Source organism: Acidiluteibacter sp. (genome assembly GCF_055129545.1).
In genome coordinates this window covers 1-45,355 of sequence record NZ_JBSRUB010000019.1, presented here as the reverse complement: position 1 = coordinate 45,355, position 45,355 = coordinate 1, and the positions used below count along the sequence as shown (strand labels likewise).

Sequence of the window (45,355 nt, the reverse complement as noted above, 5' to 3'; positions counted from 1 at the left end):
CTTGTACCTGATTAAAATAACCTCCCAATAAATACCCGTCATCAGGGGTTTTTATTACACTGCCTACACCTGCTGTACCTGGGTAAGCAGAGTCAATTGGACTTCCTAAATTATTAAAGGTAGTGTCAATACTCCCATCGATATTTAAACGACACAACGAAAACCATTGATTGGGGTAATCTACCAATTGAAAGTTACCAGAAATAAATATTTTTCCATCTGGTTCCACTAATTGCGCTCTAACTCTACCACTCCCTGGAGCAACAGGGCTTTTAAAAGTAGTATCCAAGTTCCCATCCATATAAATTCTACAGATCCCATTTACAGTATCGCCATCGTATTCAGTAAATTCACGAAGTAGACCAAAAACCAGCAATCTAGTGCTGTCGTATTCTTTAAATCCATCAACGGAACCGCTAGTCGTATGTTTAAAAGTAGAATCGTACAAACCCAAGGAATCTACCTTTATAATAGGCTGAGAAGGAAAAGTATCCGGTGGATTTTTAATTAAACAGATATTTGGATTTCCAAACCAACTATTCGTCATTAAAGAGGATCCGTTTGGAAAAAAATAGGGGTAATAAGCATAAGAACAACTCACGGTTTGTCGGTAGTTCTGGCGCCATGTGGTCCATACAAAATTCCCGTCAATGTCCATGGGAACGTAGTTCCCCCCCCCACCCCAACCAGAGATAAATACCGTATCATTTATCGGGTAAAAAAAGGTCATGCCATTACGAGCATACCCTATAAAATTGAAATTTCGACTCCCATCACGCCTAGTACTTATAATTGAATAATAGGGATTGTTGCCGATAAATAATCGAAAATTCCCTGTAATATGGAGATTTCCGTTACTTGGGTTTTCCCAAAGATCACTTGTGGGTCCTCCTGATTGAATATCATTCAAATCAATAAACAACTGAAAGTTAGTATCCATAGAAAAAGAAGGCTGAGCCTTTAACTCAGCCTTCTTCCAGAATAATTGGCAAGAGAAAATGACAATAATGACTAATATCTCTTTCTTCATTTCTGTATGATTAGTTTTCCTTGATAAATGGTAGTTCCATCTTCAAGTATTTCATAAAGATAAGTACCATTTTCTAATTTATTTACGTTAATAGTAGTTTTTCGGCTACTTACACGCTGCTCCAATAAGATTTGTCCGTTAATGGCATAAACCCGGAGCATTTTCGATCCTTCTGTTTGCTCTCCGTCCCAAGTAATTTCTATGGAAGTTTTCGCTGGGTTGGGCACTAAGCTAAAGTTACCTAGCTTCTCATTCACCACTGGTGGATTCATATTGTACACCCTAGGGCTTCTCACTCTTCCTTCTGATTCAATTCCTGCATCACACTCCCCATATCCAAAACACAAAATGTTTTGCGCCATATGAGAAGAACGCCCAGTTTTAAGTTCGGCTATAGTTCTCAAAGTAGTTAATTCTTCTTCTCCCAAATCTAAAATGGCTTTATCGTTCATTCTGATGGATGCTCTAAAAGTAACGTAGGCTTTTAAATTGTCATGCTCTGCTTGCTGCCACTCGGTCAATTCTGGCCCTTCTTCTATCATGCCTATTAAATTGTTGGCTTCCTCATAATCTTCTTTGGCGATGGCCAATTCCACCAATCGGTAGTTAGAAGCTGGATGCTTCCGTGCAGCCAATAGGCTCTCAATGCTGTCGCTGTGATCCAAGCTGTCCGTCATGTAATAATACAAGAGTTGATTGGAAGCCAAACCCAAAGAGGCATTTGTAGTCGCCAATTGATTTTCCAAAATGGTTCGGGGTGTTACTCCACTCCAGTTCAGATAAATTAACTGAATCATGGATTCGGGCAATGGGTTTGGAATTTCATACTGCAAATAATTCAAGAAGTCTTCATTGGTTGTGGCATCCATATTGGCTAAACACACCTCTAATAATAAAGCATCGGTTAAAATTCCTGAACCTGCTGCTTCTCGCAATGCCTCTTCTGACAAATACGGTGCTTCATTCATCAAGTTGTCCCTCAAGTCTTGGGCTTCATTGTTCCAACTCATGTTGATGGCTTGCAGCAAGGAATCGGTATTTCCACCATCTATGTTTTGAAAGTAGGTGTACAACAGCGCCTCATACTGCGCCCGTTGGTTGTAAAACTCACTGCTCAAATTTTGAGGAACCGCCCCTGCATAAGAACTGCGGTATTGGGTAGCACACCCATTTCCATTTGTCGCAGGATATTGAATCACCTTAGCAGTAGGAATGAGTTTGGCCGCAGCCAACTGCTCTCCTGTGCCGTAATAATACTTAATTACATTGTCCGATTTATTCTCCACATGCACTGTACTTGATGTGGATGGCACATTTCCAGTTGCTAAAGATGGAGAACTAGACCCTTGATGATCTCGAATTCCATGTTGGATGGCATTCCCATCTTTATCTACCAGCACTTCTTTATCATTTCCTTGTAAACTGGTGTTGCATAAAAATTGTAAGCCTTCATAAGGGTCTTGATCCCGATTCAGTCCATTGTACCATTGCCCTATAGCATTGTCCTTGAACTCATTTTTATACACCTGATTGGATTCTGTTCCAGAATTTTCAATGTAAACCCCAACTGGTTCTAAACTGTTTGCGTTCCCTTCAAAGGCATTGGCTTCTACCTCAAAGCCAGAAGATGTCAAGACCGATAAACCAAATTGGTTATCCTTCGTGTAGCCATTTTTAAGCACTCCCCCTACTTTTACGTTGTTTCGGATGAAGCGGAAGTTATCTAATCTATCTATTTCTACCGCCTTCATGTTTCCTTCAAAGTCCACTCGGTCTACCGTAATGGTGTGAGCAGTACCTGCACCTGTTGCACGAATTCCATGATTAAAATTCTTAATGGTAGAATGTTTGTAATACGGAATTGGCCCTGGGCCAGAAGGAGTCACGTATTCCGCCTCTATTCTATAACCTGCATCAATTGAAAAAATAGCATTCCCATTAGAAATTTCAAAATCACTTGGGGTGGTTCTATTGTCTTCAAAGTCACACCCTCTAAACAATACTCCATGTACATCCCAAAGCGTCACTTGGTTAATTCCGCCAACATTTTCTGGGTCGTAATCATCGTCCAATATAAATTTACATCGAAGAAAGTAGCTGTAATTGTAAAAAGAATAAGACATAAATTGAACAGCTCTTCTGCAATTTTTAAAGGTGGCGTCTTCCGCTTGAATCAGTCCTCCCATGGAGTTCCAATCGTCCGTTTTCCATAAACTCACTGCAGTATTTGCATTTTCCAATACGGCATCATTCTTTAAAATGAGTTTTCCTTGATTATTTCCGCTGTGGTTTAATCCAGAATTCCCCCACACTTCAATTCCATCCCAAAAAGTATCACAGTTATTTTTAATGGTTCCACCATCTACTTCCAATGTAGCCCCAGCTTCTACAATAATTTTACCTCTGGAAGGCATATATAGGATTCCTTTTATCGTTAGTTTACTGCCGCTTTTTACTCTTAGGTTTCGCTCTAAAAAGGCATCTTCGGTGTAAGTAGTGTTGGTGGTTATTTCTCGCTCGTGGTCGTATCCAGTAGATTCAGGCAATTCGATGCTCCAAGCACCTCTGCCGTAAGTGGCAGCAAACAATTTATTGGAACAGGTATTGATCCGCAATTCCATCACCTGACAATTCGGAAAATCAGACAATTTTTCCCATCCAGGCATCCCAGCTTCCGTATAATAAACCCCTACATTAGTCGCTAAAAACAACCGATCATTCGTCCCTTCTTGCACCACAATATTATTGGCAGGCATTTGTGGCAAAGTGGTATCAGGGTCAGCATTTTCCCAAGTGTTTCCACCATCTATGGTTTTAAAAACTCTAAACCCTTTTTGGTATCCACTAACAGAAATCCATACTTTTAAATGATCAGTGGGGCTAATTGCAATACCAGAAATGTTAGGAGGTGAACTTGAATTGTAATAAGTAGACAGAGGCAATGAGTCTGAAATATTTATAAATCTTGGAGTTACTGGTGCTGCATTAATGTCCGTATAATTCCCATCACTCAAACCAGTTGTTGAACGATATAGCCATGTATGCCTACCATACGGTGCTTTTGAAGCTACATATACATAATCAGGATTTGATTTTGAGATATCGAATTCAGTTACTTGCCTAGAATTACTCAAAGAAGGAAACTCAGTGGTAGTTGAATCAATTTGGGTTGGTGTTGCGTATAAATCTGACTCCACTTGAAATTGCATACTAGTTGAAATATATGGCATATCATCATTAGGCAATATAGAAGAATACAAATCTGAAAGTCCGTAAATGTGTTTATTAGTTATAGGGTGGTCTACCACTTGAAATTGCATTGGTATAACTTCCAAAGAATCAGGATCTCCTAAATAGTTGGGCGCTGACGATGCATAAGGTGCTGCATTCCATGGTTTGGATGGCGCATGGGCACTTCCATTAGTTTTATATGCAGTTCTTGGATAATTAGAACTTCCATTCATATCATTTACAATTTGTGCTGCATAACCGTCCCCACCGATAAGATCCGCCCATTGATATTGATTATTGACATTTAACTTTTGCCTAATCCCGTTATCTTGAGTCCCTAGTCTGATTTGAATATTATTTACCTTAGACACATCGAATGACCAATTTAAATTAGTGTTCAAACCATTATTTCTATATTCCCATCCGTAGATATTTAGATAGGTTAAATCTTTTACACTTATTCCTCCATGATTTCCGCAGAAAAGTAAAGGTGCAATTGTATTGGGCTCAAAAATCAACTCGTGTACGTCAGCATGAAAACCAAACCTGCTATAGGGTGATCTTACAACTAGAGAGTCTAAAATATTTATATTATTACTTCCTAGCACCTTGGTGCCTCCAAAATAGACTACATCTGGATCAGCTGGAGATACTGCAAACCCCATCCAACCAACTGGAAACTGGGTGGTTCCTTTTTGAACTTCAGATTTTAAAAACTGCCAATTGTTATTTTTATACATATATATATAAGCGGCTCTATCTTTAGTGGCTGTATCTGCTCCCGTTATATATGCATACAACCGATCTGGAGCAGCAGGAGTTACTGCGAGATTAATTCGATCTACTAAATAATTAGGAGCAATACTAGTCATTGTCAAACTGGTGGGTCCCATAACATCAGTCATGCTTTGCCAAGTAGAACCACCATCCGTACTTTTATAAATATCGTTACTAGAAACATACATGGTATCCGGATTGTCAGGATGAAACTCTATTCCTTTAAAATCATCTTCCAATCCAACAGCACCCTGTTTTACTGTAATTTTGTTCCAAGTTGGCGAAGCAGCAGTTGCATTTGTGGTTCTAAAAAGTCCCTTCGAAGTCACTACAAATAACTTATTTTCGTCCCTTGGATGAATGGCGATGTCTCGACAAACTCCACCTGTAACAAAATTATTAAGGAAGCCATTATTGATCGCAGACCAACTGTTTCCATTGTCTTCTGAACGAAAAATTCCTGTAGTAAAAATGGGATTTCTTCCATATAAATTTGAATTATTAGCTATTAACCAAGACCGTTCATCTCCTTCTCCTGTGCAGACAAAAATCATATTCGTATCCAGATGATTAATGGCTATCCCTGAAACTGAGGTTTGAGGTAATTGCTGATCTGTCCCTAGTACGTTCCAACTTTCTCCACCATCTACAGATTTCCATAATCCACCAAAAAAAGAACCCGCATATATTGATTTTGAATTGATATTGTAACTTGGATGAAATACAATACGATGTATTTGACCATTATCATTCCAATCTGGCTTAGAACCATCGTGCCCTATTGGCCCAATTTCCGTCCAAGGCTGTATTGGACTTCCTCCAATTGTAGGATTAATAGAAGGTGGAGTAAAATTAGTCGCATAATCTACAATGGCTTGTGCAGCGATATCTACATTGCCGTGTGGTGCTAGCTGAGAACTCCACATTAAATTTCGACGAATGATACTTTTATCATTGGCTGTTTTCAGAGAATCAGGAATTTTCAGTAGGGAGTCGGGCTTAAATGAATGCATTAATTGGTGAAAATTATTCACGAATTGGGCTGAGCTATTGTATGCAATTAGGCATAAAAATAGCGGTAGGGCTAGTTTTTTTCTCATTTTTGTAGATTTAGTTAGTATACAGCGTATTAATTTATACTTGCAATCTAAAAAATAATTTACACTATTACAAATGAGCGATTTAAAAAATGTAATTCTTTTGACAAATGAAAAGTTGTCAAGCACCTTTTCAAAACAACGAATTCAACCCTTAAGATTTTGCATTCAAAATACTTTCTGAAATCTTGGTTTGATTAAATTGAATCACTTGCTTGTACCACAAAGCAGATGACTTCAAGGTTCGCTTTAAGGTTTTGTAATCTACATGAACAATTCCGAATCGTGGTCGATAGCCTTCTGACCATTCAAAATTATCCAGCAGTGACCAAACAAAGTAACCTGAGACTTTCAAATCTTCTAGATGTGCTCTTTTTAATTGTTTTAGATTTTGAGCAATGTAACTGATTCGATTGGCATCGTAAATTTTATCATTCTGAATCTCATCGTCGAAGGCTGCTCCATTTTCAGTCACGATCACTTCTTTCACACCTTCGTAAGCGGAGAACTTTTTAGCCATGGCGTAAAGTGATTTCGGATAAACTTCCCAACCCATTTCTGTAGTGGGCACATTCCGCTTTGAAGATTCTATTAATTTAGCTCCGATGTATGGGGTAAAAGTTGAATTCTTTATTTTCTCTCGTGTGTAATTTTGAATCCCTATAAAGTCAAAATCGAATTTCATACGAGTCTCATCGTCATGACGCATGTACTTTTCCATCTTATTTAGGAAACTAAGCTCTTTCACAGGATAACCTAACCCTAAAGAGGGCTCAATAAACAATCGATTGGTCAATGCATCGACCCGCTTGGCTGCTCGAATATCCTTTTCGCTATCCGGTCGAAACGGCTCGATTAAACTGCATGAAAAAGTGGTTCCAACGATGCTATTTGGTCGTAAATCTTTGATGATACTTCCGCCTACCGCTTGCGCCAATACAGCATGATGAACGGCTGGCAAAAAGTTTTTCAATCCACGTCTTCCAGGTGCATGAATACCTAAAAAATAACCTGCTCCAGTAAAAACCATCGGCTCATTCAGTACCATCCACCTCTTCACACGATCACCAAAATGAGCGGCACAAAATGAAGCATAATCAAAAAACCAATCCACAATTCTTCTATTGGTCCACCCACCTCTCAACTCTATATTTTGAGGCAAATCCCAATGATACAAAGTAATCCAAGGCTCGATGTCCAACTCTAGGCAGCGATCAATTAATCGATTATAGAAATCAATTCCCTTTTGATTAATGTGTCCATACCCTTCTGGATAAATTCGTGCCCACGAAATCGAAAATCGAAAATTTGGGATGCCCAAGTTTTTAATGGTTTGTAAATCTTCTTCAAACTTATGATAGAAGTCACAGGCTACTTTTGCATTTTCCTGATTAGAAACAGCCTTTTTTTTCTCAGTGAACTTGTCCCAAATTGAAGGACCTTTTCCATATTGATCATGTGCACCTTCTATTTGAAATGCAGAGGTAGACACTCCCCAATGAAAGTCCTCCCGAAATTGAAATTCTTCCATTCTTATGCTCCTACTTTAAATTGATCTTCCTGTATAAAATTTAGATAAGTATCCCTTTTTTTTTCCTCATTCTCGAAAATAACATCGATTATTTCCTTCGTCCTGTTGGGATAATTTACTTCTACAACATCATCAGTTAGAATCCATTTTAAAATAGCAGGAATGTGTTTTTTTCGCAACTCTTTTATCACCGGAACACCCATTTGCTTGAGTGCTTCAGCATTGCATTGTTGCTCATATTGTGCCTTCATCGGGATCACCATCAATTTCTTTTTTAGAAACAACGCTTCCGATGGAGTTCCAAAACCAGCAGCACACAGCACTCCGGTGCAAGAAGCCAAACTGGTTAAAAAAGCTTCATTATTAATCGGCTCAACAGATATATTATCTACTTGATAAGTCGATTTACCATGCTTCGTAAAAACATGAAAATTGACATCAGTGATTAATTTTAGTTTATTAATTATTCGTTCATCATCATAAGCCGGTAAATAGACCGTGTAGTGCCCCAAATTAGAAATTTCTAAATCTCTCACTTCTTGACGTACAATTGGGGTATAAATATTTTCAGAATAACTCATGAAATGAAATCCATAACCCGAAGTGGTAGGCGCATAATTATTCAACATAAACTTCCCCAGAGTGTCTTCTTTTTTAGGTTTAGGTGCATTGGCAGAAAGCACCGCACATTGATTACTCAAACTAATGCATTCTTTTTTCTTAAAGTGCGCCGCCCAAGCAGAAATGGGCTCAAAATCGTTGATGATAATATCGTACTGCTCAATGGGGAGACTCTTCACTTCAGTAATAAACCGATTGACATGATTTTTCATGTAGGTGTTCACGTAGTCAATTCCTCCTTTCTTTCCGAAAATAAAACTCATTCCTTTGAATACATACTTCACTTCATAAGGTAATGGAATATCCGATTGAATCCCGCTCACTAACAAATCGAGCTCTCCTTTTTCTTTCAAATATGGAATAATCTCTCGGGCTCTACTTAAATGACCATTTCCCGTTCCTTGAATGGCATACAATATTTTCATCGGCTTAACTTTTTGTCAATTCCATTAACTTGAATTCCGCGACCAGCTTAGCAAACAACTCTTTATTGTTGTATTCCTGATCAGGCGTCACTTGAAATTGATCATCCTCATAGTGAGCATCCTCGTATTTATAAATGCTCCATGTCTGGTTGTTGTACTCCAAGGCAGTCAAGTTTTCAATCCAATCCCCAGAATTGAGATACATCACTTTCCCCTCTTCATTTTTAATCTCTCTCATTTCAGGTTGGTGAATGTGACCACATACTACATAATCGTAATCATTGGAAATAGCGATATCAGCAGCTACTGTTTCAAAATCGTTGACAAATTTTACCGCACCCTTAACGCTGTTTTTGATTCGCTTTGATAAAGAGATTTTCCCTTTTCCGAGCTTCATTGAAATGTGATTCACTAGTCGATTAATTAGGATCAACAAATCGTATCCATTTGCTCCAAGCTTCGCCAACCATTTACTGTGTTGCATAGTTACATCAAACACATCCCCATGGAAAAACCACGCTTTTTTACCATCCAACTTTAGCACTACTTTGTTCACGATTTTTAGACTCCCCATTTCAAATCCAACGAACTTTCGCAGCATTTCATCGTGGTTACCAGTCACATAATAAATCTTTACACCTTTGGTTGCCCAACTAGCAATCTGCTTGATTACTTGCATGTGTGCTTTTGGGAAATAGCTCTTTTTAAACTGCCAGATATCCACAATATCCCCATTCAGAATTACCTTCTTAGGGTCAATGCTTTTCATATATTTTAGCAATTCTTTGGCATGACAACCGCGAGTTCCTAAATGAATATCAGACAATACAACAAGCTCTACTGAACGTTTTGGATTGGATTGACTCATACCACTTGTGGGTTAATGTTATCAACCATTTTTTTGTTCATCATTGGTTGATGAAAGAGTCCTGCCCATCTTTTGCGAAAAAAACGGATCACTAACAGTTGATAAATTTCTATTAAATAACTCATAATTAGAATTTTGATTAGTTTTTATAGCTTATTCAATCACTATATTATGGTATACTAATTTCGACACACTGTTTCATTACAATGTATACTTATTCTTAGCATTGGATTATGATTTTTGAATCAATATGAATTAGACATTAATTTAACCTTTCTTAAATGTAATATGAATACATTATCATATTTTTGTATTTCCAATTATGATAACAAAAGCCGCAGAAATTTCAATCGAAAAAATGGAGAAGATCGCCGATATCTTGAAGGCGATTGGACACCCTATTCGAATTGAAATTCTGAGAATAATGCACGAGTCCGAATCGTTGAATGTTGCTCAACTAATGGAACTGACTGGACTTGAGCAGTCGTTACTTTCTCACCATTTGATAAAAATGAAAGACAAAGGCGTATTAAAATCAGAACGAAAAGGAAGGAATATTAACTACAGCTTAGTCGATCGATCCATACTGCGATTGTTTGACTGCATAGCAAACTGCAATTTTATATAAAATGATTAAAAAAGGAACTAAGGCCTACAGTGTTGTTCACCGAAAATGCCCGCATTGTCACGAAGGGGAATTCTATGAGGATAAAAACCCGTACAATTTATCTGCGATGTCGCCGGTGCTTAAAAGGTGCCCTGTTTGCGACAGAAGCTTGCACATGGAAACAGGGTTTTACTTTGGAGCCATGTACGTGGCATATTCTATTGGAGTAGCAGTTATGATGTCGGTTTGGGTAGCCACCTTAATCTTGGGTTTGGATTTGAGCTATTGGACCATTGTTCTAATAATTGCCTCCATCTTAATCCTTGCTTCCCCATTTATTTATGCCATTTCAAAAATCATTTGGGCCAACCTCTTCTTTACTTATAAAGGAGTAGAAAAAAAAGCCGAAGAACTTCAAAATTAAATTATTATGAAAAGAATTATTTTAGTAACATTTCTATCCATCAGTCTAATTAGCTGCACTAATGGACAAGAAAAACAGAAAGAGACAGCCAAAGAAACGTTAACGCAAGGAATCGTTTCCGAGGTAATTGATTCGAAAAGCTTTCAAGCCAAAATGGAAGATGCTTCGGCGATTCAAATAATCGATGTGCGCACTCCCGGTGAATTCAATAGCGGCCATATAGAAGGTGCAAAAAACATCAACATTAGTGACGCAGAATTTGAAAAACAGATTGCTGCCTTGGATAAATCAAAAACCGTTTTGGTGTATTGTGCTGCAGGTGGTCGAAGTGCTAGAGCAGCCAACTTTATCAAATCTCAAGGGTTTCCCGCTGTTTATGATTTAAAAGGTGGCATGGGCGCTTGGAACAAAGAAGGATTGCCAACTGTTCAATAACTAGAATGAACAATTACATCGACATATTTTTAAGAGGGTTTAGCGATTATTGGAATTACCTTTTTCAAGACATTGCTAATCCTTCATGGCACAGTTATTTTTACTTACTAATAGTAATTTCTATATTCTTCTATGCCCTAGAAATACTGTTTCCATGGCGAAAAAATCAGAAACTCATTCGTAAAGATTTCTGGTTGGATTTCTTTTATATGTTTTTCAACTTTTTCATCTTTTCATTGATCATCTACAACTCCGTTTCGAATGTATTCGTGACGTTTTTCAATGACTTTTTGGCCCTATTTGGTATAACCAATATTGTGGCGATTAAGATTAATGAATTGGCCATTTGGGCACAATTGGGAATATTATTCTTAGCCCGAGATTTTATCCAATGGAATGTTCACCGATTATTGCACGCCTCTCCATTTTTGTGGCAGTTTCATAAGCTTCATCACAGCGTAAAAGAGATGGGCTTTGCCGCTCACCTTCGTTTCCATTGGATGGAGACCATCATATACAAATTCATACAATATGTCCCATTGGCAATGCTAGGATTTAACTTGGTGGAATTCTTTATTGTGGATGCTTTTGCATTAGCAATCGGGCATTTCAATCACAGTAACTTCAAATTAAACTTGGGTCCGTTGAAATACATTTTCAATAACCCTCAAATGCACATTTGGCATCATGCCAAAGAGCTACCGGAAAATCGTAAAACTGGCGTTAATTTTGGATTGACTCTAAGCATTTGGGATTATCTGTTTAAAACAGCCTATATCCCACACGATGGGCGAGATATAGAATTGGGCTTTGACGATGAAAACGAATTCCCAGAATCATTTGTAAAACAAGAAATTTACCCTTTCATAAAAGATGAATAATATAGAAGACAACAACACAACTAATCAAGGCGGATGGATAATAATTGTTGTTTGCATGGCAATTGGGTTGGCTCCATTTTCTCCAGAGCCCCACTTATTTGGCAAAATCAAATGGATCATGGGTGGCGCTAATGGAATGCAACCCATGGATTGGTGGGATACCATTATGCATGGTGTTCCGATGATTGCTTTTGTGTTTTTATTGATTAAGAAATTGATAAAAAAATAATTACCCAGCCCAGCCTTCTCTATCCAAACTTCTATACTGAATTGCTTCTGCCAAGTGATGAGTCTCAATATTCTCGCTACCTTCTAAATCAGCAATTGTCCGAGATACTTTTAAAATTCGATCATAAGCTCGAGCTGATAATCCCAATCGATCCATTGCGGTTTTTAGTAAATCTTGTCCTTCTTTCTCGATGCGACAGATTTCTCTTAGCTGCTTGGAGCCCATTTGGGCATTGCAATAGATGCTCTCACTTTCTGCATAACGTTCATTCTGAATTTCTCTCGCTTTTATAACACGCTGACGTATTTCGTGACTTTTCTCCGATAAAGCCGCTTCTGATAATTTACTAAATGGGACTGGAGTGACCTCCACATGCAAATCAATTCGATCCAATAGTGGCCCTGAAATTTTATTTAAATACCGATGCACGATACCTGGCCCGCACATGCATTCTTTTTCCGGATGATTGTAATATCCACAAGGACACGGATTCATGGAGGCAATCAACATAAACGCTGCAGGATAATCTACTGTGAATCGTGCTCTAGAAATTGTGACTCTTCGCTCCTCCATTGGTTGGCGCATCACTTCTAAAACCGTCCGTTTAAATTCTGGTAATTCATCTAAAAACAACACCCCATTGTGGGCCAACGAAATTTCACCAGGCTGAGGAAATCCACCTCCACCAACGAGGGCGACATCAGAAATGGTATGATGCGGCGATCGAAATGGTCGCATGGTTATTAAACTAGCATTGTGATCCATCTTACCAGCAACGGAATGTATTTTCGTGGTTTCTAACGCTTCATTCAAAGAGAGCGGTGGTAGTATAGTCGGCAAACGCTTAGCCAACATGGTTTTACCAGCCCCCGGAGGACCAATTAGAATAACATTATGTCCTCCTGCTGCTGCGATTTCCAATGCCCGTTTTATATTTTCTTGTCCTTTTACATCTTGAAAATCAAACTCAATAGAAGTTAAGTTCTTATAAAATTCTTCCTTTATATTTAATGTCACTTGCTCCAATTCTCCTACTCCATTAAAGAAATCTATTACTTCTTTAATATTTTCTACGCCATAAACTTCCAACCCTTCAACAATTGCCGCTTCACGTGCATTTTGTTTTGGTAAAATAATTCCTTTAAACCCTTCCTTTTTGGCTTGTATCGCAATAGGTAATGCTCCTTTCATCGACTGCAATCCACCATCTAATGACAGTTCACCCATAATGACAAATTCATGCACTTGATCTGCTTTCATCTGTTCTGAAGCGGCTAGAATTCCCATTCCAATGGTCATGTCATACGCTGAGCCTTCTTTCCGAATATCAGCAGGAGCCATATTAATCACTACCTTTTTTCCAGGAATTTTATAGCCGTGGCACCTTAATGCTGAATCGATTCGTTGTTGACTTTCCTTCACCGCGCTATCTGGTAAGCCGACCAATAGAAAATTAATTCCCTGATCCACGTTTACCTCAACTGTGATTGTAATGGCATCTACTCCTTGAACTGCACTTCCAAATGTTTTTACTAGCATATTAAACCCTTCAAAATGAATTAGCAATATAACAATTTTATTACCTTTATGGAATAAAGAACGAAAATGAAATCAATTATAACTACACTAATAATCATAGGGCTATCCACTATTGGAATGGCTCAAAAAATAGATTTACTACCTGCATCAAGGTTCGCTGCAGCACCAGTAGGTGCTGAAGATTACCTAGAAGATTTTATCAAACAAGAATTGGTCTACCCCAGAGAAATGCTTGAGAGCGAAACTGATGGTGAGGTTACCATACGATATATGATTAACAATGAAGGAGAAGTAGTTCAAGCAAAAATTAGCTCTTCTACCAATGAGGCGTTCAATAAAGAAGCCATGCGATTCTTTAATCAGATTGTTTGGAAAGTGGATTATACTCGTTTGGTTAATGAAAAGTTGGAAGATGGAATGCGCATCAAATTTTCTCCCAAAACCTACAAAAAGGTGGTTAAGAAGAGAGGATATGACGCATTGCCCTACCCTAAAAATATTCCTGTTGATGAGTCAACGACCATATACACTAGCAAAGAATTGGACTCGGTTCCTAAACTAATTGGCGCCGAAAATATGAATGCTTTTGCGTTAAAGCAAATGAGATATCCACAAGAAGCCATCATGAGAAAAGTGAAGGGAGAAGTAAAATATGAGTTTATTATTGAGCCTTACGGTATGCCTTCTAACTACACCTTGGTGAATGCGCTCCCGGCCGGATGTAACGAAGAAACATTGCGCCTATTGCAATTAATGAGATGGGAGCCTGGAATCAAAGATGGCAAAGCGGTTAGAACCAAAATGAATTTCAGGTTGCTATTCAATGCCGGTGGTTCTGGAGGTTATGATATGTTTGATGGCAATTCGAATTCTAGTAATTAAACCTTCTGTTCAATGGTATGGATTAGGCTGTGAATAACTTTGATGTGAATTTCTTGCGCCCGATCTGCATATGTAGAATGTGGAGCTCGTATTTCAATGTCACATAAATCAGCCATTAATCCTCCGTCTTTTCCGGTTAGGCCGATCACTTTCATCCCCTTCTTTTTAGCCGCCTCAATGGCTTTGATGACATTTTTGGAAGTTCCACTCGTGCTAATTCCCAATAAAACATCGCCAGCTTGACCTAAACCTTCCACGTATCTGGAAAAGATAAACTCATAACCATAATCATTTCCGACACAGCTGATGTGCGAAGGATCTGAAATAGAAATTGCAGCCAAAGCGGGTCGATCGTTTCTAAAACGGCCACTCAACTCTTCTGCAAAGTGCATGGCATCGCACATACTTCCACCATTTCCACATGAAATAACTTTATTTCCAGCCTTTAAAGCTTCAGCAATTAACGTTGCAGCATCGTCTACTTTTTTCAAATTAGATTCATCTGAAATAAATTGACTCAGTACTTCTTGCGCTTCTGTAAAGTTATCTTTTATGGTCTGTAAACTCATGCGATTGGATTTCTATTTACAACAAAGATAGAATAAGCTGAACTTCTTCGGAAGATTTCGAAAAAGTATTTTTATTTTAGCGGCTTACAATAACAAAACAGACAAATACATGAAAACTTTTCTAATCGCTGCTTTTACGCTCATTACTTTTTCAACGTTAAGTGCTCAGGACGAATCAAATTGCTACCAAGACTACGCTAAAATATTTGAAACAAGAGGAGCCGAATTTGTTGAAGATGGCACCTATGACAATGTAGTAATCACAGTAAGAAAAGGAACTTTTGCCGATTGTTTCATTGGAAAAGTAACGGTGAGTAATGGCAAAATAGATGGAGACAACATTCAAATTCAAATGATAGACAAAACTTTTGAACCTTTGGAAAAGAAGTCCAAGTATGACAAATTCCTGAAGATTACCAACGGCATTTCTAAAACGATGGTTACTGTGGAGGACGAATTGATCAATGTGATGTTTGTGAAAAGCATTAAACCAAAAAGAAAGGCTTACAACCGAGCTCCATCTCCTACAATGATCGACTAATACCGATTGCGTTATATAATGTCGTACACTTCGTGCCTTGTGTACTCGTTTTCTAATCGCTCGGCATTTACCAATTCTAGCTTTTAAAAATTAATATTTTTTTATGCGGCAATTAAAAACCCAATTGGTGTAACACCGATTGTAAAATCTCAAGTTCAGCAATTATGCTAACTAAACTAACAATTAGTACAATTGGAGTTTCTAACTAATTATTGGAGTTTCATTCTGGCTTCGGTTGCACTTACACTGCTTCCCGGCCCAGATTTAGTATTTGTCATTATTCAAAGTGTTAGCAATGGAGCTAAGATTGGTTTTAGTATCGCTATTGGCTTAGTCAGTGGATTAATTGTTCACACTACTTTAGCTGCAACTGGGCTTTCTATTGTCATTTCACAATCGGAATGGGCGATGAAAGGAATTCAATATGCGGGAGCGGCCTATTTGTTCTATTTGGCCTTTCAGGCAGCTAAAAGCAAGTCGAGTCCGATTAGTACAAAAGATGATGCCCAAGTCTCTCCTTCCTTTTGGAAACGATGGAAAGTGGGCTTCTTTATGAATGTTTTGAATCCTAAAGTATCGTTGTTCTTTATTGCCTTTTTCCCACAATTCATTCTACCTGAAGGCGATTTGTCAGTGGCAATTCAGATGGTATTTTTAGGCGGAATTTTTATGATTCAAGCTATCTTTATCTTTGGAATAGTTTGTCTATTGGCAGCCAAACTCACTCCATTTTTGAGAAGCGAACGATTCTGGCAATACACCAAATGGGCAAATGTTAGCGTGTTATCCGTATTGGGATTGGGACTGTTATTGGGGTGATTTGTAAGAAATCAACTATAAATTCTAGCTTTTGTGTCATCTTTATTTCTGTTTTCGACTCCGCTCAAACGACGAAATAAAGAATTAAGAACTTCATCTCAGAAATAAGATGTCACCACTACGTGGCTTTTATTGTTGGCTGACTTATATTCTAGGAAGATGACACCACTAACTGGCTATAATTCTCAAAAAAAAGCACCCCGAATTCGAGGTGCTTTTGTATATCAATTCAATTTTATCTAATTCGCTGCATTCATTTTAAATGCCGCTATTCCACAATCCAAGAAGTCAGAATACTCTTCTACACTTGGCGTATATCCAACAGGATTGCCCAATAAGTATCCATCAGGACTTAACATTACATAATAAGGTTGAGAGTTATTGTTGAACACTTGCGTCTGAAAAGTCGCCCATTTATTCCCAATGGTTTTGATTTTTTTCTTCTTCAATTCTTCACCTGCCATGTATTCAAAAACCCCTTGCTGCTCTTCAGGAAGCATTACTTTATCATCAACGTAAAGTGACACCAACACGAAATCTTCTTCTAGTTTCTTTTTCACACTTTCTACTGTCCAAACCGACTCTTCCATCTTTCTACAGTTCACACAAGCCCATCCTGTAAAGTCGATCAACAAAGGCTTATTCACCCGCTTAGATTCAGCCAATGCTTCATCGAAACTATCAAACTCTGCATGGAAGGTTTCTTTTTCATACCAACTGTAGAATGTCGGAGGTGGAAATCCACTCAATAAATTGTGGTTCCAAGGAGAGGTCTTCAATACTCCAGGAGCAATATAAATAGTAAACGCTAAAACTAGCATTGCCAAGCTAATTCTAAACGGTGACAATTTCTTAATCGGTGAATCATGCGGAAACTTAATCCAACCAAATAAATAGGCCGTTAATCCGAAACCAATAATGGTCCAGATTAAGAAGAATGTTTCTCTTTTTATTAATCCCCATTGCTCTACTAAATCTGCATTGGATAAGAATTTAATTGCTAAAGCAATTTCAATAAATCCTAAAACTACTTTTACTGAATTCAACCATCCACCTGACTTAGGCAGCTTGCTCATCATACTTGGAAAAGCTGCAAAAATTGCAAATGGAAGTCCTAAAGCGATACCGAAACCACTCATAGCAGCGGTGATTGGCCAAGGTCCGTTTTTCAATGCATTTCCTAAAACAGTTCCTAAAATTGGACCGGTACAAGAGAAAGAAACCAAAGCCAATGTTAAAGCCATAAAGAAGATTCCTAAGATACCACCAACTTCGGAAGCATTGTCTGCCTTATTGGTCAATTTACTTGGTAACGTAATTTCAAAGTATCCAAAGAAAGAAATCGCAAACACCACAAACACAATAAAGAAAATGATGTTTAAGGTCACACTCGTTGCTACCTCATTGAGGACAGCTGGATCAGTATTGAAGTGGAATGGGATACTTAAAATCGCATAAATTAAAAAGATAAAGAATCCATAAAGCATTGCTTTTCCTAATCCTTTTCCACCCCCATCTCCTTTGGTAAAAAAGCTCACTGTCAATGGAATCATAGGAAACACACAAGGCGTTAATAGTGCAATCAATCCACCTATAAATCCAAATAAGAATACCATCCACACATTACTCACTTCTTGCTTTTCCTCTCCACAATCGCCTTTAGGATTCTCCAAATCAACATTTGGTAAACTTGGTATTACAGTAGCAATGTCTAATGATGCTTCTTGGCTCGCTTTCTCCAATACATTAATTCCTTTACCTGTTGCCAAATCAAATTCTACTTCGATTAATTCAGGAGGCAAACACATGGTAGCATTACAAACGATGTATTCAAATTCAATGATATAAACACCTTTTTCAATTCCAGATATCGTTTTAACAAAATCTACATTGTGCTCAAAATAGCTTAACTCTAAATCTGCAGTTGGATCAAATGCAGTGATTAAATCGCCCATTTCGCTAAAACCGCCATCAGCCTCTAATGAACGATTCAGGTAAAATTTGGTCGCCATTACTTGCTCTTCTTCCGACTTTTGCTTTTGAGAATACAAATGCCATCCCTCTCCTATTTCTCCTTTAAAGTGGAATTCATAAGCACCAGTACTTTCATCCTTTAAGACAGAAGAATACTCCCATTTTACAGCATCTAAAAATTCATCAGAAACGGAAGTAATTGGATTTCCTGCACCAGTAGAAATATCTCCGCTTGTTTCTCCAGTACCTTTAATCTTAAAAGTATGTTCAATGGCCTCAGGTGGCAAACACATTTCATCGTTACACACCATGGAGTAACTTTCACCTGTGATGGTAAAATCAGCTCCTGAAAGCACTTTTATCTTTTGCTTAAACTGAACCTTCTTTGCAAAGAAATTCAATTGCATGTCGAAATTCTTATCGTATTCCGAGATTGGCTTCGGCTCTTCCACCTTACCAATCAATTTATATTTATCTGATTCCGTGAAAGAAAACTCAGTTGCTATTGGACCATCATCATTTGGAAGGTACTGAGAGTAAAGGTGCCATCCTTTATCAATTTTTGCAGTCATTATTAGTTCTGCTTCTCCATTTTCCAATTGATTAACTGAAGCTTCCCACTCAATAGGCTCTTGAATTTGAGCCATTAACAATGAACTAAAAAGTATTCCAATCGTCAAAACGATTGATTTTGATAACGCTGTGAATCGGATCATTTGTTGAACATTTTTATAAGAGCTCCAAATTTAACATTAATGAAACAATAGCCATCATGTTTTTTGCAATTGTTAAGCTATAAAGTTGATAAGTTGTGAACTTTTATCAGTAAAGAAAATTTTAAAGCTTGTCGTTTTCTTTGTGTCGAGTGTTATCTCGTTGCGTTTTCTTCTCTATATTTTTTTCAAAAGCAGCCTGTAAATCAATTCCTGTTTGATTGGCGATACAAACCAACACAAATAAAACATCTGCTAATTCATCACCCAACTCTTTCCCTTCGTCTGACTTCTTCTTGGATTGCTCCCCATATTCTCGAGCCATAATCCGAGCTACCTCCCCTACTTCTTCGGTTAGAATAGCCATATTGGTCATTTCATTAAAATACCGAACACCATATTGATTGATCCAATCGTCGACCTTTTTTTGAGCTTCTTGCAATGTCATTATTCCTTATTTTTAGAATCCATTATTATAGTTACAGGGCCATCGTTTATTAATCGAACTTTCATATCTGCACCAAACTCTCCACATTGGATGGGTTTACCAATCGCTTCGGCCATTTCTGTCTTGAACAATTCATAGTGTTCCTCCGCCTCAGCTGGAGGTGCCGCTTTCATATAGGAGGGACGATTTCCTTTTTTGGTGCTCGCATGCAGTGTAAATTGACTTACTACAATTAAATCACCATTAATATCAGTCAATGACAAATTCATAACTCCTCCATCATCATTAAAGACGCGCATATTGATAATCTTTCGAATCAACCAATCTCGATCTTCTTTTTCGTCGGTAGCTTCAATTCCTAATAAAACCAATAATCCTTGACCAATTTCAGCTTTCACTTGGCCGTCAATGGTCACTGAAGCTTCTGACACTCGTTGCACAATCACTCTCATTAATATCCTTTTGCTCTGTAATTTTCTCCTTTTTCGTCTTCTGTAATTGACAAGTAGCTGCTGTATCTCGTTGGTGATATGTCACCTGAATCCACTGCTGCTTTCACAGCACAGCCTGGCTCATTAATATGGATGCAATTATTGAATTTGCAATCCGGTAACACTTTCATCATTTCTGGAAAATAGTGACTGAGTTCCCCACTTTCCAAGTCCACTACTCCGAAACCTTTAATTCCTGGCGTATCGATAATATCACCTCCAAAAATAAGCGGATGCATTTCTGCAAAAGTGGTGGTATGCATTCCCGACTTATTAGCTTCTGAAATAGCCAGAGTTCGAAGATCTAACTCCGGATCCAATTGATTAATTAACGTACTTTTTCCCACTCCCGAATGACCGGAAAGCATCGTAATCTTATCTTTCAACAACTCTTTTATCTTGTCTAAATTGATCTGCTTTTCGGCTGAAACTTCATAGCATTCATAACCTATTTTCGTATAAATGGATTGAATGAATCGCATAAACTTCAGCTCATCCTCATCGTAAATATCAATCTTATTGAAAATCAATTTCACAGGAATGTGATAGGCTTCTGCACTTACCAGAAATCGATCAATAAACTCCATCGAAGTTTCAGGAAACTTTAAGGTAACAAACAAGAATGCCTGATCTACATTGGCAGCAATAATATGTGTTTGCTTGGATAAGTTGATTGATTTTCGAACAATGTAATTCTCTCTGGGTTCTAATTTATGGATCACATAGGATTCAGTATCTGAATCAAATTCCACCCGATCGCCTACTGCGATGGGGTTGGTGCTTTTTATCCCTTTCATTCTAAACTTGCCCTTAATGCGGCAATTATAGATTTCCTCATCTTCTCCTCGAACGGTGTACCAACTTCCTGTTGATTTTATAACTATTCCTTTCAAATGTATTTCAATTATTTTAACAATGCCTTACAGCTTAAAATTAGTAAATTCGGCCTTTCTAAACGAGGTTTAAATATGTCGATAAAGGTAGAGAATATAACTAAATTATATGGCACACAGCGTGCCTTAAACGATGTCAGTTTTGAAGTAAAACCAGGAGAAATCGTTGGTTTCCTTGGCCCAAATGGTGCTGGAAAATCTACAATGATGAAAATCATAACGACTTACATTCCTGCCTCAGAAGGACAAGTGAGCGTTTGTGGCATAGATGTGACCAAAGATGCACTGGCTGTTCGCGGATTAATTGGATACTTACCAGAACACAATCCACTTTACCTTGACATGTACGTTAGAGAGTCGATTGCCTTTGTGGCACAGCTGCATAAAATTAAACCCACAAAAAAAGTCATCGACGACATTATAGAAAAAGTGGGTTTGCAAGTCGAGCAGAATAAAAAAATAGGTGCATTGTCAAAAGGATATCGCCAACGAGTAGGATTAGCGCAAGCTTTAATTCACGATCCAAAAGTGTTGATTTTAGATGAACCTACTACAGGACTAGACCCAAATCAGTTAACGGAGATAAGAAATCTAATCAAGCTTGTTGGGAAAGAAAAAACGGTGATGCTTTCAACGCATATTATGCAAGAAGTAGAAGCCATTTGCGATCGAGTAATGATTATTAACAATGGAATTTTAGTGGCAAATAAATCTGCAAAAGAATTAACTAACATTGCCACGGAGAAAACGATTGTTACGGTAGAATTTGAAGGTCAAATACAAGAATCGAATCTAAAAAAGATCAAAGGAATTACTCAATTTACCAAAATTAGCGACAACTCTTATCGAATAGAAAGTGATTCAAACATCGATTTAAGAACCGCTATCTTTAATTTCGCAGTTAGTGAAGGCGCCGCAGTGCTTACGCTACAAAAGGAAACACAAAAATTAGAAGACGTATTTAAACAATTAACAAGGCAATAAATAAAGCTTGAAAATGACTTTTATTTTTCTAAGTCAAATTCGTACTTTAGCGCCCTCATAACAATTCAATAATATAATTAAATGCCATATTTATTTACATCCGAGTCGGTTTCAGAAGGACATCCTGACAAAGTAGCAGATCAAATTTCTGACGCTCTTATTGATAATTTTTTAGCTTTTGACCCAGAGTCAAAAGTGGCTTGTGAAACTTTAGTTACTACTGGTCAAGTTATTCTTGCTGGTGAAGTAAAATCAAATACCTATTTAGACGTTCAAAAAATTGCACGTGACGTAATCAACAAAATTGGTTACACGAAAGGGGAATATATGTTTGATGGTAACTCTTGCGGAGTGCTTTCAGCAATTCATGAGCAATCAGACGACATCAATCGTGGAGTTGATAGAGCTTCGAAAGAAGAGCAAGGTGCAGGTGACCAAGGAATGATGTTTGGTTATGCAACCAACGAGACTAGAAATTACATGCCTTTAGCATTGGATTTATCGCACTTAATTTTGAAAGAAATGGCTGCGATGAGAAGAGAAGGAACAGACATTTCTTACCTGCGTCCTGATGCAAAAAGTCAAGTAACGATTGAGTATTCTGACGAAAATGTACCTCAGCGAATTGAAGCAATCGTAGTTTCTACTCAGCATGATGATTTTGCTGATGACGACACGATGTTGGCTAAAATTAGAAAAGACATCGTTGAAATCGTGATTCCAAGAGTGAAAGCTTTATTATCACCTGAATTACAAGCATTATTTAACGATGATATCAAATACCACATCAACCCGACTGGAAAGTTTGTAATTGGTGGTCCTCACGGAGATACTGGTTTAACCGGTCGTAAGATTATCGTAGACACCTACGGTGGTAAAGGTGCTCACGGTGGTGGTGCATTCTCAGGAAAAGATCCAAGTAAGGTAGATAGAAGTGCAGCTTATGCCACTCGTCATATCGCTAAAAACTTAGTAGCTGCAGGTGTAGCTGATGAGATTTTAGTTCAAGTATCTTATGCAATTGGAGTTGTTGAGCCAATGGGAATTTTCGTTGATACTTACAGAACTTCGAAAGTGAACATGACAGATGGAGAAATCGCTAAGAAGGTTTCTGAAATCTTTGACATGCGCCCGTCAGCTATTGAAAGCAGATTGAAATTACGTTCTCCGATGTACAGCGAAACTGCTGCATACGGACATATGGGAAGAGTAAATGAAGTTGTTTCTAAAACCTTCACTCAACCAAATGGCGAAACAAAAACAATGGATGTAGAGTTGTTTACTTGGGAAAAGTTAGACTACTTAGACAAAGTGAAAGCAGGTTTCGGAATATAATCTCGAAACTTTAAACCATAAAAAAATCCATCTTAGAATTTCTAAGATGGATTTTTTGTTTGTAGTAATTATCCCCTTTCACTTCGACTTCCCTCAGTGATGGGTATTTTGAATTCCTCTTTTTACTTCTCTCTAAAAAACAATTGGATCGGAACTCCGGTATAATCAAAATTCTCTCTCAACTTATTTTCTACAAATCTTTTGTAAGATTCTTTAATATACTGTGGCAAGTTGCAGTAAAATACAAACGTAGGTTTGTATGTCGGCAACATATTAATGAACTTAATTTTAATGTATTTCCCTTTAACTGCAGGTGGTGGAACTGCCTCAATAATTGGCAACATCACTTTGTTCAGCTTATTGGTCGGAATTTTTCTAATTCTGTTTTGATACACATGAACCGCTTCTTCCAATACATTTAGGATTCGCTGCTTTTCTGTAACCGAAGTAAAGATAATCGGCACATCATTAAATGGTGCAATTTTTTCTAAAATCGCATTCTTAAAATCACGCATGGTATTGGTTCCTTTATCAGCAATCAAATCCCATTTATTCACCATTATAACCAATCCCTTCTTATTCTTCAAAGCCAATTGCAGAATATTTAGATCCTGAGCCATTACTCCTTTATCCGCTTCAATTAATAAAATACAAACGTCACTATTTTCGATAGCACGAATAGATCTCATTACAGAGTAGAACTCTACATCTTCATCTACCTTTCCTTTCTTACGAAGTCCGGCTGTATCGGTCAACATAAAGTCGAAACCAAAGGCATTATAACGTGTTCCTAGCGCATCACGTGTTGTACCAGCTATATCAGTTACAATGTTTGCTTCTTTCCCTATTAGGGCATTCACCAATGATGATTTTCCAACATTTGGACGACCAACAATCGCAAACTTAGGAATGTCTATTTCTTCATCATCACCGTCGTGAAATGCAGCAATAACATCATCTAACAAATCACCAGTTCCACTTCCACTCAGTGAGGAAATGTTGTAAGGCGCACCTAATCCAAATGAATGGAATACGGCAGACTCTCCCCAACGTTCGTTGTTATCCACCTTATTGGCAATAATAAACACTTTCTTTTTGCTTCTTCGCAACATATCAGCAACGACATCATCCAAATCGGTGATTCCTGCTGTTACATCTACTACAAACAAAATAACATTCGCTTCTTGAATAGAAATTTCAACTTGCTTGCGAATTTCACCTTCAAAAACATCCTCTGATCCACTGATGTAACCACCAGTATCGATTATCGTAAACTCACGTCCAGACCAAGTAGCGTGTGCATGATGACGGTCGCGAGTTACCCCACTTTGCTCATCCACAATCGCCTTTCTACTTTCTGTAATACGATTAAATAATGTAGACTTTCCAACATTTGGACGTCCTACAATTGCAACAATATTTGCCATACTTTCTTTTACTTATAAATAGCCGTAACGCTTTAATTTAGAATCTTCATTTCTCCAGTCTTTATCTACCTTCACATACAATTCTAAAAACACTTTCTTATCTAGAAACTTCTCCATGTCTAATCGTGCAGCAGTTCCTACTTTCTTTAACATCTTTCCTTGATGTCCTATTAAAATTCCTTTTTGAGATTCGCGAGACACCATAATTTCAGCAGAAATTCGAACAATCTTCTCTTCATCTAAGAATGAATTAACGACTACTTCGCAAGAATATGGAATCTCCTTCTTATAATTCATGAAGATTTTTTCACGAATAATTTCTGCCATGAAAAAACGCTCTGTTTTATCCGTCAATTGATCCTTATCAAAATACGCTTCAGACTCAGGCAGCAATTCGGTGATCTTTTTCAACAATGTATCTAACCCTTGCTTGTGCAAAGCTGACATTGGTAAAATCTGTGCTTTAGGAAATTGCTCAATCCAAAGGTTCACGGTTTGTTCCAATCGCTCTTGATCCAGTAAATCAATTTTGTTCACTACAATGATTAATGGCACTTCAATGGTTTGAAGACGCTTTAATACTTTCTCATTTTTGATGATTTGATCGTAGGCATCTACTATCAATAATAAAACATCGGCATCCTCTAATGCAGAATACACGAATTTCATCATGCCTTCTTGCAGTTTATAGTTCGGTTCTAACACCCCTGGAGTGTCAGAAAAGACGATTTGGTAGTCATCGTCGTTAACTATCCCTAAAATACGGTGACGAGTGGTTTGTGCCTTCGATGTTATTATTGACATCTTTTCACCAACCAAGCCATTCATTAGGGTAGACTTACCCACGTTTGGGTTTCCGATGATGTTAACAAATCCTGCTTTATGCGACATTTTTTATGCATTTTATTTGCACTGCAAAGAAACAAATAATATATTTGCACTCCAATTAAGGAAGGCACCTTTATTTATCGAATAAAAACAGCCTTTAATTGAAAGTTAAACAGCGGTTTAACGGATAGAATTTAAAAAAGCAAGCAATATTGCTAAAAATATATTGCGGGGTGGAGCAGTTGGTAGCTCGTCGGGCTCATAACCCGAAGGTCATACGTTCGAGTCGTATCCCCGCTACTACGAGGAGTTGAGAAATCAACTCCTTTTTTTTGTGCTTATAATTTATCAAAATGCAAGAAGAAATCGTCGTATATATCCTACACTCTGAAAAGTTTAACAAATTCTATACTGGACATACGTCTAACTTAATTGAACGTTTTAAATCTCACAATCAACTTGCTAAAAAAGGCTCGACTATTAAATTTAGACCTTGGAAAGTAATTTACTTAGAATTCTTCGCTATTAAGTCTGAAGCAATGGCAAGAGAAAAATTCCTTAAATCAGGAAAAGGAAGAGAATGGCTAAAAGTAATGTTTAAGCCGGAGGGCTCATATCCGCCTTAGGCGTGACATACGTTCGAGTCGTATCCCCGCTACTACGAGAGTAATCAGAAATGATTACTCTTTTTTTTGTTCTAATTTTTAGGTATTTATAATAATAGTCATACGCTCGTCCCGATAGCTATCGGGACATATCCCCGCTACTACGAGGAGTTGAGAAATCAACTCCTTTTTTTGTGCCTTATTTTTTGACTGATCAAGAATTCAAAAGACCTAATTCATTTTAATAATATCTTAGGTGTTTCGTTTATTTCCGGAATTACCGGAAATAAAAATTTCACCACTACGTGGCTTAAAACACTTCTATTATTTATTCCTACGAAGATTTCACCCCGATGGGGCTGAGTTCAATTCTCCTATTTCGTGACCGAATAACACAATAAAAATGAATTAAACCCCTATTGCCCCTTCACAATTCGCTTACGCAACTTTCGGCCAAAGCCAATCGATTGTTTTTCAATTGTATAATATGTAAGGTGAGAAAATAGCATTGTAGTCACTAAAACCAATATCACCTTCAGAAACCCATTAACTGAATCGAAAAATGCTATTTTCTGAATAACGAGAATGGTTAATGGATGAAAGACATAAACCGAATAGCTGATTTTTCCAGAATATTCCATCGCATTTGATGTATATTTAAATTTACAAATGCCCACAAAAATTAAGAGCCCTAAGAAATAGGTCAATGTGTATTTATCCCAACTTTCATCATATCCGAAATCGTGATTATATCCTAGATAACTAATTATTGGGATCGCAATAACATAAATAATGAAGTAATAATTAGAAAACTTTTTAGCTATCAAGTCTTTATCCAACACAAAATATCGAAAATAAGAACCAAAATACATGATAGATAAAGTGAGCGGCACCGCTAATGGCAACTTTATAAGCAATACATTTCTAACGATAGCCATTGCTAGAGCTAGCACCAAAAAAAGAACTGAAGTCTGAAACAAAAACCGCTTATTATATAATCTATTGATAATGAAAGTTAATGCGACCAAAAAGTAAAAAATGAGCTCGATTTGTAGTGTCCAGTACAAACCAATGATGTTTTCAAAACCAAAAAATTGTTGAAGCATAGTCAGGTTCATGATCAAATCGGAATAGGTAAATGTGCCGTACAATACAAATCCTAAAATGGCAGAAACCCAATACACTGGATACAAACGAAAGAATCTAGAAATAGCGAAACTTTTTAAGGCATTCGCTCCTTTTCCTTTTATACTAAATGGAATCACAAATCCACTAGTGAGGAAAAATAGAATTAAAAATACCTTTCCTATATCGAGATAATCTCTTGTAAAGTTAGCAATTGGCAAAAGTTCAAAATTGGTTTCACTGAAAGAGGCAATCGCATGAACCAACAATACGCACATAGCCGCCAATCCTCTTGCACTATCTAAATATCCTAACCGCTCTTGTCTCAAATCAATTAAATCTTCTTGCAAATCTAGCCAACAAAAGTAATGTATTTATAAGTGCTCAATTTAACATACTGCCTTTCAATCATAGATTGATTTCTAAATATAAAAAAACCCATTCTACTTGCGCAGAATGGGCTTCCATCAAAACCTAAAAACAAACCTAATCTTTAACCCCTAATTTTGCTACAATTTTATCCATCAAGCACCATTTGGTAACTGATGATTGCAACAAATTAACTCCTACAAAAGCTGTAAACCACAACCAAGATTGATCGACATACACAGACAGCAACAAACTGATCAATATAAATGTACCTGCTATACCTCTAACTACTCTATTTACCATTTTTATAATTTTTAAATACTACGTTCTATCGGCACTACGACCGCTTTAATTGGATTATTCGTTTCTAAGTGTTTGTTGAACTCAGTGATCAATTCAAACAAGTAGTCTATTTTTTCTTCTTCCGTAAAAGAGAAAAACAAATTAGACTCTGCGCCAGACTTCTCACTAGGAAACCAACTAGTCGACATCATGGTTGATGGCGCATTTTTATAGCCATCGATATCAGACTCGCTGTAATTTTCAATTTTTGCTTCCTTAAATAATTTGATCACTTTATCGTGGTAATCTTCTACCACCGTTACAATTAATAATTTCATTTTAGACCTCCCTTTAATTCGTGTGATTTTTACGTTCTATCATGTAGTACACCAACGGCACTACCAATAATGTCAATACAGTAGAAACAATGGTCCCACCCATTAATGAAATGGCCAACCCTTGGAATATTGGATCAAATAGTATGACAAATGCTCCAATTACTACTGTTCCTGCGGTTAATAAAATCGGTGTTGTTCTTACAGCTCCAGCTTCAATTACTGCTTGCTTCAAACCTACCCCATCTTCCAATCGAATATTGATAAAGTCAATTAACAGAACGGAGTTTCGCACCATAATTCCAGCGAGGGCAATCATTCCTATAAATGAAGTAGCCGTAAAAAAGGCACCCATTGCCCAGTGACCTAAAACAATTCCTATTAATGAAAGCGGAATAGCAACCATCATTACAATTGGTGCTTTAAAGTTTTGGAACCATCCTACAATCAAGATGTAAATCATTACAATAACTCCTAAAAATGCAATTCCTAAATCACGGAATACTTCTAGGGTAATTTGCCATTCTCCATCCCATTTCACTGTAAAGTCTTCGTTACTTTCAGGCTGAGAGATGTACAATTCATTGATGCCATAACCATCAGGCAATGTTATCTCCTTTAACTTTTCTTCCATTCCCAAAATAGCATACACAGGACTTTCTAACTCTCCTGCCATATCAGCCATCACATACACCACTCGCTGTTGATTTTTTCGGTAAATTGCTTTATCTGCAATCTTTTCTTTTACCTCAACCAAATCGCTAATGCTTACCATCGTTCCATGGCTAGACTCAACTTGCAACTGTGTTACTTCTTCAATCGTTGACTTTTCTTTTGGGTCTAACGCCAATATAATCCCAACTTGTTCCGCAGCATTTTCATCGTATAAATTAGAAACTGCACGGTTAGAAAGCGCCATATTCATCGTATAAACCACTTGCTGAGGAGCTACACCATAAAGCATTGCCTTTTCTCTATTCACCACTAATTCATAAGCCGTTTGATCCGCCTCCACCATCCAGTCTACATCTACTACATCGGTAGTATTTTCCAAAATGGCCTTTACTTGAGCAGCTACTTTCATCTGTTCTTTGTAGTCAGGCCCGTAAATTTCCGCTACGATGGTTGACAATACTGGAGGTCCCGGTGGCACTTCCACTATTTTTACATTGGCGTTATATTTCTTCGCAATTTCATGAATGTACGGTCTGAACTCACTCGCTATGTCATGGCTTTGAGCAGTCCGCTCTTTTTTGTCCGTCAAGTTGACTTGAATATCAGCCACATTACTTCCTCGTCGCACATCATAATGACGCACTAATCCGTTGAACGTGATGGGCGCTGAAGTCCCCACATAACTTTGGTAATTCACCACTTCTGAACGAGTAGATAGAAATTGAGCAATCTCTTTAGCCACTAAATCAGTACGTTCTAACGTCGTTCCTTCTGGCATATCAATCACCACTTGAAACTCATTTTTATTGTCAAAAGGCAACATTTTTACCGCTACCGACTTGGTAAAAAACATGGCTACAGAACCGAATAATAATAGCGCAGTCACTCCCAAGAATCCCCAACGAATTGCTTTATTCTCAATTAATGGTTTTTCAAAACGTTCATAAATTCGATAAATCATGGTCTCTGAAATCTCCTTCTCAGGCGCTTTCTCTTTTCCATCTTTCGGCTCTTTTTCTCTTAGGAAAATAAATCCCAAATACGGAGTAATCGTTAAAGCTACAAACAAAGACAAAATCATGGCGATAGAGGCTCCGATTGGCATTGGAGACATATACGGCCCCATCAATCCAGACACAAAAGCCATCGGCAATACAGAAGCAATCACCGTAAGTGTAGCCAAAATAGTTGGATTTCCCACTTCATTAATGGCATACAATGCCGCTTGCTTAAATGGCAATCGTTTCATTTTAAAGTGGCGGTGCATATTCTCAGCAATGATAATGGAATCATCCACCACAATACCGGTCACAAATACCAATGCGAAAAGGGTAATTCTATTCAGGGTGTAATCCAATAAATAGTAACTCAAAAGGGTCAATGCAAAAGTGACAGGAACAGATAGAAATACCACCAAACCTCCTCTCCAGCCCATGGCCAACATCACCACTAACGTAACCGCGAATATTGCGCCTATTAAATGCATCAGTAATTCCGACACTTTCTGAGAAGCTGTTTCTCCGTAATTTCGAGTGACCTCCACGAATACATCATTTGGAATCAAGGTCGCCTTCAAGCCATCTACTTTATCTAAAATTACATCTGCAATTTTCATCGCATCAGCCCCTTTTCGCTTAGCGATAGAAAGGGTAACTGCAGGATATTCCGATGGAAAGTCGGCCGTCTTTTCACTCGCTTGACCAAAACCTAATTGCACATATGTCAATGGTATTTCAGGACCATCGATCACCTCAGCAACTTGTTTTAAATAAATGGGTTGATTTTGCTGTACGCCTATTACCAAATTCTCAACATCTTCTACAGTTGATAAAAACAACCCTGTTTCAACGGTAAATTCTTTGTCGTTTTTAGTGATATTTCCACTACTCAATTGCTGATTATTGACCTTTAGCATTTCTGCTACTGCCAAGAAATCTAAACCTGAAGCCGCTAATTTAGCAGGATTCAACACCACTCGCATTTCTCGGTTTCTTCCACCAATTATGTGCGTTGCCGATACATCATTCACCTTTTTGATTTCATCGTTTAATTCTTGCGCAATTTGCTTGAGTTGATAATCGTCATAATTTTCGCTCCAAAGAGTTAAACTCAACATGGGCACATCGTCAATAGAACGTGCTTTTACCAACGGCAGGGTTACACCTTTCGGCAACTCATCCATGTGCTTGTTCATCTCAGTGTATAACTTTACGAATGAACGTTCAATATCTTCTCCTACATAAAACTGCACGATAATCATCGCCTGCTCTTTCATAGAAGTAGAATACACATATTCCACCCCTTTGATATTGGAAATCATTTTTTCCAACGGCTGCGAGACTCTCGACTCTACTTCTTCCGGGCTTGCACCTGGGTAACTAATAAAAATATCGGCCATGGCCACATCTATCTGCGGCTCTTCTTCTCTTGGTATCAGAAATGAACTGTATACCCCAACCACCATAAATACAACCATCAACAACACTGTCAATTTAGAGTTGATGAATACTTTGGCGATTCTACCTGCTAAACCTTCTTTCATAACTTCGTTCTTTTCTAACTCTTAATAAACTAATGGAGCACCGTTGTATAACTTGCTTTCTGCCGATAAAATCAATTGCTCTCCTGACAATAAGCCAGACAAAACTTCTACTTTTCCATCTGCTATCTGTCCCAATTTCAACCATCTTAGGATGGCAGTATTTTGTTGACTCACTGTATAAACTCCTGAAAGTTGACCTCTAGTTACTATCGCTTCTTGAGGAATCGTCAAAGCTGAATGAACTGCAGCTCCATTTTCAACTGTAGCGCTTACTGTCGCATACATACCAGAACGCACTTTCAAATTATTATCTGTAATCATTACACGTATCGCATATTGCCCACCAGTATTTTTTGAAGAGCTACTCACTTCCGTGATGACTCCTTTTAACTCAGTATCAATTGAATTGATGTAAACCACTGCCTCTGCACCTTGCTTTACAGACTGAATATCACTTTCAGGAACCATTGCCGTTACTTCCATTTTTCCTGGCTGCTCAATACCCAACAAAGGCATTCCTGGATTTGCCATATCGCCCACTTCTATAAATCGATTGGTAATGACTCCATCAAAAGGCGCTTTTAAATTCACATATTGTAGCTGTGCGTTCACTTCACTTTGTTGTTGCTTGGCTCCTTCTAATTGCGATTTCATTAGTTGATATCGAGTAGACATATCATCCATTTCCTTTTGAGAAATACTGTTCGACTTCATCAAACTTTGGAAACGTTTATAGTCTTTCTCTGCATTTTCAAAACCTGCTTCAGCTGCAGCAATCGCCGCTTTCACTTGAGCACTTTTTGCTTGTAAATCTGCATTATTGATCACCATTAGTAACTGTCCTTTTTTCACAGACTCACCTACTTTTACGTTCATCTGATCTACAAATCCCATCATTCGAGTACTGATGTTGGCAGAATTAGCTGCAGCTATTTTTCCATTAAAATTGAGGACAGAAACGCCATCTGGATTCGCCACTTTTAACACTTCCACCTTTACAGGATCTAGTGATACAGGTACTTTCGTTTCTTCTTTCGTTCCACAGCTATATAGTGAGATTGCTGTCAATGCAATTGCTGCTGTAATTATCTTTGTTTTCATATCTCGGTTGAATTAATTCTTATACCGATTAACTTTTAAATGTCATCTAGTTCGTTCCTCCTAGATTCGTTTACAAGTAGCTCGGCATGTACCACTTAAAACGTTAAGCTTATTATTATTAAAATTATATATTGACCACCTTAACGGTTAATTGGTATCAGTTAAAAAAGTAAGGGTTGATTGGGCCATATTGTAGGCAAAAATGGATTGATAATAGGCCAATTGCATTTGTGCATATTGGGTTTCAGCCATCAATAAATCGGTTGTTTTCTCCAATCCTTCTTTAAATCGATTGGTTCGAATGCGCAATACTTCTTTCGCCTGCTGCTCTGATAATTGTGCCGTTTCAAACTGATGTTTAGCATCAGCCAATTGTCGCTTAGCTTGATTGATTTCCAATTCGCTTTTAGCCACATACTGCTCTAATTCTAAATCAGCTTTTTGACTGTTCGCTCCACTTTGTTTTGTTTTTCCAAATCGCTTGGAACCTTCAAAAACGGTCCAACTCAATTGCGCACCCAATAAGTAACCATTGGCACTTGCATTAAACAACTGGTCGTCGTACAATTGGTAACTACCAAAAGCATTCAATCGAGGCAAAAAGCTCATTTTATCCGATTGGTGCATTTTTTTATAAGCGGCTGACGCCAAACTCATCGCTTGAATATCTGAACGGCTTTCAGACAACTGCATTCCTGCAGATTCTGACAACTGAATGGTTAAGGAATCCGAAGGTTGATAAATGGCCTCAGAAGGTTCGTTCATTATAAAACCTAAATAGTCGGAAGCATTTTGCAATTGTGATTCTGCCAAGCTCAATTGATTTTTTAATTGGTTCACTTGAATTTCAACCGACAAAAAATCGGCTTGCTGCATGTATCCAGCTTCCAAATTGTCTTTAGCTACTTTTTTATTGGCTTCTGCTGTGGCAACTGCTTGTTGCATTACTGCTACTGCTTTATGTGCCAATTGCAATTGCATATACGCCTTATCTACCTCTAAGTAAATGTGATCAATTGATCGATCCCACTGCAACTTGGTGGCTTGCATTTGCATTTTTGCCGCTTGGCGCTGATAAAAGCCATCTACATTGATGAGTGGCTGCTCAAATGCGATATTGGTCGCATAATTTTGAATTTGATCAGGATCATTCAATAATGCCGGATTAAAATCTGCAGCAGTTAAAATTTCTTGATTCAACTTAGAACCAAATGCCATCAGCGGATTGGTAGTTACCATTGCGGTGTGAGAAACCGAAATAGTGGGAAGAATCACCGCATTGGCTTGACTAAAACCCGCCTTTGAACTGTTGTAATTCTGTTCCGCTATTTTGATGGAACTGTTTTGTGCGTCCACTTTTGTGAGCACTGCAGCCTTTGTGATTGGAATACGCTCTGTCGACTGCGCAAAGAGCGCTAACGAAGCTATTCCAAATGACCATACCAATATGTGTTTTTTCATCATAAAATAAATTATGATGCAAAGTTGCGGTTAAGTGCAGGGGTCGGTCAGTAACCTTTGTTACCGAGGGGAAAGAAAAGTGGGTTTGGGGCTAGGCCTCTTTCTTTAACTGAATAGCGGCTAGACTTTGATGACGAACTTTCTGTAGTGATACATTCGTGCATTCCATTTTATCTTGCTCAAAAATAACTAAATTATTGCCAGATAAATGAAGTGAACTATTAAATCTAATTCCACTTGCTCCAGTAAAAACTTTAATATATTCACAAATGAATTGCGTTGGAATATACTCTAATTCTGTATCATACCTTCGCATCGGTTTTGAAAGATCTCGACTTATCCTCTGTCTTAACAATCTAGATTTAATGGTCTCAGTTATCCGACCAGGCTGAAACAATAGTGTCTCCTCAGTAAAGTCAACAATTTTAACTTTTCCATACTCTTTTTTTAAATGAAATTCCCCAACGCTTAACTCATCAAGATATGAGGCTCTAACTTCATAAAGAATCGTTTCATCATTATCACTTAAGTAAAGAAAGGGAATACCTAGAGGATTTGCTCTACCTCCTTTTGCTAAAATTGGTTCAGGACACATCATATCCAAAGCACTATATTCTTCCATCCCACTTTTATGATGAACTCTTGCCCTAAATAATTTATCATTGGGCTCGAGTTCAAATTGAGTATTAAAAAACCCGTCCCAACCCAAATCTTGAATCATTTCAAGATCAGGCAAAAAACGTCTCTTCCATTTCAATTTTTCTTTCAACTCATCCCAGTATGAATAATTTATAATTATTTCCTGAGTATAGTCCACTAAATCATCAGCACTTTCTATTTCCGTGTTAATACTTTTTATAACTTCATTTAAAATTTTAGAGGCTATACTATGAGAAGAAAAAAAACTCCAGCTTTCTTGAATCTTTGACTTTAAGCCTAGCCCATCTTCTGTCCTTCTAAAATTATCAAGTAGCTCTTGAAAAAAATCAAGTAATTCAGACAAATCTATTAAAATAGTTTTTTTTGACTCACATACATCACAATCCCCAACAACACCAGAAGATTCTATAAACGCACTGAGCTCTTTGTCAGAAAAACAATTTTTGCAAGCAAACATATTTAAATACTTTTTAGATAATCAACAACCACAAGAATGTGATTTTTAATTGAAATTTTCTTAACAGTACCTAAGCCGGGGTAATGCTCCTCATCAAAATGGCGACAAAGCTCTAAAATAGCTGAATTACTTAACCCTTCTGAACGACAAAATATCACTGCTTTTTGAGCTGCTTCTGCAAATTTATTTTGGACGTTAGCAATAGAGTCATTAGTTGTTGAAGTAAAATGCCTTATCCATATTTGTTTTTGCTTATTTAGATATGAAATATGTATCACTACAGCTCTAGGTGTGCTACCACCCTCAATATATTCACTAGCTAATGTAGTATAATCAGAAAACCCCGAAAAGTCTTCATCAAGATAATATAAATGTTCTTCAGAGAACTGATGAGCTTCAATAGATAGAAAATCACTATTTCTAACCTGTCTTTCGAACATATCATCTAATCTAATAAAATCCTTCTTTAAACTTTTTATAAATCTAGTTAAAGTACGGTTTCTTCCTGGGTCTTCTACATTAAAAGCGACCACAGATTTATTATTAGCTAATTCTATAAAGTCTGATTCGGCAGAATCTACATCATTTTGACATACAATCAAGACATTTTTCAAATCATACTTTTCGATCGAGTCTAAAATATAGGCTGCATTAGATCTATATCGAAACGCGGGTAAATATATCCCTTTCTCCTTTTGATTAAGATAATCTAAATAATGATTTCCATCTCCTGTCATCTCACCATTAGAAGGGTTTACTATTAAATATGCAGTTTGGTTTTTCTCGACAAATACATCATAAGCAATATTAAGGTTGTTACATGCCTCTTTTACAGGGTCTAAAATAGGAATTACAAACCCCTCTATTGCACCCTCATTGGAAAGCTCCCTTAAGGCTATTAATTCAAATTGTCTTGCACGAAGTAAAGGATAATACATCTTATTAATGTTTAGCTATTAAGTGGTGATCTTAAGACATCAAACATTTGTTTGCAACTTTTGCTATCCATTTTAAAAGCTAAACGCAATTGATTAAACTCTTTATAATGTCTATTTGAGAGTGATATTGAATTATTTCGAAGCTTCATTTGCTCGATAAAAATCCTATTTAAATCAACCACATGGATTTGACTAATCATCTCATAACAAATTTGATACTGACTAAAACTAGTCATTTTTGGCAAATAACCAAAATATTTTTTTACAATCTCTTTATATTCATTAGAGTGAAAAATTTGCATTAATGTATTTGAATCAATGGAATTATTACTTTCCGCTTGTCTTAACAAATTAAAATCTAAAGTAATGTTTTTCGAATATGTTATAATTCCAACATTTTTGTCATAATTCTCATATAGATGAACTTTTGAAATTGGAACTATTAAAAATATTTGATTAAAAACCTTTTTATATTGCTCTAATTGTGAGCTAAGTCGTTTATCGGAATCTAGTTCTGTTTTAATTTCGAAAACCTTTGAATTGCCATTAAACATAGTAAGATCAGCAACAGCCGTTCCAACCCTAAACTCATTAAATACTTGAGAATCTCCATCCCCTAATTCTTTTATTAGCCATTCATTTAAAAACGAGTTCTTTAAAATGTATTCATTTTGATAATGATTTTCTAAAGTCGAATAAACAAATTTTAGATAGTCTATATACCTTCTATCTCTACCTAAAAGCCATTTGCTATCATATCTTTCAATTTTACTGTCAATTGAAGATAAATCTCCATTCATCCATTCCCGAAGTGAACTCCTTGAGAATAATGAAGAATAATCTCTTAATCGATTAATATTATATCTTTTTGTAGGAATCATCAGTGCGAATTTACAAAACAAGAAGTTAGCATTAAAGAATTTCCATATTGAATAATAACGAACTCCTTTACTTTCCTTTATTTCGACACAGCTCAATGTTAACTCGAAAAGCTCTGGATGACAAAGGCTTTAGCGCCAAGAATTAGACTGGATGATAAAGGCATTTGTAATCAAAAAGACACTCGCAACAACAAAGAACTTAAAAGTCTAACTTCTTGCTTCTAACATCTAAACTTTCAATCCATCACTACCTTCCACATACCGCGCACTTCATTTACTCCATAACCTGTAGCTTTATCTTCTGGATATTTGGCTTTGATCGCTGCTAATGTAGAACGCTCAATATCTATCTCTGGCTTACCATGACACTGCATGCACATGGAGTTCGTCAAGATTGGGAAATAGAAATACGTTTTGCCATTTTCTTCTCTTAACACTGGTTCTTGTTCTACTCCATCACTTGCTCTTTGTTTAAATAAGTTCAAGGTTGGCACTTCATTATCTGCTAAAAGGTTGCCTTGATTTCTTGGCTGATCCGTTACTCGACTAATCAACGCATGATGTACTTTGGCCATACTGTCTGTTAGTGGAATGGCTTGGATATTACAAAACTCCAATGCGCCAATCGTACCTTCAGATTGAATCTTTCCCATTAAGTTTTTACCTAAAACTGCTTTAGTACTTAGTGCGTATTCTAGTCTTCTTTCGGCTTTTGTCATTTCTGACTTTTGGCCGGAGCCCTTATGCATTTGGTTGCCTTTTCCATGCTTCTTTTTGTGTTCTTTAAAATCTCCAGGCCCTTCTATTTCATTGTTATAAATATAGTCCGCGATCTTTTGGAGCGTTTCTTCAGGGAAAGCTTGTTGTGGCATTAATCCAAAATTGGCAATAGCTCCTGGCATTTTTGCTTTCTCTTTAGTTGGATGCTTTATAAAGGAAATAAATGCTTCTGTAAATTCTTCTTGAGAAGTACCATCTTTGATGTAATGCTCCTTTACATATTGCATCGGTGGGGCAATTCTTCCTATCTCCATTGTCGGATGATGGCAGACATAACAGTTTTTCTTCAACAAGATTTCCCCTTCGTGAACGGTTTCTTGTTCATTATTTTCTGCTATTTGTTCGGTATTATTGGTGGTATTGCTGCACGCCATAAAAGCGGCTATTCCAATAGAGGCTAGGATGTATTTTTTCATTGGATGCTATTTTATCAATAAAAATTCAGTTGTTTTATTCGCTAGAACTTCATGCAACACGTCTTGAGGAATAACCACATAATCTCCATCTTTCATAATTACACTTCTCCCATCTTTCTCCGTGTAGACTCCCTCTCCAGATAAACAAACCAATAAAGCAGGCACTTTGCTGACATGCTCTTTTAAAATCTCCTTGGCTTGAATTTTTAATACAATTACTTTTTGGTCAACATTATTAAACAAAAGAGAGGTTTGCACTGCTTTGTCATTCCCTAAAATCGTTGATATATTTTTTGCATTCATAGCTTTCTCCTTATTAATTGAATTTGTAAATGAACAACTTGAAAATGTTATAACCGCTAATATAGTTAGAAAAAACCTCATAATTTTTTGGTTAAAAGTATCGTATAATTACTAATGAGAAGGTAACATTAGTTACACAAAACAAAAAAAGAGCGACTTTATATAGCCGCTCCTTCCAAACCTAAAAACATGAAAAATTAATGAGGAAACCACCCCTCACAAAAATCTTAAAGTAATGTCGTTGGACATACGTAATCGGTTGTTTTAATTCCCGCTTCTTTTATCGCTGCAAAACCTCCTTCTACATCAATTAAGCTGTGCATTCCTCTACTTTTTAAAATGGAAGCGGCAATCATACTTCGATAACCTCCTGCACAGTGAACATAGAATGGCGCGTCAGACGGAAACTCTGCTAAATGATTATTGATAAAGTCCAAAGGTGTATTGTTGGCAATTTCAATATGTTCTGATTGAAATTCACTTTCTTTTCTTACATCAAAAATCGGATAGTGCTTGTCTTTGGTCATTTCTTCTTTTAACTGAGCTGGAGAAATCGTATCTACTGTATCGTATTCATTACCGGCTTTTTTCCAAGATTCAAAACCACCTTCTAAATATCCAATGGCATGATCAAATCCAACACGTGAAAGTCGAGTAATCGTCTCCTCTTCTCTTCCTTTGTCGGCAACAATTAAGATCGGCTGCTTAGTATCTACAATCATCGCTCCTACCCACTGAGAAAAGCTTCCATCAATTCCTACAAAAATAGAACGTGGAATATGCCCTTTCGCAAAATCTTGTTGAGATCGAACATCCAACACTAAAGCTCCTGTTTCGTTTGCTGCTGCTTCAAAAGCCGCAGGAGATAATGGTTGTTCTGATTTCTCCATCACGTCATCTAAGCTTTCATACCCTTTGATGTTCAACAATACATTTTGTGGAAAATACCCCGGAGGTGGAACCAAGCCTTCCAACAATTCTTTCTTAAACTCTTCCTTCGTCATATCCGGGCGCAAAGCATAGTTTGTTTTCTTTTGGTTTCCCAATGTGTCCGTTGTTTCCTTACTCATGTTTTTACCACAAGCAGAACCTGCACCGTGGTTCGGATAAACAATTAAATCATCACTCAACGGCATGATTTTATTGCGCAATGAATCGAATAAATAACCTGCCAACTTATCTTCAGTCAAATCAGCAACTACATGCTGCGCTAAATCTGGACGACCAACATCACCGATAAACAACGTATCACCAGTGATGATTCCGTGTTCTTTTCCATTTTCATCGATGATTAAGTAAGTCGAACTTTCTAGGGTATGACCGGGGGTGTGCAATACTTTTACTTGACATTTTCCAACATTGAATACTTGCTCGTCTTCAGCAATAATCGCATCGTAACTTGGTTTAGCTGTAGGTCCAAAAACGATATCAGCTCCAGTTTTTTTCTTTAAATCTAAATGCCCGCTTACAAAATCAGCATGAAAATGCGTTTCAAAAACATATTTGATTTTTGAATTATCTTCAGCTGCTCTATCTATGTATGGTTGAACTTCTCGTAATGGATCAAAGATGGCTACTTCGCCATCGCTTTCTAAATAGTATGCTGCGTGTGCTAAACATCCGGTATAAATTTGCTCTAGTTTCATTGTATGTGTTTTTCTGATTAATATCTTATTATACAACAAAGTTAAACCGATCAAAATTCAAAAAAAGTGACATTTGTTACATAATGGAGATTTTTTAGCTTGAACCGTTTCCGTTTATTTAGACCAAAAATAAAACGAAAGCTAATTGCACTACCCATCCGCGTTAGGGATAGTAGCGGCATCCTTTTATGAAATAAAAGATAAAGCGAATAGCCCTACCTTTAGGTAACGCCCAAATGAACCTATCCCAACTCTTTAATAATAATGTAAATCCCCATGGCTAAAACAAACCACCCAAAACCTTTTTTGAGCTTCTTGCCATCGACAAATTGATTCAGATAGATGCCAACAAAAATCCCAACAATGGAAAGGGAAGTAAATCCTGCTAGGAAAACCCAATCAATCGTTAGGTTCTGAACATCGCCTAAGAAACCGACTAGAGAGTTGGCAGCGATAATCAATAAAGAAGTGGCTACTGCTTTTTTCATCGGCAAACCAGCCAATAAAACCAAAGCAGGAACAATCAGAAATCCACCTCCTGCTCCAACTAGCCCTGTAAACAAACCAACAATTAAGGCCTGAAATCCGAGCAACCACAAATTTGTATCTGTAACTTCTTTGGATTCCTTCTTGGTTTTAATCATGGAATAGGCTGCCAACAGCATCACTAGCGCAAACAACACCATAATGGCGACATCTTTGGAGAGCACAAAATCGTTGATGTGAAAAATCTGCTCTGGGATTAATTGAATAAAATATTTTCGAGTGAGGTAGACGGCAGTAAACGCAGGAATGGAAAAGACAAGTGCAATTTTGAAATCGATATTTTTCTTTGGGATGTTTCTCAAGGTTCCAACCAAAGAGGTCATTCCGACAATAAATAAAGAATAGGCTGTCGCTACGATAGGATCTAACAATATCAAATACACTAAAATAGGAACAGTCAGAATGGAGCCACCTCCTCCAGTGAGTCCTAAAACCAGCCCAATAAACAGTGCGCCGATGTATCCTAAAATGGTAACTAATTCCATGAAAATAAATTCTGCTTCAAAGCTAGTGCTTTAAACGTAATCTGAAAGTAACTGAGGTTACATCAATCTATATTTTTTACCTTAATGTGATTTCTGTGCAACTCAATTTTATCCATATTCTCCAAGGTTTTCAATAATCTAGAAATTACCACTCGAGAGGTATGTAGGTCATAAGCAATTTGTTGATGCGTAGAATGAATGGTGTTGTCTTTGGAGATTCGAACCTTTTCCCTCAGATAACCCAACAGTCGTTCGTCCATTTTCTTGAATGCAATTCGATCGATGGTTTCTAGCATTTCATTCAATCGATTGTGATAACTCGCAAACACAAAATCACGCCAAGTACTGTATTTCGCAATCCATTCACTCATCTTCTGCACAGGAATCATGATTAAAGTAGTATCCAATTCAGCCACTGCACGAATTTCACTTTTGGTCATTCCCATGCAACATTGCATCGTCATGGCGCACGTTTCCCCTCTTTCTAGGAAGTAGAGTAACAATTCATCCCCCTCTTCATCTTCCCGCAAGATTTTAATAGCACCTGAAACCAAAAGTGGCATTGACTTTACGTAATCACCAATATCAATCAAATGATCTCCTTCGCTTACTTCTTTATACGTCCCTACTTGGTTAATCTCTTGCAGTAAAGCTTCTTCAAAAAGGTGGCCGTAATTTTCTTTTAACACTTCAATCATTCCTATTTAAAATAGTTGTAAATATCTATTAATTAGCCCAATATTTCAAAATTAAGTAAACAAATAGATAACTTATGTAACATTAGATACAAAGTGTAATTATAAAAAGTATAAATTTGTACATTGAAATGAAAAAATTAGTCCCCTTCATATTGTCCATCGTTATACTTTCTCAGAGTATGAATGTGTCCGCAAAAGACCTCATCCAATTTGGTGGTTTTTTTGAGCATGCTCAATATCACTCTGAAGTATTTGGAGATGACCTTATCACTTTCGTTTCGAAACACTACGGAGACCTAAAAGAAGAACACAGCAAGAAACATCAAAATGAGAGAAGTCAGCACGAACAACTCCCATTTAACCACCACTTAGGCACACACACTTCTACCATTTTCATGGCTGATTTTATTGAGAAAGAACAAATTACTGCGCCCTATAGCAGTCAGCTTTCTCACCATTTTTTCTATTTATTGCCAGCTACTTCTATAGCTGCTGCTGATATTTTTCAGCCACCTAAAATAGCATAATCAATTTCACTTTATAGATAGCTTCTCAAAAGAAGGTATCAGTTAATTGCATCAATTTCAATTGATGTGAAATTAGTATCACTTTGTAATACTTACGTTTATGCTTTCAAAAATCATTAAATTCAGTTTAAGTAATAAGCTGATTATATTATTATTTACTGCAGCAATTGCTGTAGTCGGACTTTTCTCTTTGAGTCAAATTCCGGTTGGTGTAGTTCCTGACATCACCAACAACCAAGTACAAGTCATCACTACAAGTAACAGTTTGTCTACCCAAGACATGGAGCAGTTTATTACTTATCCAGTAGAATTAGAAATGTCAAATCTTCCTTGAGTTAAGGAGATTCGTTCCGTTTCAAAATTTGGTCTTTCTGTGGTAACCATTGTTTTCGAAGATGCGATGGGCACCTATTTACCTAGACAACTGCTTGCAGAAAAAATAAAAGCTGCCTCAGAAAAGATTCCTCAAGAGTTTGGTCGTCCAGAAATGGGACCCATCACAACTGGCCTTGGAGAGATTTATCAATACATTATTGATGTAAAACCAGGTTATGAAGATCGTTATTCCTTAATGGAGTTGCGAACCATACAAGACTGGATTGTTCGTCGTCAACTTTCAGGAATTCCGGGTGTGGTAGAAGTAAACAGCTGGGGAGGTCTACTCAAGCAATATGAAGTAGCCATCAAATCGGAACAATTGGCTGCCAAAAAAATATCGATTACTCAAGTAATGGATGCGCTAGAAAAAAACAACAGCGTTGCAGGTGGTGGATACATCGAAAAAGCCAACCAATCTTATTTTATTCGAGGTGATGGTTTGGCAGGAAGTATCAAAGACATTGAAAATATAGTGGTTGAAAATAGAAATGGGATTCCCATATTTATTAGAGATATCGCAAAAGTTGGCTTTGGAAGTGCCAATCGATTTGGAGCAGTCACCGCAAATGGACAAGGTGAAAAAGTGCTTGGTCAAGTGATGATGCTGAAAGATGCCAATTCTAATGAGGTAATCACTGCGGTTCAAAATAGAGTCGCTGAAATTCAGAAGACGCTACCAGAAGGCATTTTTATCAATGGATTTTTAGATCGAAGTACGTTGATTGAAAAAACGACTTTCACCATTGGTGAAAACCTCATCCTAGGTTGTTTAATCGTAATTTTTGTAGTGGTATTGCTATTGGGAAATATGCGCTCAGGATTAGTGGTAGCTTCGGTTATCCCGCTCTGCTTACTTTTCGCCATCACCTTAATGAATCTTTTTGGAGTGGATGCCAACCTAATGAGTTTAGGAGCGATTGACTTTGGAATCATTATCGATGGAGCCGTTATTATTGTGGAATTTATCGCTTTCCAGTTGACCAAAAATGGGTTGGAATTGAGTAAACTTCCAAAAGAAGAGTTGCAAATTTCTAAGGATAAGATCACCTTGCACAGTGCCAAAAAGATGATGAGTTCGGCGGTATTTGGTCAGCTCATTATCCTGATTGTATTTATCCCTATCTTTTCACTTTCAGGTGTTGAAGGAAAAATGTTTAAACCAATGGCGCTCACTTTTAGCTTTGCGCTAATTGGCGCAATGCTTTTATGTTTCACTTATGTTCCGGTTATTTCATCTTTGGTTTTAAAACCTGAAGATGTGACCAAGAATAATTTTTCTAGACGATTAACTCAATGGTTAACGGACAAATATGAACCAATCATTCGATGGAGTTTAAACCACAAAAAAATCATACTATCCTCCTCTTTGGGTTTACTAATTGGTTCCTTTATGCTTTTCAGCTCTATGGGTGGAGAATTTGTACCTACGCTAGACGAAGGAGATTTTGTGATTCAACCGATACTAAAGACAGGAACATCTCTTGGAAATACCATTGAAACGACCACTCAAATTGAGCAGATTTTAATTGATAAATTTCCAGAAATTGATCAAATTGTAACACGGATTGGAGCTGCTGAAGTCCCAACAGATCCCATGTCAATGGAAGAAAGTGATGTCATTATCACCTTAAAGCCAAAAGACGAATGGACTTCTGCAGCGTCAAAAGATGAACTAGCTGACCTTTTTAAAGAGGCGCTTACCATTATTCCGGGCTTGGAGGTTGAGTTTACCCAACCCATTGAAATGCGATTTAACGAATTGATTACAGGAGTTCGAGCAGACATTGCAGTTAAAATATTTGGGGAGAACCTAGATATCCTTAGCCAAAAGGCAAATGAAATAAAGAGTCTAATTTCAGAAGTAGAAGGTGCTGCAGATATCACCGTTGAAAAAATTACTGGACTTCCTCAAATGAACATTCGCTATAAGCGAGACAAAATTGCCAGATATGGTTTGAACATCGCTGACATCAACAATGTGGTGTCCATGGCTTTTGGTGGAACAAGCTTAGGTCAAATTTTTGAAGGAGAGAAACGGTTTGATTTAGTGCTTCGATTAGATCAAGCACAGCGAAAAGACATCGACAACATCCAAAATTTATATGTGGATTTACCCAGTGGAGGCAAAATTCCATTGAGCGAAGTGGCAGAGATTACCTATAAAAAAGGTGCAGCTAAAATTTCGAGAGATGATACCAAACGAAGAACAGTTGTTGGAATTAATGTTCGGAATCGAGATTTACAATCGGTGGTTGATGACATTCAAAAGATAATTAATAAAGACTTAAAACTCCCAGTTGGTTACACGATCACTTACGGTGGTCAATTTGAAAACTTAACAAGTGCTAAGAAAAGGCTGCTCATTGCAGTACCGATTGCATTATTGCTCATTTTTATCTTTTTGTTTTTCGCATTCAAGTCGGTTAAAGATGCATTGATTATCTATTCTGCTATTCCGCTTTCTGCAGTAGGAGGAATCTTATTGCTATGGGCAAGAGACTTGCCTTTTAGTATTTCTGCAGGTATCGGTTTTATTGCATTGTTTG

At 37.3% G+C, this 45,355-nt stretch carries 39 protein-coding genes, 1 tRNA gene and 1 pseudogene; 14 read left to right on the top strand and 27 right to left on the bottom strand.

What is annotated here, in order from left to right:
* The 5 genes from ACTB0X_RS10560 to ACTB0X_RS10540 all read right to left on the bottom strand — a co-directional run.
* On the bottom strand, window positions 1–1,030 hold a 1,030-nt coding region (locus tag ACTB0X_RS10560), incomplete at its 3' end, for an NHL repeat-containing protein (protein ID WP_463024984.1).
* Window positions 1,027–6,138 carry a VPS10 domain-containing protein gene (locus ACTB0X_RS10555; protein ID WP_463024983.1) on the bottom strand — a complete coding sequence of 1,704 codons (5,112 nt, stop codon included), beginning with the start codon at window positions 6,136–6,138 and terminating at the stop codon, window positions 1,027–1,029. The genes ACTB0X_RS10555 and ACTB0X_RS10560, both read right to left, overlap by 4 nt.
* A gap of 151 nt (window positions 6,139–6,289) precedes the next feature.
* Entirely contained in the window at window positions 6,290–7,666 is a 1,377-nt protein-coding gene (locus tag ACTB0X_RS10550; RefSeq protein WP_463024982.1) for a GH1 family beta-glucosidase, read from the bottom strand.
* 2 nt (window positions 7,667–7,668) lie between these two features.
* Window positions 7,669–8,712 carry a glycosyltransferase family protein gene (locus ACTB0X_RS10545; RefSeq protein ID WP_463024981.1) on the bottom strand — a complete coding sequence of 348 codons (1,044 nt, stop codon included), beginning with the start codon at window positions 8,710–8,712 and terminating at the stop codon, window positions 7,669–7,671.
* 4 nt (window positions 8,713–8,716) lie between these two features.
* Window positions 8,717–9,580, bottom strand: coding sequence for a UDP-2,3-diacylglucosamine diphosphatase (locus ACTB0X_RS10540; protein ID WP_463024980.1), 864 nt, complete (start codon window positions 9,578–9,580; stop codon window positions 8,717–8,719).
* 322 nt (window positions 9,581–9,902) lie between these two features.
* Between ACTB0X_RS10540 and ACTB0X_RS10535 the strand changes: the two genes are divergently transcribed.
* The 5 genes from ACTB0X_RS10535 to ACTB0X_RS10515 are packed head-to-tail and all read left to right on the top strand — an operon-like array spanning window position 9,903 to window position 12,156.
* Window positions 9,903–10,208: an ArsR/SmtB family transcription factor gene (locus tag ACTB0X_RS10535; protein WP_463024979.1), complete on the top strand. Its 306-nt coding sequence runs from the start codon at window positions 9,903–9,905 to the stop codon at window positions 10,206–10,208.
* Between the two features lies 1 nt (window position 10,209).
* Window positions 10,210–10,611: a DUF983 domain-containing protein gene (locus ACTB0X_RS10530; protein WP_463024978.1), complete on the top strand. Its 402-nt coding sequence runs from the start codon at window positions 10,210–10,212 to the stop codon at window positions 10,609–10,611.
* A gap of 6 nt (window positions 10,612–10,617) precedes the next feature.
* Entirely contained in the window at window positions 10,618–11,046 is a 429-nt protein-coding gene (locus ACTB0X_RS10525; RefSeq protein WP_463024977.1) for a rhodanese-like domain-containing protein, read from the top strand.
* Window positions 11,047–11,051: 5 nt separating this feature from the next.
* Window positions 11,052–11,927 carry a sterol desaturase family protein gene (locus ACTB0X_RS10520; RefSeq protein ID WP_463024976.1) on the top strand — a complete coding sequence of 292 codons (876 nt, stop codon included), beginning with the start codon at window positions 11,052–11,054 and terminating at the stop codon, window positions 11,925–11,927.
* Entirely contained in the window at window positions 11,920–12,156 is a 237-nt protein-coding gene (locus tag ACTB0X_RS10515) for a hypothetical protein (RefSeq protein WP_463024975.1), read from the top strand. The genes ACTB0X_RS10520 and ACTB0X_RS10515 overlap by 8 nt, the downstream gene beginning before the upstream one ends.
* Here the strand turns inward: ACTB0X_RS10515 and ACTB0X_RS10510 are convergent, their stop codons facing one another.
* The gene (locus ACTB0X_RS10510; protein WP_463024974.1) at window positions 12,157–13,695 is read right to left on the bottom strand and encodes a YifB family Mg chelatase-like AAA ATPase; all 1,539 of its coding nucleotides are present in this window, start codon (window positions 13,693–13,695) and stop codon (window positions 12,157–12,159) included. It abuts the gene before it with no gap.
* 66 nt (window positions 13,696–13,761) lie between these two features.
* On the opposite strand from ACTB0X_RS10510, the gene ACTB0X_RS10505 reads away from it, so the two are divergent.
* The gene (locus ACTB0X_RS10505; protein WP_463024973.1) at window positions 13,762–14,577 is read left to right on the top strand and encodes an energy transducer TonB; all 816 of its coding nucleotides are present in this window, start codon (window positions 13,762–13,764) and stop codon (window positions 14,575–14,577) included.
* Here the strand turns inward: ACTB0X_RS10505 and lpcA are convergent.
* Window positions 14,574–15,146 carry a D-sedoheptulose 7-phosphate isomerase gene (gene lpcA, locus ACTB0X_RS10500; protein ID WP_463024972.1) on the bottom strand — a complete coding sequence of 191 codons (573 nt, stop codon included), beginning with the start codon at window positions 15,144–15,146 and terminating at the stop codon, window positions 14,574–14,576. The genes ACTB0X_RS10505 and lpcA overlap by 4 nt on opposite strands.
* 109 nt (window positions 15,147–15,255) lie before the next feature.
* On the opposite strand from lpcA, the gene ACTB0X_RS10495 reads away from it, so the two are divergent.
* Both ACTB0X_RS10495 and ACTB0X_RS10490 read left to right on the top strand, forming a co-directional pair.
* Window positions 15,256–15,687: a hypothetical protein gene (locus tag ACTB0X_RS10495; RefSeq protein ID WP_463024971.1), complete on the top strand. Its 432-nt coding sequence runs from the start codon at window positions 15,256–15,258 to the stop codon at window positions 15,685–15,687.
* A gap of 192 nt (window positions 15,688–15,879) precedes the next feature.
* Window positions 15,880–16,506 (top strand): LysE family translocator, encoded by a 627-nt coding sequence (locus ACTB0X_RS10490; RefSeq protein WP_463024970.1) that lies wholly within the window; start codon window positions 15,880–15,882, stop codon window positions 16,504–16,506.
* A 239-nt stretch (window positions 16,507–16,745) separates the two neighbouring features.
* On the opposite strand, the gene ACTB0X_RS10485 is transcribed toward ACTB0X_RS10490, so the two are convergent.
* The 4 genes from ACTB0X_RS10485 to rsgA all read right to left on the bottom strand — a co-directional run bounded on the left by ACTB0X_RS10485 (window position 16,746) and on the right by rsgA (window position 21,025).
* Window positions 16,746–19,196 carry a protein-disulfide reductase DsbD family protein gene (locus ACTB0X_RS10485; protein WP_463024969.1) on the bottom strand — a complete coding sequence of 817 codons (2,451 nt, stop codon included), beginning with the start codon at window positions 19,194–19,196 and terminating at the stop codon, window positions 16,746–16,748.
* Window positions 19,197–19,317: 121 nt separating this feature from the next.
* Window positions 19,318–19,641: a nucleotide pyrophosphohydrolase gene (locus tag ACTB0X_RS10480; RefSeq protein WP_463024968.1), complete on the bottom strand. Its 324-nt coding sequence runs from the start codon at window positions 19,639–19,641 to the stop codon at window positions 19,318–19,320.
* Complete coding sequence (gene dtd, locus ACTB0X_RS10475; protein ID WP_463024967.1) at window positions 19,641–20,093, bottom strand: D-aminoacyl-tRNA deacylase; 453 nt, start codon at window positions 20,091–20,093, stop codon at window positions 19,641–19,643. The genes ACTB0X_RS10480 and dtd overlap by 1 nt, the downstream gene beginning before the upstream one ends.
* Window positions 20,093–21,025, bottom strand: coding sequence for a ribosome small subunit-dependent GTPase A (gene rsgA / locus ACTB0X_RS10470; protein ID WP_463024966.1), 933 nt, complete (start codon window positions 21,023–21,025; stop codon window positions 20,093–20,095). The genes dtd and rsgA overlap by 1 nt, the downstream gene beginning before the upstream one ends.
* Before the next feature lie 75 nt (window positions 21,026–21,100).
* Here rsgA and gldA point away from each other — a divergent pair, with 75 nt between their 5' ends.
* Both gldA and metK read left to right on the top strand, forming a co-directional pair.
* Window positions 21,101–22,009 (top strand): gliding motility-associated ABC transporter ATP-binding subunit GldA, encoded by a 909-nt coding sequence (gene gldA, locus ACTB0X_RS10465; protein WP_463024965.1) that lies wholly within the window; start codon window positions 21,101–21,103, stop codon window positions 22,007–22,009.
* 81 nt (window positions 22,010–22,090) lie between these two features.
* Window positions 22,091–23,344, top strand: coding sequence for a methionine adenosyltransferase (metK, locus tag ACTB0X_RS10460; RefSeq protein WP_463024964.1), 1,254 nt, complete (start codon window positions 22,091–22,093; stop codon window positions 23,342–23,344).
* A 122-nt stretch (window positions 23,345–23,466) separates the two neighbouring features.
* On the opposite strand, the gene der is transcribed toward metK, so the two are convergent.
* Window positions 23,467–24,771, bottom strand: a complete 1,305-nt coding sequence (der, locus tag ACTB0X_RS10455; protein ID WP_463024963.1) for a ribosome biogenesis GTPase Der — start codon at window positions 24,769–24,771, stop codon at window positions 23,467–23,469.
* A 12-nt stretch (window positions 24,772–24,783) separates the two neighbouring features.
* On the bottom strand, window positions 24,784–25,662 hold the full coding sequence (gene era, locus ACTB0X_RS10450) for a GTPase Era (RefSeq protein ID WP_463024962.1): 879 nt from the start codon (window positions 25,660–25,662) through the stop codon (window positions 24,784–24,786).
* Between the two features lie 164 nt (window positions 25,663–25,826).
* Here era and ACTB0X_RS10445 point away from each other — a divergent pair.
* Window positions 25,827–25,899: transfer RNA gene (locus ACTB0X_RS10445), tRNA-Met, on the top strand.
* A gap of 53 nt (window positions 25,900–25,952) precedes the next feature.
* Complete coding sequence (locus ACTB0X_RS10440; RefSeq protein ID WP_463024961.1) at window positions 25,953–26,225, top strand: GIY-YIG nuclease family protein; 273 nt, start codon at window positions 25,953–25,955, stop codon at window positions 26,223–26,225.
* Between the two features lie 395 nt (window positions 26,226–26,620).
* Here the strand turns inward: ACTB0X_RS10440 and ACTB0X_RS10435 are convergent, their stop codons facing one another.
* The 14 genes from ACTB0X_RS10435 to ACTB0X_RS10370 all read right to left on the bottom strand — a co-directional run bounded on the left by ACTB0X_RS10435 (window position 26,621) and on the right by ACTB0X_RS10370 (window position 41,904).
* On the bottom strand, window positions 26,621–27,679 hold the full coding sequence (locus ACTB0X_RS10435; protein ID WP_463024960.1) for an acyltransferase family protein: 1,059 nt from the start codon (window positions 27,677–27,679) through the stop codon (window positions 26,621–26,623).
* 136 nt (window positions 27,680–27,815) lie between these two features.
* A complete protein-coding gene (locus ACTB0X_RS10430; protein ID WP_463024959.1) occupies window positions 27,816–28,001 on the bottom strand; it encodes a YgaP family membrane protein in 186 nt (61 codons plus the stop codon).
* 11 nt (window positions 28,002–28,012) lie between these two features.
* The gene (locus tag ACTB0X_RS10425) at window positions 28,013–28,318 is read right to left on the bottom strand and encodes a hypothetical protein (protein WP_463024958.1); all 306 of its coding nucleotides are present in this window, start codon (window positions 28,316–28,318) and stop codon (window positions 28,013–28,015) included.
* A gap of 13 nt (window positions 28,319–28,331) precedes the next feature.
* Entirely contained in the window at window positions 28,332–31,532 is a 3,201-nt protein-coding gene (locus tag ACTB0X_RS10420; RefSeq protein ID WP_463024957.1) for an efflux RND transporter permease subunit, read from the bottom strand.
* Window positions 31,533–31,553: 21 nt separating this feature from the next.
* On the bottom strand, window positions 31,554–32,633 hold the full coding sequence (locus ACTB0X_RS10415) for an efflux RND transporter periplasmic adaptor subunit (protein WP_463024956.1): 1,080 nt from the start codon (window positions 32,631–32,633) through the stop codon (window positions 31,554–31,556).
* 147 nt (window positions 32,634–32,780) lie between these two features.
* On the bottom strand, window positions 32,781–34,094 hold the full coding sequence (locus tag ACTB0X_RS10410) for a TolC family protein (RefSeq protein ID WP_463024955.1): 1,314 nt from the start codon (window positions 34,092–34,094) through the stop codon (window positions 32,781–32,783).
* A gap of 91 nt (window positions 34,095–34,185) precedes the next feature.
* Window positions 34,186–35,211: an RES domain-containing protein gene (locus ACTB0X_RS10405; RefSeq protein ID WP_463024954.1), complete on the bottom strand. Its 1,026-nt coding sequence runs from the start codon at window positions 35,209–35,211 to the stop codon at window positions 34,186–34,188.
* A 2-nt stretch (window positions 35,212–35,213) separates the two neighbouring features.
* Window positions 35,214–36,149 (bottom strand): sce7725 family protein, encoded by a 936-nt coding sequence (locus ACTB0X_RS10400; protein ID WP_463024953.1) that lies wholly within the window; start codon window positions 36,147–36,149, stop codon window positions 35,214–35,216.
* An 11-nt stretch (window positions 36,150–36,160) separates the two neighbouring features.
* On the bottom strand, window positions 36,161–37,030 hold the full coding sequence (locus tag ACTB0X_RS10395; protein WP_463024952.1) for a sce7726 family protein: 870 nt from the start codon (window positions 37,028–37,030) through the stop codon (window positions 36,161–36,163).
* 236 nt (window positions 37,031–37,266) lie between these two features.
* Complete coding sequence (locus ACTB0X_RS10390) at window positions 37,267–38,226, bottom strand: Tll0287-like domain-containing protein (RefSeq protein ID WP_463024951.1); 960 nt, start codon at window positions 38,224–38,226, stop codon at window positions 37,267–37,269.
* 6 nt (window positions 38,227–38,232) lie between these two features.
* Window positions 38,233–38,610 carry a cupin domain-containing protein gene (locus ACTB0X_RS10385; RefSeq protein WP_463024950.1) on the bottom strand — a complete coding sequence of 126 codons (378 nt, stop codon included), beginning with the start codon at window positions 38,608–38,610 and terminating at the stop codon, window positions 38,233–38,235.
* A gap of 146 nt (window positions 38,611–38,756) precedes the next feature.
* Entirely contained in the window at window positions 38,757–40,175 is a 1,419-nt protein-coding gene (locus tag ACTB0X_RS10380; RefSeq protein ID WP_463024949.1) for an MBL fold metallo-hydrolase, read from the bottom strand.
* Window positions 40,176–40,417: 242 nt separating this feature from the next.
* The gene (locus tag ACTB0X_RS10375) at window positions 40,418–41,206 is read right to left on the bottom strand and encodes a sulfite exporter TauE/SafE family protein (RefSeq protein ID WP_463024948.1); all 789 of its coding nucleotides are present in this window, start codon (window positions 41,204–41,206) and stop codon (window positions 40,418–40,420) included.
* Window positions 41,207–41,268: 62 nt separating this feature from the next.
* Window positions 41,269–41,904, bottom strand: a complete 636-nt coding sequence (locus ACTB0X_RS10370) for a Crp/Fnr family transcriptional regulator (RefSeq protein ID WP_463024947.1) — start codon at window positions 41,902–41,904, stop codon at window positions 41,269–41,271.
* Between the two features lie 128 nt (window positions 41,905–42,032).
* Between ACTB0X_RS10370 and ACTB0X_RS10365 the strand changes: the two genes are divergently transcribed.
* Entirely contained in the window at window positions 42,033–42,431 is a 399-nt protein-coding gene (locus ACTB0X_RS10365) for a hypothetical protein (protein ID WP_463024946.1), read from the top strand.
* A 100-nt stretch (window positions 42,432–42,531) separates the two neighbouring features.
* A pseudogene (locus ACTB0X_RS10360) lies at window positions 42,532–45,355 on the top strand (efflux RND transporter permease subunit); the annotation flags it as partial.

Bases quoted from the DNA above. Each gene is read 5' to 3' on its own strand.
- ACTB0X_RS10480 (WP_463024968.1), bottom strand. From the start codon at position 19,641: ATGACATTGCAAGAAGCTCAAAAAAAGGTCGACGATTGGATCAATCAA.
- dtd (WP_463024967.1), bottom strand. From the start codon at position 20,093: ATGAGAGTGATTGTGCAACGAGTGTCAGAAGCTTCAGTGACCATTGAC.
- ACTB0X_RS10370 (WP_463024947.1), bottom strand. From the start codon at position 41,904: ATGATTGAAGTGTTAAAAGAAAATTACGGCCACCTTTTTGAAGAAGCT.
- ACTB0X_RS10425 (WP_463024958.1), bottom strand. From the start codon at position 28,318: ATGAAATTATTAATTGTAACGGTGGTAGAAGATTACCACGATAAAGTG.
- ACTB0X_RS10415 (WP_463024956.1), bottom strand. From the start codon at position 32,633: ATGAAAACAAAGATAATTACAGCAGCAATTGCATTGACAGCAATCTCA.
- ACTB0X_RS10555 (WP_463024983.1), bottom strand. From the start codon at position 6,138: ATGAGAAAAAAACTAGCCCTACCGCTATTTTTATGCCTAATTGCATAC.
- ACTB0X_RS10535 (WP_463024979.1), top strand. From the start codon at position 9,903: ATGATAACAAAAGCCGCAGAAATTTCAATCGAAAAAATGGAGAAGATC.
- ACTB0X_RS10515 (WP_463024975.1), top strand. From the start codon at position 11,920: ATGAATAATATAGAAGACAACAACACAACTAATCAAGGCGGATGGATA.
- ACTB0X_RS10520 (WP_463024976.1), top strand. From the start codon at position 11,052: ATGAACAATTACATCGACATATTTTTAAGAGGGTTTAGCGATTATTGG.
- ACTB0X_RS10420 (WP_463024957.1), bottom strand. From the start codon at position 31,532: ATGAAAGAAGGTTTAGCAGGTAGAATCGCCAAAGTATTCATCAACTCT.
- ACTB0X_RS10545 (WP_463024981.1), bottom strand. From the start codon at position 8,712: ATGAAAATATTGTATGCCATTCAAGGAACGGGAAATGGTCATTTAAGT.
- ACTB0X_RS10395 (WP_463024952.1), bottom strand. From the start codon at position 37,030: ATGATTCCTACAAAAAGATATAATATTAATCGATTAAGAGATTATTCT.
- ACTB0X_RS10540 (WP_463024980.1), bottom strand. From the start codon at position 9,580: ATGAGTCAATCCAATCCAAAACGTTCAGTAGAGCTTGTTGTATTGTCT.
- ACTB0X_RS10495 (WP_463024971.1), top strand. From the start codon at position 15,256: ATGAAAACTTTTCTAATCGCTGCTTTTACGCTCATTACTTTTTCAACG.
- ACTB0X_RS10390 (WP_463024951.1), bottom strand. From the start codon at position 38,226: ATGAAAAAATACATCCTAGCCTCTATTGGAATAGCCGCTTTTATGGCG.
- ACTB0X_RS10530 (WP_463024978.1), top strand. From the start codon at position 10,210: ATGATTAAAAAAGGAACTAAGGCCTACAGTGTTGTTCACCGAAAATGC.
- ACTB0X_RS10510 (WP_463024974.1), bottom strand. From the start codon at position 13,695: ATGCTAGTAAAAACATTTGGAAGTGCAGTTCAAGGAGTAGATGCCATT.
- era (WP_463024962.1), bottom strand. From the start codon at position 25,662: ATGTCGCATAAAGCAGGATTTGTTAACATCATCGGAAACCCAAACGTG.
- der (WP_463024963.1), bottom strand. From the start codon at position 24,771: ATGGCAAATATTGTTGCAATTGTAGGACGTCCAAATGTTGGAAAGTCT.
- ACTB0X_RS10525 (WP_463024977.1), top strand. From the start codon at position 10,618: ATGAAAAGAATTATTTTAGTAACATTTCTATCCATCAGTCTAATTAGC.
- ACTB0X_RS10430 (WP_463024959.1), bottom strand. From the start codon at position 28,001: ATGGTAAATAGAGTAGTTAGAGGTATAGCAGGTACATTTATATTGATC.
- ACTB0X_RS10550 (WP_463024982.1), bottom strand. From the start codon at position 7,666: ATGGAAGAATTTCAATTTCGGGAGGACTTTCATTGGGGAGTGTCTACC.
- ACTB0X_RS10405 (WP_463024954.1), bottom strand. From the start codon at position 35,211: ATGTTTGCTTGCAAAAATTGTTTTTCTGACAAAGAGCTCAGTGCGTTT.
- ACTB0X_RS10380 (WP_463024949.1), bottom strand. From the start codon at position 40,175: ATGAAACTAGAGCAAATTTATACCGGATGTTTAGCACACGCAGCATAC.
- ACTB0X_RS10505 (WP_463024973.1), top strand. From the start codon at position 13,762: ATGAAATCAATTATAACTACACTAATAATCATAGGGCTATCCACTATT.
- metK (WP_463024964.1), top strand. From the start codon at position 22,091: ATGCCATATTTATTTACATCCGAGTCGGTTTCAGAAGGACATCCTGAC.
- lpcA (WP_463024972.1), bottom strand. From the start codon at position 15,146: ATGAGTTTACAGACCATAAAAGATAACTTTACAGAAGCGCAAGAAGTA.
- ACTB0X_RS10365 (WP_463024946.1), top strand. From the start codon at position 42,033: ATGAAAAAATTAGTCCCCTTCATATTGTCCATCGTTATACTTTCTCAG.
- ACTB0X_RS10410 (WP_463024955.1), bottom strand. From the start codon at position 34,094: ATGAAAAAACACATATTGGTATGGTCATTTGGAATAGCTTCGTTAGCG.
- ACTB0X_RS10385 (WP_463024950.1), bottom strand. From the start codon at position 38,610: ATGAGGTTTTTTCTAACTATATTAGCGGTTATAACATTTTCAAGTTGT.
- ACTB0X_RS10485 (WP_463024969.1), bottom strand. From the start codon at position 19,196: ATGATCCGATTCACAGCGTTATCAAAATCAATCGTTTTGACGATTGGA.
- ACTB0X_RS10375 (WP_463024948.1), bottom strand. From the start codon at position 41,206: ATGGAATTAGTTACCATTTTAGGATACATCGGCGCACTGTTTATTGGG.
- gldA (WP_463024965.1), top strand. From the start codon at position 21,101: ATGTCGATAAAGGTAGAGAATATAACTAAATTATATGGCACACAGCGT.
- ACTB0X_RS10400 (WP_463024953.1), bottom strand. From the start codon at position 36,149: ATGTATTATCCTTTACTTCGTGCAAGACAATTTGAATTAATAGCCTTA.
- ACTB0X_RS10440 (WP_463024961.1), top strand. From the start codon at position 25,953: ATGCAAGAAGAAATCGTCGTATATATCCTACACTCTGAAAAGTTTAAC.